Origin of the sequence: Roseburia sp., from assembly GCF_041325975.1 — a bacterium.
GTDB lineage: Bacteria > Bacillota > Clostridia > Lachnospirales > Lachnospiraceae > Roseburia > Roseburia rectibacter.
The window spans coordinates 1,175,687-1,232,432 of record NZ_JBGLEJ010000004.1; the positions used below are offsets into that span (position 1 = coordinate 1,175,687).

Here is a 56,746-nt window from a genome sequence, read left to right on the forward strand (position 1 = left end):
TTTGTTTTACAATCTGCAAAATGACGATATCCAGAATCAAGAAGATAATATTCTTCTGTTTCACTTTCTTCTTTCGTCCATTCTATATAGTACGGATAATTCTTTACCACGATTGCATAGCCATCCGGCAGATCATAGCGATAAAAGGTTTCTTCTGTGTGTTCATTCTTACACCAGATATTCCAAGACTTATAACTGTTTATAAAATCTTCTCTCTGTGTCATGTTCTTCATGACTGGAAGTTCCGGCTGCGTTATAACGGGTTCTTTATCCTCTATCCATCCGCATCTTCCATTACAGTCTTCCTTGCAGTCAGCGCAACATTCTACTGTTTCGTTACAGCCGCAGCATACACATGTTCCGTTTGGATTCTTGCCTGTAATGCAGCCTCTTTCATACGGCAGCACCTTTTTTTCCGGCGTTGTTTGCGACGTCGCAACAGATTTTTTCTTTTTCGATGCCTGTCCCAAAGTAACTAAGGTATTTAAAGTGTCAATCAAACTTTTCTGCTCTTTCGCTTTTTCCTTTAGTGATCTCTTATAACTTCTGATCTGCGATACTGTCATATCAGAAGTAACTCTGCGGCGTTCCTGTTCCTTTAACGGAAGCATTTCTACTAACTGGGAGTAGGAATATTTTTCATATCTGTCATCGATCCACATCTTTCTGGAATCCGCATCATCTTTTGAACAAAATTCATTCCATACCGAGATCACACGCGATACTGCAGATTTATCCATATGAAAGTTCTTTTCAATACACTCATAGAAATTGTCATATCCTAATTCTTCATGGTATCCGCACAGCTCCATCTCATGAAGATGAAACCCTAAACTTATGTATCTTTTTTTGACATCCGCTATGTCCTGTTTCACATAGTTAAATGAAGCAACTGCAAGTTCATTTACTTCATCCCCGCAATAATCAGTGCCAAATACAATGTCTGTTGTTAAATCCATATCACCACCGCCTATAATTCGTATTCATCCCATGTCTACAAAAACACATACAATGCAAACAATATTATATCAGCAATAATTGCTGCTCCTATCGCCACGCGCCCATCTTTACTAATCCACCCAGCAATAATTCCAAGAACAAAATTAACAATTATTACTATGATCATAATAGTTAAAATACTCATTTCACTGTCTCCTCTCCGACAACCATGTGATCACAGCTACAGTTACCACACCGCAATAACCAGCTTTCTTCCTACCACCAGCCTATGTTCCAAGATTTTGCAAATTCGACTGCCTCAACTTCTTCTTTTGGAATCGTGTATGTTTTGTCCTGGTACCTAAATCTGTAATATTCTCTATGATTTTCTATGTGTCTTATAAAGAAAACTGACGACATGCTTTTATACAACTGGTTCGAATACAGAATCAGTTCGACATCCTTACAACTGCGTAATTTAAACAATACCTGATATCTGTATTTCTGTCCTGCATTTTTCTCTGACAAACCACATAAATATAAAATGACTGACCGATCAGGGTATACTATTGGATGCACGATAATTACAAACACGATGCTTACTGTAATAATAATAATTTCTCTCATATAAAGGAGGTCCTCCCATGCCTATAATTGATTCAGTACTCAATAACTTTTCCATTTTTATCTATAATATCTATCTTGCAATTTGAAATGTCCTCTTTTGGAATGTTGCTTGGATATATTCCACCACATTCTCTTCTGCATCTATCACATCTGTTGTATAATGCTCCGCGCAAACATGACGAATACATTTCTCCATAAGTAGGATGATTACACTTTGGTTTTCCTTTATTACATGAATAATATCCACAACTACTCATTTCATCCTCTCCTCTCCGACAGCCACGTGATCACAGCCGCTGTCACCACATCCTCCGGTTCCCATGAATCGGATATCTCTCGTTCTGTTCCCTGAAGCTGTTCATGTTCCCATCCGGATAATTGTTTTGCAGCATTTTGAAGTTCTTCATAAATAGGTTCCGGAATGGAGATTGTTATCTCTCGTTTGTTGTCCCGATCCATGTTGTCACCTGCTTTCTAATATCATTGACACTTACTCAACCTTTTTCTTCTCTTTGGTTGCGTCTTTCTTTTTAAATAAATACGCATATTCACCATTTTTCCCATCCCGGAACATCCTTGCCACATCCTCTGTACTCTTTCCAAATAAAGCCCAAATGAGTTGATCAGAAGTTACAGGATTCTCTTCATCAAAGACAATGTTGTTCATAAATTTTGCCTCCTTTAGTCTGGAATATCCTTGTATTTAATATTAATACTGATCCCAACCATATCTGCTAACTTATAAAGTTCTCCCAATTTGATACTGGTAGGATTCTGCAGCTTATTTCGTAAAGTCCGTTCCGACATCCCGGCTTTCCTGCTTGCAATATCTGTTGACATATTATTGCGACGCAAACCACCTACAATCATTCCAGCAACAAAATCACAACGTGCACTTTCCTTGTCTTCACACAGTTTTGTTTTTGGCAATATAAACACCCCTTTCCGCTATTGCGACGTCGCAATTATTTTTTTCTCAAAATCTCGTTGAATCATACGCTAATTTAGCTTATAATCAGTATTAAATATTAAGTTTAACTATCACATTTTCATATTAGAACTGTAGAGCCTATTTGTCAATATATTTTTAGGTCTTTTTGTTCTATTTTTGGAGGAATTATGTTTTTAAGAGACACAAAAACCACTCACATCGCTCAAAATCTCAAAGAATATCGTATATCTCACAACCTAAAACAAACTGAAATGGCTGACCTATTAAAAATGAATTATCAAAATTATTCCAAAATGGAACGCGGCGTATATCAGCCTTCTCTTGACAAGCTTCTAGAAATTTGCGATATTCTTATGCTTACTCCCAACGATCTTTTACAAGAAGGACGCAGTTTTGATGAATATAAACAGGAATATATCGAAAAATTTGATAATGAACTGCTCCAATTTCTCGATATAGTACACATTATCGAAGAAGAACGTGCAAAGGCAGATTATGCTCACGCTACAGGCAATTACAAAGCTGAAAGTTTATCCTTAGACATTATCTTTCATGCTCTGGTTAAAACCGATGATGAAAACATCAATTATAGAAAAATGATAGACACCCTCTACTACGATTACATCAATTCTTATATCCGCAAATTTTCCGATAAAACTCACAAAGAATTGTATCAAAAAATTTTAGAAAAAAATTTTTAGCTGTTTTCAGTTTTTCAACAAATCATTCGGTGCAACATGAAGTTTTTCACAAACTTCCACAAACTTTTGCAGAGATGGCTTATAACATCCTCTTTCCATTTTAGAGTAATTTTGATAATTCATTTCCAAAGAAACAGCCATCTCTATCTGTTTCTTATGATTCTCCAATCTATATTTCTTTAAATTTATAGGAATATTTTTTACTGAATATTTCATAATGTCCTTTTCCCTCTCACCCCTACTCCGCATTTTCTTCTAAAAAATAATCAACAGACACACCAAAATAATCTGCAAGAATTTTAAGCTTATCCGTTTTAGGTTTACTTCTCCCACTTTTCCAATCTGAAAAAGTAGATCTTCTAATTCCTGTATCTATTGCCACACGATAATCTGTAATACCTTTATCGTTTCTCAACTTAACATACTTACTGTACACTTCTTCTCCTTTCCGAATTTTATATTGATTCAAGTTCGGAAATCAGTTATAATATGTTTGCGGACAAATTATAATATAAACAAGTATTCTGTTCTGATTTCCGAACCCTTTTATATATTAAAACGGATTTCAGAATTTGTCAATACCTTTTTGTACTGATTTCAGAACTGCATAAGAAAGGTAAAACGGCATGTATGAAAGATATTGCGAATTAAGAGATTCTCTCGGTTATAGGGATTCAGATGTTGCAAAAGGAACCGGCATAACAAAATCCACTTTTTCAGACTGGAAAAACGGACGCAGTATTCCAAAGGATGAAAAATTAAAAAAAATTGCTTTATTTCTTGACACATCTGTCGACTACTTAAGATATGGAGACCAAGCCCCACAATATTACTTAAATGACGAAACTGCTAAAATGGCACAAGAGATTTTTGATAACAAAGAACTACGAATGCTTTTTGATGCTGCACGAGATGCAGCCCCTGAAGATCTGGAGGCTGCTCACACTATGATTCTTGCCCTAAAGAGAAAGGAACGAAAAAATATTGACGATTGATTACCAGGTTCAATTAATACATTTCCCCAATAGTACTACAAAAGAAGCTGTTGTTTTAAATGAAGATGATAGTTACACGATATTTATAGAGTCTTCGTTATCACGTGAAGAACAACAGTCTGCTTTTTCCCATGCAATGAAACATATTCTAAACTGCGATTTTCAGTTCAACGATGCCAATCAAATCGAAACAAATGCACATAGCACGAAAGGAGTTTTTTATGCAGCAACTCATTAGTATGATTTTTTTCTTTTTTGCAGTCTATTGTATATACAAACGCTTTTCTTTAAAAGCTATCATCTGCACATCTGCTTTACTTGTATTACTGTATTGGATCGGTTCTCACTATCTGCACTTGCCTATGAATCCTATTGTAAGTCTGATAATTTTTGCCATATCAATATATGCCATTTATTCATTCTTTAAAAACAGACATCATTCATCTAATATGCAGAATTCTCAAAGCAACACTTTACAGAATGATTCAACATCCGATATGCAACAGATCGAGACCAATACTCAAACTCTTCAACCACTTGATGATGAGATTGTTAATAGCATTATGAATGATCCAAGTGCGTTTTATACACAAACATCTTCCATCATGAATTCCAATGAGACGCGAATGTTTTATTACATTAACAAAGCACTGGACAAATTAATTGCTAATCCAAATGAGCGCTCTTCATTTTACGTTTTTCCGCAGGTAAGTTTACATTCTTTTATTAAAATACGCACAGAAGAACTGCAGGATCATCCAGAAGAACTTGATACCGCACGCAGACTCTTACTTAATAAAAATGTGGATTTCATTATTTGCAAATGTCAAAAAAGATATTTTTCTACATCAGGAAGCACACAACACAAACAAACTTATTATGAATATCAGCCCTTTATAATGATAGAATTAGATGGTACATCACATTTTTCACCGAAATATTATGGAGAAAAAGCACTGTTTCAACAGCAAAAAAGCGATGCATTCAAAAACGCCTTATCAGATAATTTTACGATTCCTCTCATCCGGCACGAATTGCCAACTAATACAATTCATCGCGAAGATTATCAAAAAATACTGGAAGCATTGCGCCCTTATTTCTCGCAAAATTCTATCCTAACAAAATGATTTTAATCTTCATTCAACTCAAGCGAGGTATTCATTATGCCAAAAAAGAGAAAAGGCGAACTGCCCAGCGGAAATATACGCAAAAAAGTTTACGACCATTCCGAACTTTGCTTCGATGAACACGGGAATCCTATTATTGATCCAAAAACAGGGCGACAAAAGAAAATTAAAAAATATATATCCGTTACTGGAGAAACTGTCGCAGAAGCAAACCAGTTAAAAGCTCAGATCATGGCAAATAAGCAGCTTATGAAGCGTCCTCTTAATCTGACTTTATACGAAGCTATCGACAAATATATCCAATCCTCTGATGCTATACTCTCACCCGCAACAATACGCGGTTACCGTACCATACAGCGCAATGCTTTTAAGAGCATCATGTATTGTAAACTCTCCCAGCTTTCCACAGAACTTTTACGTGATGCCGTTAATGCTGAATCCAAACGAACCACCGGAAAGAAAAATCCACGACAGATAAAGGCAAAAACTGTTATTAACGAATACGGTCTTATCACTGCCGTTATTAATACTTATGCTCCAGCTCTTGACTGTACTGTAAAGCTCCCACAGATCGAGCATAATCAACATGAAATTTCTACTCCAGACGTGATTTACCAGATTGTAAAAGATACACCGATCGAACTTCCTGTTCTGCTTGCTATGTGGTTATCTTTAACTGAATCAGAAATTCTTGGACTTACAAAATCAAAATCCATCTCCTCTGATGGCTGCTATATTACAATAAAAGAAGTGATTGTAAAAGACGAGTACAATAATGCTGTCGTAAAAAATAAAGGAAAACAGCCAACCAGAGATCGCACACTGCGACTGCCAGAATATCTGAAACAGTTGATTGACAAAGTAGAAACAGATCAGCTTGTAACCTTATCTGGAACAGCTTTATCAAAACGTTTTAACCGCCTTATTAACAAAGCAGGCATTCCACACATGACTTTCCATGATCTTCGGCATGTAAACGCATCCGTCATGGCGATCCTCCGTATTCCGGATAAATACGCCCAGGAACGCGGAGGATGGAAAACTGATCATATCATGAAAAGTACCTATATGCAGACATTCTCCAGTGAACGTACTGCAATAGACAACCAGATTGATCAATATATGCAGGATACCCTTTTTAAAAATGCTTCTGAACAGAAAAAAGAACAGAAATATCATCATTGGCTGGAGTTATTTGATCTTAAAGATACCAAAACAAACCAAAAACAGTTCTTAAAATTCTGCGATGATAATCATATCAATCTATAAAAGTATTCCACAAAACATTCCACATTTCTGCAAACATGTTGGTTTTTCAATACTTGTAAGATTATTTCAGCGGGTTCGATTCCCGTTGTCTGCTTTATAAACGCTATGAGGTGCCTGTTTTGGGTGTTTCATAGCTTTTTTGATACTCAAATGATACTATTATAATTCCAGTGCAACCCGCTCCGTGGAACTGGTCCAGGTACGGTTAAAGTGCTCTACGCCTGATCCATGCAGTGCAGCATTGTATAAACCATCATTAAGAAACGGTCTTAAGGTTCGCCCATTCCTGCCACTTCCAAGTGCCCTTAGAGCGCTGTTTTCAATCCGGCATACTTTTCCCCAGTCAATGCCCGTTTCCACTTCTATCTGCCTGCATGACTTCCCATGCTCATATCTGTCATGAATCACACCCCGCTGATCCTCCGGCAGAGAATCTACGATATCCCAGATCCCAGCTTTTAATTCTTCCTGCTGCATATCATCAATCACGGCTGACATAGCATTGTTTTCATCCGGTATCATATCAATCAGTGTATCGGTACCGCCCTCGTCTTTCAATGGCATGTCAAGGCTTGCGATCTGCCCCATTCTGACGGACTTTTCAAGCTCCCTTACTACTTTATCAGATAACCCCATATTGCGGGCTATTTCCTGCCGTGTGGGCTTTCTATTAAGGTATGTTTGAAACGCATTGACCATCTTCTTATACTCGTATATCTTGACACGTTCATGCTCTGGAATCCTTACAGGGCTACCGCTATCACTGATATAGCGTCTGAGTCTCTGATCTATCACAGGCGTGGCATAAGATAAGAATTTATTCCCGTTATCCTGATTGAATCCGTCTATTGCCGGATATAATGCAAGATAGCCTTCCTGCTGTAAATCCTCTATATCAGCATATGCACTGTATTTACGTGCTATCTTGCAAATCATCCCCTTATTCTGTTCCCATAGTAAAAGCATGTTATCAGCCGTATCTATTCCCGCCTTTATCCGGGCAACCAGTTCTTCATTGCTCATTGTCGTACCTCATAAGAAAATACCCCACACCGACCAGACAGCCAATGCGGGGCAATGGTAATGTATACCATAAATATGCAGCTTAAATTTAAGGTTACGCCGGATCACTCCGGCAGGTTACTATATCAACCAGGCGCGTGCTCCTGATTAATAACTCATTTAGGCTTTCACAAGCTCCTGATAATATATTGCTGTCTTTTTATTATCCAGTACAAACGCATCATAACAAATACGCCCCTCAACAAGTGATCCACTGATTCCCGGCGGATCTTGATGGATCTTATAATCTTCCAGCTTGGTAGGTGCTACCGTTGCGCACGGATGGCACATGATGAAACCGCAATTCTCCGGTAGTCTCGTCGCCGGTACCTTGATAACTGATGCACCGTCCAGATTGGAAACAACGCCCTGTTTTCGCAACTGTGTATCCACGTCGGTTTCCATCACGATATCTTTTGACTTTTTCATAATGCGGTATACATCCGGCGATACGATAATAAAACGCCCCTCGTCTGGCACTTCTGCATTATCAAGGGCATTTGTTGCCTTTGTGATCTCGTCATAGATGTTTTCCGGGGTAAGTGCCACTGCTGCCGGTTTTGTTCCTGCGCCTGCTGCAATAACTCCATACACATAAGAATCAACCTCAGGTATAACAACTTCTCTCTGCTGTCTTGCAAGGGCAGATGCTCCAGCAAGCTGCTGTGCTGTCTCGTCTGTATCAAGTTTATCGATCGCGAACGTGAATGATCTATCATTCTTCAAAGTGAATTCTTCTGTTGTTGCGTCAAGGCTCTGCACTGCTCCGTAACGGCTGCCTTTTGCTCCACTTCCTGTTCCTGCTCTGTCGTAATCATTCATTGTTCCGGTACTGATTTTATATACCTTGATCGTGTGTGCACCTGTCCAATTAAAATCCTGATTGGTTACAAGCTCTTTCTTACTCTCTTTTGCAAAAATTTCATCCACATAAGGCTGAAACTGCGTTACTAAATTAATAGCCATACTATTATCCTCTTAGCCCCATAGCTGACCGGATGCCGGTATCATTGGGTAATGAATGAATCGGTGCAGTAAATACAATCCTTGACCGCTTATCTTCCAATTCCTTACTCCAGCCACGCGGGGTTCTTTCTTCAATAATTTTGTTAATGGTTTCAAGCGATTTTTTCAGATCATTTTCATTATCGCCCCGGATCACGTCCGCCAGTTCGTCCGGATAACCAGCTTCACGCACTGCGCTTAATACTGTAAATCTCTGTTCTTTCGCTTTCAGTTCGGCTTCTCTCTTGTCAAGTTCTGCCATTCTCGCATCATTTTCATCTGCGGTCTGTGTCTTGCTTTTTTCTTTTGCAAGTCTTTCTTGCACAATTCGGTTCACATCGTCCTGAGTAAATGTCTTACCATTCTGCTGCATTCCCTCTGTGCCTGTCTGTGTTCCCTCTGCCGAGGTGTTCTGTAAATCTCCCATGATTTACCCATCCTTTCGTTTTACGCCCGAAATAGGCTTATTCCGCTTTTCCCTGCGTGTGGGTGGATTTTACGCTATTCCTGCGGCGGTCTGTCTCCGCTCTATCATGTCAATGTATTGTTTTCGCTTTCGATAGAAACTGCGGCGGCTTACTGGTACACTGTCACCACGTAATGCAGCATGCTTTTCTACTGTCTCGAATGATGCTTTATTGATAAATGAAAAGTACAGTAATGATCCAATATCTGAATCAACATCGTTCGCCATTTCCCGTAATTCACTATTCGTCATATCTCTGCATTTTTTCTGCAACGCATTCATGTAACATCTGCTATTTGTCATCCGCTTCTCCTCCGATGATTCCAGTCTACCATACACGCACGCATGTTTTGTGCCAATATGTCAGCGTGCAACATTCTTTTCTATATCCTCAAGATATGCCACCAAATGCAACTATTACCGGCTAAAATGTCAAGTTTTGTCAAGTTCTATATATCACAACACCTTAGTAAATCTTAGTGTGGTTCTGGTTGCTTTTTCTCTTTGCATTTTCTTTGCATTTTCTTTGTATTTACCTTACATTTTCTTCCTATAAATTTCCTATATTTACCACATTTTACAAGGCTTAAACCTTGGGTTTTCTTAGGCTCTAAGGCACATAGAATCAACAAAGCGTTCGCTTTCAATCCGAACGAAACGTTCGCTTTGTGTGCACCCTTTTTTGTGCATCACTCTCCATCATTTTCCACAATGAAACGTTCGCCTTATGAAACGCTTTTTGAAACGTTCGCTTTCATCCACCATTTTCCACCAGCTTTTGAAACGTTCGCCTTGCTGATATGTGAAACGCTTTTGAAACGCTCCGCAACCAAAAAGACCCACACTCTGACACTGTATTTCTACAATGTCGTGGTGTAGGTCTTAATGGGTTTAGGGCTTGTTTCATTCGGAGCGTGCCGCTCTACTTCATTTCTAATAACAGTGGTCTTTTGCTATCTGCTTCAGCAAATATCTTATCCCATAACCGAATCACTGTTTCATGTCCGTTTTCTGCTGCACTCGCTTTAACCATTAATTTGAATTGCAAATATGTATCAAATCCATTTTCTGCTAAGGCATCCATAACCTCTTCTATTAATTTTTTTAAATCCATATCTTTTCCTTTCCGCCGGAATCTGCTACAATGCAGATGTAATCGGCTTTCGTGCTGATTTGTTGGTTACTTGCCCTGTGATGGTGTTCCCGCACCGTCCGGGGCGTTTTTCATTGCTAAGATCTCATCAAGTTCCCTGTTGAGTTCTGCCAGTTCTTCCATATCTTTCTTATCTGAGATTATGTTATTGCAAAATACTGCAAGCGTGGGTTTTCCTGGGTGTTCATCACGAAACCGCGCTATTTCTTCCACATCAAGCAACATCAGCTTTTTTCTTAATTCCTCGTAGTTCATCCCTTACACCTCTTTTCTATCAGCTCCAGCGTGTCCAGTACCAATGATCGGACATCTTCGCCGTACTGCTGCACTATCTCCGCTGCTCTCTTTGTCAATTTCTCCCATTCTTCATCCGTCCGGGCGGTGTGGTGCTGCAGAAACATCTTCCAGAGGTCGGCATATAAGTTCCATATGTTTTTAAGTTCTGGTTCTGTCATGATTCGCCTTTCTCCAGAGAACATGCTATTCTCTCTAATGCATCCGCTATTCTGCGCAAATCCAAATCAATCATATAGTTTTTCATTACTTCTCTTTCTAGCGGGTTCATTTCCAACAGACAGTGAACCCTTTCAATTTCCTTGTTGAGTTCTGATTTCATACTTTTTTCTCCTTTCCTTGTGCGGTTGCTTTGGTAGCCTTTATTTTCTTCAACTAACCTTTTTAAGCGTATTTACTGTATATTTACTTATTTTTCTTTTTTTAATTAAGAAATAAAGCAACCAAAGAAATAAATCATGAGGGGTCTTATATTTTTTAGCTTTTTAAGGTTTCTTTATGGGTTACTTTGGGGTATCTTTAGTAGGTTTCTTTGCACTGTTTTTTCATGAAAACGGCAGTTCTTCTTGTATGCCAATATTTAAAAATCCATCTTTAGCAACCACATCAGGCAACCTGTCCCATGCAATTTGAATACCATATTTTTTGAATTTTCTTTTCTGACTATTTGATTTATGACGTTCCCACCCCACAATATTTATATCCATAATCTGCGCGATTTCTGTTAGTTCATATCTCTTTGGCTCGCAATCTTTTCCAAGTGCTTCACTATAAATCACTGAAGTACAAACCGTATCGCCTTCATAATTGTCAAGCCATTCTTGGATAATTCCTATTTTAGGATCCTCTGGCTCAAACTGTTTCCGAACTTCATCTAGCTGCATTTGCAAATGCTCAGGAAATACAAGCGAATAATCATTATTATCATAATAGTGCATTGCTTCCGCCCATGCCTTTTCTATATATTCCCGGGCTTCTTTTTCATATTTTACCGGATGGAGTTCTGCTCTATCTGAATGAACCATTAGAGGAATAAAACGCCTATTTCCAGTCTTATCACTTGGCAAAAATGCTATATTATTTGTCGTTCCGATAAAAACACATTGCCTAGGGTAATCTTCCGGATATTTCGCATACGGCACTTTATACACATCTTTTTGTCTTGAAATAAACTGCTTTATCCCCTCGACGCTTTTAGAATTTGCAGTTGCGAGCATTTCAGAAAATTCTATGATCCATCGCCCCTGCATATATCTGTATGCGTTTTCACCATCAAGATTTTTTAACTCATCAGTAAACCAATCATCATCATGCGCCATATACCGAACCATTGTTGATTTTCCGCCGCCCTGCTTCGGTTCTACCAAGCACACAACGATTTCAAATTTACAACCAGGATGAAAAACCCTGTGAATTGCACCAATCATCAGTAACTTTGTTGCTTCTGTTGTGTAATCGCATTTGTCACAACCTAAGAACCTCGGGAATAGCGTTTCGATATACTTTTTGCCATCATAACGCAATGATTTCAAGTAGTCTTTTACTGGGTGATAACTGCACTGTCTTGCAATGCATTCTATCGCCCTCGGGATTCCCTTTTCGCTTGTCAATCCGTATTGCGATTCCAAAAATAAACGAATAAAATTGACATCACTATCTGTGATATTGGGTGATTGTTCACGCTTCCACCATGCACCATACACTTCTATCATTCTTGACATTTCATTATAACGAAACATTTTTCGCGTTTTTTCATCATATAGCAAAGCCTTCATACAATTATTCATTGTTTGCGCTACACTTCCGCTTTTTCCTACTTGAAGCCCAGCATTTGCGATATTATCGCATAATTCTGTGACCTGCTCGCTTTTTTCTTCTTCTGACACTGTAATTCTTTTACCTTCCTTTCATAATCTTTATGTGTCTGCTCTACCAGCCACGCCCCAGCGTCGCGCTCCTGTTCTATCTCATAGGTTCGCTGTGTCTTGTAATAAAAGCCGTAGATAGTTTTTACCCTGCCGCGTTTTAACTCATCCAATCGGACAAATACACGTTCTAAGAACGCTTGATCTGTGACGGAATAGCCGTATAACTTCCGGCACCAGTCCCAGCCGCACCAGGTATCAGCGTTTAGGCTCTGATAGAATTCCTCTTTACTTGGTGCACTCATACGCTCGCCTTTCCGTCATAAATGCGCTCATAGAAGTACTTCGCATTAATCTTGCCAGCCATGACAATGAACCCCTTTTCGGTCATTTCCGCGTTTAACTGGCGTATCAGGCTATATGCTCGACTTGTGCTGCACTCCATGATCTGCGATACATCAGCAGCAGATAAGAACCGCTTTTCTTCTGCCATGCTTTCACGCTCCTTTCTCTTCCTTGGCTGCGATCTCATTCAGTCCAGATATAATTCCCTTAATTGCATACTTTTCCATGTACGTTGGCACGGAATAGAACTTATTAAGCTCTCTTAAAATGATCTTTGCCTGTTCTTCTTTACTCATAGACATTCCCCCTACCCGTTCTTTTAACGTATTCCTCAGAGATCATCAGCTCTGTTTCGTCTACTTCTGGATCTGCATCCGGGTTATAAGTCATAGTGATTCCCAAAACCACATTATCAACGGTTCTTTCAAGATAAATCATCACACCGGTTTCTTCTGCATTGATTGCAGTTACAACCCCTGTCACTGTGTACCCCTCTAAAATTTTCGCGTTTACCTCTGCATAATCTCTAAATTTTACCTGTGCCATTCTCTTTCCTTCCTTTCTCTCTTACTACATCGCCGCCAGGCTCTTTAATCAATAAGTTCCGCTGGATCCACTTCCAGTGCTTTGCAAATTTCTCCAAGCTTTTTCATTGGTGCATTCCTGCGCCCGCTTAGAATCTGCACAATAGATTCATATGAGCAGCCGACCGCTTCCGCTAGTTCTCTGGAACTCATACACTTGCGCACCATTGCAATTTTTAATTTCTTTGTGTTGATTTTCATTTACTCACCTCTTTTCTTTTCAGTAACTTTTGTTGCTGTGCTTTTAATATATCAGTAACTTTGCTTACTGTCAAGTGCAAAAAAGTAATTTTTGTTACTGCAATTATTTTCAAAGTGTGTTATAGTTCTTTATATGAAAGGGGTGAAACAATGCCGACAGGAATTAGAATAAAAGAAATACGCAGAAATAAAGGGCTTACGCAAAAACAATTGGGCGAAAAATGCCATATTGCCGAATCAACAATCAGACGTTATGAATCTGGTAACCTAAATCCTAAAATAGAAACTTTGCATAAGATAGCAGATGCACTTGGTTGCACTATGCACGAATTACTAAATGGAGATGATACTTTTAAAGCAATAACAAATACTACAATTTTTGAAAATGCAGACGGTAGCCGATACGAGAAAACAGAAACGACTATAGAGTTAACCGATAGGGCAAAATTTATTGATTGTTATGATAATATGAATAAAATAGGTCAACGTGAAGCATTGAAACGCGTTTCAGAAATGACAGAACTAGAAAAATACACTCGAAAACGTGATAAACCGAAGTTAGAAACCGTATCAGATGAAAAATTGAAACAAGATTATAAATACTATCCTCCAGACACACCGGAACTCAATGCAGCACACACACGAACAGATATTGATATTCCAGATAATGTTGATACTTCCGAGAATGATATAATGGATGACGAGAATTTCTAAAGTTGCTAATCCCAACTTTAGAAGTGCAAACCATGCACCACCGGATTTTCTAAAAATTTAGAAAACGCACCGTCGAACTTTCGACAGTGGAAGCCACTCAAATTTCTGCACCTTTCCGACGGTATTCGTCGAAAGTTGGTAAATACAACTTTAAAGATGCAGATCATGCAGAATAGCCGGGCTCAATCTTGCGCTGGGGATACTCAGACATAAACTGGATTGGTTCAAATCAGCCGCAACCAAAACTGGCTCCGGCAAAACTGAAATAATCGGTCTTGCCAACGCGGGGAATCTTCCCTAGGTCTGACTGTCCAGTTTGGGTCAGTCACAAGGGGCGTAACGAACTGGAACGCCCTGATAGAACGATTCGTTCGGTCAGCTCCACAACCGGACAAATTGACCTTTCGACGAGTTCATAACGACAAATCAATATGATTTAGTATCTTCGTCCGAAATTCGGACAAAGCACACCAAGTCAATATTATTGAACTGCTGCCCGGGTGTCCTTTTATCGGACAGCTCAAAAGTGAGTTTTCATCGCTTCCCAACTTATTGGGAACTGCTGCCCGGATTGAGGGGAAGGGCATGTGTACTATCCCCCCTTTTTTTTTGCCGGATGTGACAATTACTCACACCCAAACGGGCTTAAGTGGTGGAACCGCTCAAATTTGAGCGAAACCCCGAATAAAAAAGTACGGGTTCAACGGGCTGACTTTTCAGCTCACCACAATTTTGTGGTCGCTCAGCGCCAAATGGTCCTCAGTAAATATTTCTCTTTTACTACATCGCCGCCAGAGATATAGAAAAGAGGTAAAATATATGCCAGTATTCAAAGACGAAGCACGAGGAACATTCTATGTAAAGACCTATTACACAGACTATACAGGGGCGAAAAAACAGAAACTGAAACGCGGGTTTAAGCTACAGCGTGATGCTAAAGAGTGGGAACGGGAATTTATTACCAAACAGGCGGCACAGCCATCTATGCCGTTTAAAACGCTCTCTGATCTGTATCTGGAGGACAAGCAGGCTCACACAAAGAAAATAACCTATGAAACAAAGAAGAACCGGATTGACACATGGATTCTTCCATACTTCAACACACAGCCGATCAATGAGATCAGTGCGCCAGACATAAGGAAGTGGCAGGCAACTCTAAAAGAGTCTAAGAATGCCAACAATGAACCTTTGTCCGCCGGATATATGCAGAATCTTGTCATGGAGCTGTCAAGCATCTTTAATTTTGCAGTGCGTTTCTATGGGCTTGCTGTCAATCCCTGCCACATTGCCGGTAATACCGTAGGCAAGAAAACGCGCAGCCTTAACTTCTGGACAAAGGAAGAATTTGATAAATTCATAGGTACCTTTGAGAAGTCAAGCCCTTATTACGTTGCTTTCCTGATGCTCTATTATTGCGGTATGCGTATCGGGGAACTGGAGGCTCTCACTGCTGCCGATGTGGATTTGGACACAAACGCCATAACTATTAATAAAACCTATCATCTGATCAATGGTCAAGGTATTGTGACAACTCCAAAGACGCAGAAAGCCAACCGAACAATTATCATTCCCCCGTTCCTGTCTGCTGTTATCCGGGAATATGAAAAACGCATATACGGTTTAGAAGCTGATATGCGCCTGTTCACGGCATCACATTCGACCTATGCCCGTCAGATGGAAGATCACACCAAACAAGCCGGTATCAAGCGCATACGGCTTCATGATATAAGACATTCACACGCAAGCCTTTTAATTGAAATGGGATTTTCTGCCCTTCTGGTATCGGAGCGGCTTGGACATGAAAATGTATCAACCACATTAAACATCTATTCGCACCTGTTTCCATCCAAGCAGATTGAGGTTGCGGAAAGATTAGAAAAATTATGCGCTGACAACACATATTTGTGATACTAAAATGATACTAAAAAATTGCACAGACAAAAAAATAACGGGAAAAACAAGCCTTATTTATATGATTTTCATCCAGAAATAGACCAAAAATCATGTAAAATCACAACTTGCGATTCCCGTTGTCTGCTTAATAAAAGCTGTGAAGTGCTTATTTCATGCATTTCACAGCTTTTTTGATACTAAAAGATCTCACATCCCTGTACTATTTTTTCCAGATCCTCCACAAGTCCCTCTTTTGACAACACCCGCTTTGCCTGCATACCGTAGTTTACTGCTGCCTGCACATTTTCCAGACGGTCATCAAAAAACAGACATTCTGATGGTTCTAATCTGTATTTTTCACAGAGTGCCTCATAAATTGCACGGTCCGGTTTTGCCTTGTGAATCATATAGGAAACGATCAGTCCATCAATATCATTCATGAAATCTGCATATTCTGTGTGTTTTTTAAATAATTCCTCTGAATAATTCGATAACAGATACACTTTATATCCCTGTTCTTTAAGTTTGTGCACAAGTTCCCAGACTTTCGGCCTTGCCACAGGCATATACTCTCCATGTCCGATAAACCAGCGGATCACTTTTTCATCCTTTGGATATTTTTTACAATAACGTTCAATGATCTCCTGCTGTGAAACTGTCCCAAGATCAAGCAGTCCCCACAATCCTTCCGGATCATCAAACATTTCCGTTCCAATACGCACTGCCTCTTCCTCTGTGAATCCGTAATCCATCAGCATATATTTCCACCGGTAAGAAAGCAGGACATCTCCCACATCAAATATGATATTTTTTACCTGTTTCATGATCATCCTCATTTTCTGTAATTTTCTCTTACTTATAAGTTATACCTGATTTCCCACAATTTTGTAATAACTTTTTGATGTAATTATAAAAACTGCCAGATAGATCAGACCAAATACCAGCACCGTACCGGCTAAGCACCATGCAAATAAAGTTCCATTATACAATGACACCAGAGCAAGCAGTTTTTTCAGCATCGGATATGCGGCTGCAAGATGGCATGCCGCCGTAGCAAGTGGCAGGAAAAATACCATACGCACCTGGGAACGGATCGTCGCTTTTACCTCTTCGTTGCTCATTCCGACTTTTTCCATAATGGCAAACCGTTCTTTATCCTCATAGCCCTCTGATATCTGTTTATAGTAAATAATAAGTACTGTGATCATTAAAAACATGCTTCCTAAAAACAGCCCCAGGAAAAGTAATCCGCCATTGCTCGTCTCATAATCAATATGTCCCTCTGCTCTCGATATTACATTGCAGTCCAATCGCATGGTCTTAGGATTCGTCTCATCATTCTGCCATTCACTGACACGCTCCCGCACAGCATTGGCGCAGGCGATTTTTTCTTCTCCTGTTCCGCTCATGTCAAAGTTCATCACATAAGTAAGATCCACAGTCCGCTCTTCCCCATATGCTTCTGTCTCCATAGCCGCAAGCTGCTTTCGCATATTCTCCAACGCGTTTTCGTCTTTTACGATAAGGATAACCGAACCACCCACAAATTCTGACACTGCATCTCTTATTGGAAATTTCATGGACTGTTCCACAGGATACTCTGTATTTCCCATTACGATCGTATCCTGCTCATATACAGAATCCATCATCACTGCCACACTTCCATCCGGTATATCCGGGATCGTTTCCTGCATATATTCCTCAAAGCCGTCTTTTGTCATAATCTCCAGTACATACATATTAGAAAAATCCATAGCAGATCGATCCAGTGCCGTAATTTTATTTCCGGTCATCGCCACCGCAGTTCCTACATAGCTTCCTTTCTGTTTTCCTGTGATAACTCTTCCATTCTCTTTTATCACACGCTCAATTTCATCTGCCATCCGGTTAAATGTCTGTGCATCCTGCTGTCCATCCGGATCATAAAATATCAGTTCAAGCTCTGCCGGATACTGTGTTTTCAACTCATCTTCGATTCCTGCATACATGCACACTGTCATCGAGATCACAACAAGTACCATTGTAGATAAAATACAGATATTGGCAAGTCCCACTGCATTCTGCTTCATCCGGTAGATCATGCCGGAAACCGTTGTAAAATGTCTGGTCTGATAATAATAACGTTTATTTTCCCGCAGCAATTTTAAAAATGCAATACTGCCGGCATTAAAAAGGAAATAGGTTCCGACAATAACTAACATAACCGCCACAAAAAACAGACTGACCGCTTTTACCGGATTATCCGTTGTAATCGCGATATAATAACCGGTTACAATACATAAAATTCCAAGAACCGCCTGAATGATTTTTGTTTTTGGTTCACGTTCTCCAGTGTTTCCGCTGTGAAGCAGTTCTACCGGATTCGAAAGCCGGATCTGCATCAGGTTATAAAGAAGGATACACACATAAATAGCACCAAACATCTCAGCGGTATGAAGGCATCCCCATCCTGAAATATAAAATGGAATCGCCGCCTCAAGACCGGTCAGCCGGTATAAAAACATGGTAAGTAATTTTTGGAATACGATTCCAGTTATCAGACCTCCGCCAACTGCGATCAAAAAGGAAAATACTGTTTCCCACGCCATAATTTTGGCAACGTGGATTTTTTCCATACCAAGAATATTATAAACTCCAAGTTCTTTTTTTCTGCGTTTCATAATGAAACTGTTCGTATAAAATAAAAAGATGCTGACAAACACACCGACAACGACCACACCAAAATATAGAACTATCTGGACACTGCTGCCCCCGCGCATTTTCGAAAGTCCATCATTTCCCTGGATCGCACACATCGTATAGAACATCATGGCTGACAGCATCCCAGCGATCACATACGGCAGATAAAACTGTCTGCTGTTTTTCAGATTGCTCCATGCAAGCCTCAGATAAAGTCTATTCATGACGCTCACCACCTGTCGTTAAAATGGTAAGTGTATCAGATATTTTCGCATAAAGTTCTTCGATACTCATATCTCCCCTGTACAACTGATGAAATACTTCCCCATCTTTAATAAACAGCACACGTTTCGCATGACTTGCCGCTTTGATGCTGTGTGTCACCATAAGGATCGTTTGTCCGTCCTCATTGATCTGATTAAACAATGACAGAATACTGTCTGTCGCTTTTGAATCAAGTGCCCCGGTCGGTTCATCCGCTAAGATCAGCTGCGGATCTGTGATAAGTGCACGTGCAACTGCCACGCGCTGTTTTTGCCCGCCGGAAATCTCATATGGATATTTTTCCAAAAGTTCTTCAATCCCAAGTTTTTTTGCAAGAGGGTATGCTTTCGGCTCCATCTGCTCCGGTTTTACTCCTGCAAGTACCAGTGGAAGCAGAATGTTATCTTTCAGGCAGAATTGATCTAATAAATTAAAATCCTGAAATACAAATCCAAGATGATCCCTTCTGAATGCAGAGATTTCTTTTTCGCGAAGCGTTACGATATTTTTTCCATTCAAAAGGACCTCTCCTGCAGTCGGTTTATCCAGTGCGGCAAGAATGTTAAGAAGTGTTGTTTTCCCTGATCCGGACTCTCCCATGATCGCCACATACTCTCCTTCTTCCACAGAAAAATTCATGGATTTCAATGCCTCTACCTGGTTTCCTCCAAACCGCGTAGTATATATTTTCTTTAAATTGTTTACCTCTAAAAGTGCCATTTCAGACTCCTCCCTGTCTTTTCTATGCTCAGATTGTTCCTGCAGTCATCATTATTTTTATCACAGCAGTCTTGTTTCATTTCCTTAAGGACTGTATCAAGTATAACAAAAGAGGGAAATGCAAGCTATCGAATCAGCTTACATTTCCCTGCTGTATCTTACATTATCGTAAGATTGCATTTTCTGTTATATGATACTGCTTTATTTTTTGAAATAATAGTTTTAACCGATTTTTACGACTGTCCCAACACCCTCTTTTGATGTGATCGCAAATGTATGTCCCAGTTTTTTCAAAATACGACTGCACAGATACAGACCGATTCCGCTCGAATGCTGCCCTTCATGTCCATTACATCCGGTATATCCCATCTCACAGATACGGGGCAGATCTTCTGCACGGATTCCGATTCCGGCATCTTCGATGACAAGGCAAACCGAACTTGTACTGCCGTTTCCCATTTCTGTCTTTTTTGCATGGGCGATTTCAGGCAAAGGCACCGACATGGTTCCATCTCCATCTTCCAGATAAATCTTAATGCTTCCTGTCTTTGTGTATTTAACTGCATTTGATATTACCTGTTCTATAACAAATGAAAGCCATTTTTTATCCGTAACTACGCTTGTTTCAACCGGTTCATAACATAGACTGATTTTTTTTGCAATAAACTGTCTTGCATATTTTTTTACAGCCCCCCGTATGATCGTCTCTTCAAATACAAAATCCGTTGTTTCTGAATCGAGACGCTGATACTGCAATGCCATTTCCACATACTGTTCAATATCAAACAGTTCGGAAAGTTCCTCTGTCATCTTTCCATCTTCATTTTTATTCTGAAGCAGAAGACGCAGCGCAGCGATCGGCGTCTTGACCTGATGCACCCACATGGCATAATATTCCTGCATATCTTTCTGTCTGGCAGCCGCCTGACTCTGCAGTCCTGTATATTCATCTGCCAGTATCCGAAGCAGCTTCTGATACTCATTTTCCAACAGATCTGCAGTTTCCGGCATTCCATCTGTGGAAAGCATGATGCTATGTTCCAATTCTTTTATTTTCTGATAATGCCTGTAATACCTTGCTGCATCAAAGACCAGAAGGATCAGCAATAAAAATAACGAGATAAATATCCCATAGAGGATCTCTGCAAATGCTATTTCATTGAGCATCATCGTTGCGATCATGATCACTTCACACACAATGACAATGCACAGCCAGCCAATACTTCTTTTTATATAAGCAATAATACCTCTCATCCGATCTGATACCCGATTCCTTTTCTCGTTACAATAAAATCATAAAGTCCAACAGATTCTAACTTTTTCCGTAACCGGTTGACATTAACAGAAAGTGTATTTTCATCCACAAAACTGTCACTCTCCCACAATTTTACCATCAGAGTATCTCTTGAAACGACTTTCTGCTTATTTTCCATAAGCACCTGTAAAATCTTAAATTCATTTTTGGTCAATTCTATTTTTTTCTGTTCATAAAACAATGCTGCCTCTGTCAGATTCAGCATAGCTCCCTTATGCTCTAAAACAGCACTCTGCCCGGTAAAATCATAAGTTCTCCGAAGCATCGCCTGCACCTTTGCCGTCAACACTTCAAGGTCAAATGGTTTTGCAATAAAATCATCTCCACCCATACTGACCGCCATCACAATATTCATATTATCCGATGCGGACGATACAAAAATAACAGGTACTTTTGAAACTTTACGGATCTCACTGCACCAGTGATAGCCATTAAAAAAAGGAAGTTTGATATCCATCAGAACAAGCTGTGGATCAAATGCCGCAAATGTGCCGGTCACATTTGAAAAATCTTCGGCACAGCATACTTCATAATTCCAGCTTTCCAGATGGGTCTTTACACTTCGTGCTATACTTTCATCATCTTCTACGATCAAAATCCGATACATATTTTTTACCACAGTTCTGCCAGTTCATAAATGAGTTTTTCTGTTTTCTCCCAGCCAAGGCAAGGATCTGTAATTGACTTTCCATAGCAGTGCCCGCCGACTTTCTGATTTCCATCCTCTATATAACTCTCAATCATAAGTCCCTTGACAAGTTTATGAATATCAGCAGACATCTTACAACTGTGCAGTACATCCTTACTGATTCTGATCTGCTCCTCAAATTTCTTGCCGGAATTAGAATGGTTGGCATCAACAATCACTGCCGGATTGGCAAGCGGATTGCTGGATGAGTTTGCATCCTCATAATGCTCTAACAGGTTCTGCAGATCTTCATAATGATAATTCGGGATATTTCTTCCAAATTTATCTACATAACCTCTTAAAATAGCATGTGTATATGGATTGCCCTGCGTTTTTACCTCCCAGCCACGGTATAAGAATGTATGGCTGTTCTGTGCCGCAATGATGGAATTCATCATAACAGCAATATCACCGCCTGTCGGATTCTTCATACCTACCGGTATCCCCACACCACTTGCTGTCAGTCTGTGCTGCTGGTTTTCCACAGAACGTGCACCTACTGCTACATAAGAAAGCAGATCTGATAAATATCTGTGATTTTCCGGATATAACATCTCATCCGCACAGGTAAATCCTGTCTCCTCCACTGCACGTTTATGCATCTGGCGGATGGCTATGATTCCTTTTAACATATCAGTCTCTTTCTCCGGATCCGGCTGATGCAACATACCTTTATAACCGATTCCAATTGTTCTTGGTTTATTGGTATAAATACGCGGAATCATAAAAATCTTATCAGCAACTTTGTCCTGCACTTTACGAAGTCTTGATATATAATCAATTACCGCATCCTCATTGTCTGCGGAGCACGGTCCGATCACCAGAATCAATTTATCTTCTTTTCCCTCAAATATTGCGCGGATCTCATCATCACGCTCTGCTTTCGTAGCAACGACCTGTGCACTTACCGGATACTCTTCCTTCAGCTCTGCCGGTGTCGGAAGTTTCCGTAAGAACTCCATTTCCATTTCCATATTATCCTCCGTTTCTGCGCCTTCTCTATCTTCTTTTATGTCACTGTTATCCTCACAGGACTTCTTTGTTATCTGCGCACTACTTTTTTCACATTAGTTTTGCCCGTAAAACTTGCAATCTGTTTTTCATGCCGCTTTTTCTTTTTCGCTTTAAAGCATTGCAGTATGAAGTTCCTTTAAATAATACTGTGTTCTCTCTGATCTGTCAATCCCTTTTAGGGATTTTCATGAGCTGCCCGGAGGGCTTTTTAATTCATAGGACATAATTTCCTATGAATTAAAAAGGGCAGGTATCTCATTAAAATACCTGCCTGAAAATAAATATCTATATCTTAGTAAAATACATGATTTCCGATCACAACACCAGCGCGTCCAGAACTTGCTCTTGAAAAACAGGTTGCACCGCCTGTATTATCGGAACCACCTAATGCCTGCTGTGCTGCCTGTACGCAGCTGCTCTTTGGTCCGTTTGCTGCAATGCTTGCAACCATTCCCTGCCCTGCTGGTGGGAACTGTCCGCTCTGGTAAATAACACCGGAAATACTTGATGGATATGCACCTGAACGAAGTCTGTTCATAACAACTGCTCCAACTGCAAGCTGTCCCTCGTAAAGTTCGTTACCTGCTTCACACTGGATCAGTGCTGCAAGAAGTGTTACATCATCATAAGATGCTGAAACTGAAGCATTCTGCACAGTAGTTGTCTCTTTCGTCTGTGCTGCTTTTGCTGCTGCCTCTTCCTCAGCTTTCTTTGCTAATGCCGCCTTTTCTTCTTCTATCGTAACTGCCTCACCGAGTGCAAGTTCTGTGGTAACATAATCCGCACTGACATATGCAGTCTGTCCTTTATATTTAACAGCAACCCATCCATCCTCTGTCTCAGCGTCTGTATCAACTGTCAATGTTGTTCCCTCTGAAACAGCAGTGATAACAGATGCATCCTCCGATGCAGCATTTCTGACACGAAGTCCATTCGTATTAACCTGTGCCTCTGTCTCAATGTTTTCCTGTGCATAGGCAAGTGCATCCTCGCCGGATACACAATAATCGTTGTTTACATATCCATCAACATCGCCGGATACGACATGGATCCATGTATCTCCATTCTCAACGACATCTGCCACATCACCTTTATATAATTTACCGATAATCTCTGCATCCGCATCCCCAGATGCTCTGACATATAAAAATTCATCAACATCTGCCATCAGACGATTCTGCCACTCGGCATTTTCGGTATTCTGAATATTTTCTGTATCTTCTATATTTTCCGTCTCTTTTGTATTTTCTATATCTTTTGTATTTTCTACATCCACTGTATTCTCAGTGTCTGTTTCACTATCCACATCTGCATTCTGCACATCTTCTACGGCATCAGCTTCCTGCGTCGTTTCATCTTCCTTAGAATCAGCCTGCGCAGATTTCTCTACGGATACTGTTTCTTCCTGTACTGCTGATGCTTCTTCTGTATCTTCTGCTACCTGCGCTTCCTCATCTGCCGAAGCAACAAGTATCGTCTGGGAGTTCTCAACTCCTGCTGCTGCCATCTCTACTGCATCTGTACTTACCTGATTTAACTGTGCAACAACACCTGCTGTCCCATCTGTAGCTAAGTCCGTCCTTGTGTCTGCTACAACCGATACTGCTTCTGCTGAAACTGTACTGGCTGCATCTGCAATCGCGCACATCACTACCATAGAACCGGCAAGCATGATTCCGCTGATTGCTCTTTTTCTTAAATTCATAGAAAACCTCCATCAGTGTTTACCATCTTATGTAAATAGTATTACACCTTTGTTTCGTTTTATTCATCTTTGTTACAATTATTACGGATTTATTACAATGTGGATTATAGCAAAGCAATACTAAAATGTCAAGTGTTTGACATTTTCTTCCTTTTTTAAGAAAAAACCTCCTCTATAACATCACGGATTACTGTCACGGACTCAGCATCCTGATCACTTTCCTGTTTTTCCTTTTCTAATGTATTTTGTGCCCTGCTTTCTATCTGCTTTTCTGCCTGTTTCTCTGTTTGTTTCACACATCTATCATTTTCTATCTTCTGCAGTTTTTTTTCAATTTCTTCGTTCATCAAAAAGCTTTTCCGCTCCACTTTTTTTATCCTGTGTAATACATAAATCAGCAGGATCAGCATCAGTATACCGCTTCCTATATAAAGCCATTCTGCATATTCTGCTATAAAGATTCCTATCTGTTCCATGTATACCACCTCTCTTTTCCGGACTTATCGATAGATCATACTGTCCTTTTTCTTATTAATTATAGAAAGAACAAGTCCGTTTGAAAAGGTCTTCTGACTGTTTTTTGACCGCAACTTTTGACATTTTCAGTCATTTACCCGCCTGCTTTTTATGCCCCTTTTGTCTGCTGTTTTCTATTTTATAAGTCTTTTCTTGACTTTTATGCATAAGGGTATTATAAATAGGGAAGTGCAAAATGTTACAGGAAAGGGATTATTCTATGAAAAAAATCGTAATGACCGGGGGCGGTACCGCAGGGCATGTCACACCAAACATCGCATTAATGCCAGCCTTGCGTAATGAAGGTTTTGAAATTTCTTATATAGGTTCATATGAAGGGATTGAAAAACGACTGATTGAGGAACAGGGTGTTCCTTACTATGGCATTTCTTCTGGAAAATTAAGACGCTATTTTGATCCTAAGAATTTTTCAGATCCATTTAAAGTATTAAAAGGGTATACACAGTCGATCCGGCTTTTAAAGAAGATAAAACCAGATGTAGTTTTTTCCAAAGGCGGATTTGTCTCTGTTCCGGTAGTTTTAGCAGCAAAACATTGTAAAGTTCCTGCAATTATACATGAGTCAGATCTGACTCCGGGACTTGCAAATAAACTTGCTATTCCAAGCGCAACAAAAGTTTGCTGTAATTTTCCTGAAACACTTTCTTATCTTCCGAAAGAAAAAGCTGTACTGACCGGTTCCCCAATCCGTCAGGAGCTTTTAACAGGCGATGCTGAGCATGCTTTTTCACTCTGTCATTTTAAAGATCACAGTAAACAGACAATACTCATCGTTGGCGGAAGCTCAGGCTCCCGTGTAATAAATACAGCGATCCGTGGTCTGCTTCCTGAACTTCTGAAAAATTACAATGTTATTCATCTCTGTGGAAAAGACAATCTGGATGAAACATTAACCGAAACGACCGGATATGCACAGTTTGAATACGCAAACAAAGAGCTTTCCGATATGTTTGCTCTTGCAGATCTTGTTATTTCCCGTGCAGGTGCAAATGCAATCTGCGAACTTCTGGCACTGCGCAAACCAAATATTTTAATTCCTCTTTCTGCCGCTGCCAGCCGTGGAGATCAGATTCTGAATGCAAATTCATTTCGTTCCCAGGGATTTAGTTATGTGTTAGAGGAAGAAGAGCTGTCAAATACGACACTTCTTGAAGCAATTGAACATGTTTTCCAGAAAAAGGAAGAATATATTAAGGCAATGGAAAACAGCAACAGCCGTAATTCCATTGATACGATCATCGGATTGATCTTAGACGCATCTAAAAAATAATTTCTGATATAAGAGGAACGGATATGTACTTTATAATATCTGTTCCTCTTTCATTTTGTGATTATAAGCTAAAAAGCTGCTTTTCCGGCAACATTCCCTACATCTTCAGAGAATCTCTGATTTCTGCCATTTCTTCTGGTGTAAACTCCTCATGATCCCAGATCAGAATATCATTATTTTTTGCATTTTTATAACGTGGGATTAGATGCATATGAAAATGAAATACCGTCTGTCCCGCAATTTCATGATTATTTTGTACAATATTAAATCCATCACACTTTAAAACGTCCGTCATATGTTTTGCAAGTTTCTTCGCAAGCTGCATTGCATGTCCTGCTGTCTTTTCATCGATCTCATAAATATCTGCATAATGTTCCTTTGGCAGGATCAATGCATGTCCTTTTGATGCCGGACTCGCATCCAGAATCACTTTGAATTCATCATCCTCATAAATCGTATTGGATGGAATTTCTCCTCCAATAATTTTACAGAAAATACAATTTTCGTCTCTCATATTATCCTCCATTTTCTGTGCATTTGCACTCCTTTTTATTTGCGCAATCGACATATTTACTACAACATCCTGCAGATTTTCTATATCAATGTGTAAACTTAAACATGGTATCTAACATACGCAGAATCTTAAAATTTCCTTTTGCCGTCATTTCTCCTGTCATGAATGCCCTCTGAAATGTCATCCTTCCATCTACGATACCATCCATAACTTCCGGTTTTAATTTCGCATAGACATCAATATTTTCTTCCTGTCCATAGTGAATTGTAAGTTCACCTTCATTTACTTCTAAAAACAATGGCTTTTTTCTGCCTTCTATGATAAACAGGTATCGTGCCTTAAATTCAGGCTGCGGAGCAAACTGTTCACGGAATATCTCAATATAAGCCTCTTCATCTTCTTTTTCTGACTTTCCAAGCATCCCCTTAAACATTGTTGCAAGTTCTTCGATATCTTCCTTCTGCTTTTTCACATACGTATCATCTGACACATACTTTGACAACTGCTCGCTCTCCTGTGGTGTAAGTTCTAACTGCGGAGTTCTTAATATTGTCTGCTTTACCGCCTGATTGCTGGTCGGAAGACATTTTACTTTCTGTGAAATCGTCCGGTAAAGATTCTCCGCCTTCTTCTCTATTAAAACGGTATAATCTTTATTCATCTCAAAACTGACCAGATCCTCAACGTAACCACAAAGTCCCGGACATGGCTGACCACCTAAGATCTCCCAGGCACTCTCTAATGTCAGTTCACCTTCCCGTTCTCCATATGTCGTAGACATAACAATTGGCTGCATATAGGTTGTTTTTATCTTTTCCTTATCGCCATACAGCCAGCAGGCATCCAAAAACTGCTGCATATAGCCACCTATTCCAAGCCACTCAACAGTTGTTGCAAGAATGATACCATCGGCATCTTTCATCGTCTGCGGAAGCGTGGCAATCTCGTTTTTATGCTCATAGATATTAATACGCTCCACCGTCACGCGAAGTTCCTGCAATACTTCTTCCATTTTATTCAACACATATAATGTAGGATCATCTAACAATCCCCGTCCACCATAATAAATGTTTACTTTCATATTCTACCTCTTCCTGCATGTTCACCAAATACTGTTTTCAGTATATAAACTTTTATTCTTATAATCAACAATTTTCCACTTTTTTGTGGTATAAAATCATTGCCGCAAGAAATCCGGTAAGGATTCCACCTACATGACACCAGTTATCAATTCCAATTGTGGAAAAACCATAATACAAACTTAACGCTGCCATAAGCATCATCCCTTTTACTGTTAAACCTTCAAATCTGCCCCGGTGTCTTATCACTACCCAGATCAGACCGCCAATCATTCCAAACACTGCACCTGATGCGCCTGCAGATACAGCATAATCTCCACTATACAGCATCATAAAATAGGACAATATTCCTCCACCTATTCCTGACAGCATATATATTACAAACATCTTTAAATGGCCGACTGCCCTCTCAAGTCTCGATCCAACACAGCAGAATATTACCATATTATTTACCAGGTGCGGCAATCCGAAATGGATAAACATCGCCGTAATGATCCGCCACCACTGATGATTGACCTGTAGGAATTCCGGATACATCCCACCATGTGATGCAATATAAAACGGATCCTGCGTATCTCCCAAAATTTCCAATATCAAATATACGATCACATTTATGGCAGCAATCGCTATTGTCGTATAGGAAAGTTTCTTCCATTCAAAACCGGTATTTATATTTCGGGTAACTTTAGAATCAACCCTGCAATTCTCCAATACACTTTTGAGTCCCCAGAAATCTCCCGGCTGATTTTCATAAATTATCAGTCTCCCCTGCTTCGTCTCATACCCCCATACATTCTTTTGTACACTGCATAACTGATGCATCATATCCGTATTTCTTCCAGCCAGCAGTGTAAGCAGTTCCACATGATAAACCGGATAACCTTCCGGGAAATCTGCAAGCCTTCCCTGCGGATGATAAAAAAGATCCATAACTCGTTCCTGCATTACCTGATGCTGTTCTATGGTCAAAGTTTTTGTATCGTCTAATGATATCATCATCACAACATGAAATCCCTGCTGATAATATTTATAAAATACTCCGACATTCTCCGGCTGCACCGTACAAAATCGATAACCTTGTGCAAGTATCACCTGTTCTATCTCTCTGTTCATATATTTGCCCTCTGATTTGATTATAACGTGTTTGTTGTGCAGGATTTCTGCACATAATATGAACTCGTCAAAGTTCATTATAACGTAGCAAAATAAGATTGCAAATATGTATGCCTCTTTATTTTCTTAAATAAATCTAAACTTCTCATCCGCAAACATAACTGTTTCCTGCGTCTGAAGACTCATTTTTACCCTGCAATTCAACAACTCCCCACCTACCATGGTTCCATTGGAAGAATTCAGATCTTCTATAAAGTAAACCTCCCCTTTCCTGGTAATCCTCGCATGATGTCTGCTTACGGTTCCACTTGGTATCACACCGTCACAATCCGGTTCACTTCCTATAATATATGGAGTATGATCTATTGAAAGCTCACTGCACGCACCATTTCCCTCATATTTTAATATTCCATATTCCTTTTTGGGAAGATTAGAAAGTAAAACGGTTGGATTCTGCTGATGTACGGCAATCTCTGGTTCCGGTTCAAACACAAAAGGTTCCAATTTTTTTTCCTGTTTTTTCACCCCGCGTAATAAATCTCGCATTTTTTCAACCATATTCCGTTTTTTTCCGCTCCATAAATACCTAAACCCTGTTTTTTTATTTTCTAAAGGTAATGTTCCCTCTTCCTGTTCCTGTTCCTCTTCCTGCCACATTGTATCCGGAATCTTTTCCGGTACATCCTCTAAATATTCGGACTTCCTTAATATCCTTTTTATTTCTGCAATACAGTACCCTTCCATTCTGGTATATTCAAATAGCTCATACGCCATTTGAACCCCATCTGCACTTTTATGATCTAATTTTGCCAGAAGATACTCTAACAGCTCATGAAACGATTTTCCTATATCTTTTTCATTCCCAAAGTAACAGCAAAAGCTGATATTTCCGGTCTGATTATCGAAAAAAATACATTCCGGTCGCAGTAACAATATATCAGGGGATATTAACAACCCATCGAGTATCTCCGACATTGTAACAACAGATTCACATATTTTCATAAAAATATCATGACCAATATCTGATAATTCTGCCAACATGTCTACCGCCTGTTTTCCAGTTATGTCATACCATAGCTGTAACTGCCCATTTTTACTATTACATTCTGGTAATATCAGACCTTTGGGTGTATTTCTCCAGAGCATTTCTTTTTCCCATTGTTCTCCTTCCAATGCCGGCATTAAAACCATATGGCTGGAATGAATATTTCTATAGTAGCTAATCTGAATACTCAAAATAATCCTTTCACCCTTTCTATCTCATAAAATAACTTTAGTGCATTTAAAGTTTCCTCCTTTATCACATCTTCCGCAAGTGTTCTTGTCTCACCATACAGTTGCAATCCCAGTTTCATGACGATCAAAAATAACAGCATCGCCATTGACATAATGATTGCAGCCTCAATAGTAATAGATGCTTCTTCCCATTCTTTCATCCCATTACCATCACGAACAGATAACCCACCAGCAAAAAAGGTGCAAAAGGAATCCTGTACGTTCGTCCTTTCTTTTTGAATACCGATAAAAATAATGACGTTATTCCTATTAAAAATAAGCCGGCAAAAAATACCTCCATATTTTTTTCAAATCCAAGGAATATACCACTAACGACCAGGATCATTCCATCTGCAAATCCAACACCCCCACCTAACAGAAAACCCCAAAATAAGATCATAACTCCAATTCCCATGCCAAACAAAATCTCTACTATATCTAACTTCATGCTATACAAATGAAGTAAAAGCCCTATAATGCCTCCTGTCAGTAAAAAATATGTATTTATTTTTCTTTTTTTATAATCCTGGTATGCAGATATTGAAAAAATACCCAGCATTAATGTATTTTGCAGCATTTTCCCCTACCTCTCCTGTTTTCTAATTTATGCATCTACTGCATTGTTTCCTGTTTCCCACTTCCGATAAACGTATCATATAAATCGTGCGCTTAATTCCACTGCAATTTAGATCATAATGAAATCTGTTTCCCTGATCGGTAATAAACACGGTGTCCTGTTTTTGTTTTTCCGCACATATTTCACATTCGCGGTATTTTTCTCCATATTTATTCCGTTTTTTCTCTATTTCTGTACAATTAACAGAAGATACTGACAATGCTAAATATGTACACTCTCTTGATGTATGATAAACACTCCCTCTTTCTGCCACATACACCCATACTTCCTGATCAGCACTATTTCCCGTCCACCCGGTCCATTTACGGCATACTGCATGCTGGCTGATTTTAAGTTGTGATTTTCCAGACATCCACACTGGTATTTTTATACGATAAGATGCTACCAGATTTATCTGATCTCCTGTAAATTTTGACTTCGCCAGACTAATACCTGCCGCTTTATTAACTACATAGTGATTAATATTATCATTTTCTTTTATATTTTTCTTAAAAAGAACATTCGCGGCAGCAATGCCAATCTTTGCCACATCTTCTTCATTTTCCAGAACAGCCAGTACTGCCATCCTGCGCCCGGTATCATCTAATGCCTTCTGGACTTCCATCTGTACCTGCATAACCCGGAAAAACATTAAAATCATCATAAAAAACAATGTCATAACCGGCAGTATCACAGCCGCCTCTAACGTAAATGAGCCTTCCAGCCAGGAACATGGCGGTGTCTCCTGACAGCGGCAGGCCTCCGCCTGATGAGAAAGAATATTATCATTTTCCGGGAGAGATCTTTTTTTGTATATTGTATTTTTTATATTCTCTTTCTCAGTAAGAAACACCGCCACATCCCCTCCTTATTCATTGCTATATGACATTTTCTGGTGCTTAACAAAAGTATATCTGCCTAATTTCTGCCCTCCATGCAAATTGCTTTTTGCAAACAAAGGCTCCGCTTCAAATCGCATCTCACAGGTCATGTTCCCTATCATATGATCCATTCTGGCGTTTTTACTATTCTCTTCCTTTTGTATGGCAAATTCCATGATATCCATCATACGGTATGCTATTTTCTTTTCTTTCACTGCAAATAACAATTGCTTTACATAGCCCTGATAATTCAGTCCATCTTTACATTCTTTGGCTTTTCCCCCATCAGTCACGAGTTCTCCAATCTTTTTTATATCAACATTCCATTCTGATGAACTTTTCATCAGTGCAATTTTCCCGCCAGAGAGAAGTGTGCGCAGATCAAGTATACTTTCTACATATGCCCATGCAGCCACGACACCGATCTGTACAATCTTAACGATCACCGGATTACCGGAAAAACCGGCAAGTGATGTTGCAATAATTAACGTCTGATTTAATTTTTCTCTGTCTGCTATAATGTGAGCAACGTTTGCGGCTTCCCTCATAAGCATCAGACGTTCCACTGACGACTCTAAGTTTTGTCTGTCTGTTTCTTTCCCACACAGAATATACTCCATTTCATATGCCAGATCTCCCTTCCCCGGCTCTGTATAACTTGAAAAATACTTTTCAATATACTCCAACACCATAACACGGTCAAAAACATTAAGTTTTTCTGTCTTTTTTGCGTGATACGTTCCGGTTTCACACTGCCTTTTCGAAACTGTATCTTTTAGTTCAACCGCATTTGATGACACTGATGACATATCCGGTATCGTCATACCAAGAACAGCATTCTGCTTTAATTGCAAAACGACCTGAATAGGACTTTCTGCTTTCTCTTTTTCTGCATCCTGTACCTGATCTTCATTCGCTTTATCCTGTACAATGTTATCTTCTTCCTTCTCCTTTTTTGCATTTACGATTGCCTGATCCGCATCTTCCACACTGTAATCTGTTTTTCCATTCTCCTGTGCCTGTTGTCCATCCTGATACTGCTGATACATTTTCTTTGCAATGTCTTCAGGCAGATGTTGCTTCATGTATGCTGCCGCCTGACGCAGCATCCCTGTTCCTTCATTATCTGTTGCCAACATATATTCCATCAGCGCAGCCTCACATAACTTTGTCCGAAACATGCTGTTTTCTCCGGATTTTGACAAATTTCCAGCAACATATTCCATTACACGTGAACTCACTTTATGTTCCTCAAACTGCTCTGATCCATATGCACCATCCAGATACAGCAGATGATATTTATTCCACAACACAGGCTGATATTCTGCTGCAACACAATCCATCCCTGTTTCTGCCGCGAGGGTGTCCATCATCTTTAATCCTGATACCCTCGCCCCCTCTAATAGTGCAAGCAGAAACGATAAGATCAGCAGCAGACTTAAAGCAGAAAATATTGTCAGACTTCCTTCTGCCTCTGTTTTCATAATATCTTATTACTTTCCGTTGTGATCCTAGTAAGAATTTTGTTATTTAAAATCGTAATCTTATTCTTGAACACAACTACAAGTCCGATCAGTATAACCAGTATCAACACGATCTCGATAATAGCTACTCCCTCTTCTTCCCTGAAAAAATCTTTAAGTCCCTTCATAAAAACCTCCATTTCTGCGCTGTACTTTGCGCGATCCAAGTTTATGTGCAAACACGAATCTATTTGCAGGAATCATAATTCCATAGAATGATAATTCTATAGAGTCATAATTCTATAGAATGCATAGCTGGAAATGCCAGTATCAACATAACTGCACCAAGCATCAGAATCATTGGAAACAACATTTTTGTCCCCGCTTCCTCTCCCAGCTTGCGTGCCATACTTTTTCGTTCTTCAAATGCCTCTTCTGCTTCCTGCTCTAAAAGGTTTGTCAATCCTCTGCTCCCTTTTCTTAAATTCTGTGCCAGAAGATTACCAAATTTGCGATAGCGGTATCCTCCACACCTCTCTCCAAAACGCTCATATGCACGTTCCTCCCCCATTCCATTTTTTATTTCATATACCGTTTTTTGCATTTCCTCATAGATTTCTTTTTTATAAATTGCTTTTTTATGCCGCTCATTAAAATAATTCGTTGTTAGTCTGTTCCATGCAGAAGAAACAGTCATTCCTGCCCCCAACAGAAGCGCCAGATTGCTTACCATATCCGCATACTGTAATTCCAGTACTGCTTTCCGTTTCTTTTCTTTTTCTCTTTCACGCGACTGATCTACAAATGGAAGAAGAATTACAATCACGATTCCAAGAAAAAGGATTTTTTCCGGCAAATACTCTTTTTTCGTGCTCCAGACCAGTTTTTTCCCATCAATCTGTTTTGGGAGTTTCAGTATATTTTCTGTGCTCTCTGTCTGTCTTTGCAGATAGTGTCCAATTTCCTGAAGCATTTTCTGTTCTTCATTAAGAGTCTTTGGCATTACCCGGAAATACCGTTCACTAAAGCACTCCGAAGATTCACACTTTAACGTCACTTCAGCTTTTACCAAAATTCCCTCATCTGGTATATTTTCTGCAACCACCACGCCCTCATCATCAACTACATCATACGGTTCAAATATCCATTCTGCACTTACCTTTCCTTCCTGATAACTTCTTTGAATTTGTACTTTTTCCTGCACTTTGGCACTGTTTTTTGCAAATTCTTCATCAATCTCCTGCTGCGCAGCCTCTAACAGTCTCTGCTCATCCTGCTTTGAAAGTATCTGTTCCGGAACCACTACATGATAGGAATACTCTTCTAACACATCTTCTACATCCAGGGTCATTTCTTCCTCATAATCACCTTCTCCATATGCCGGACGCACAAATTCTGGTTTTACATCACTATTTTCATCCATCACCTCTGAAAGATGCACAAAAATCGCCAGGACAGATACCAAAATCATCACCCCTGCTGCACGGCTTGTCTTAGGCGATGCTCTTTTTCCCCCTATAATTGCCACAAAAACTGCTGCACACAAGACTCCAATATAAAAAACCATTCTTTTCTCCTTATACTTTAATATCTGAAATTCGTCTGTTGATTGCCATTGCCCCTGCAAAAATCAATAATGCTGCACTCATGACAAATACCCCTGACAGATTTCCATATAAAGGATCGATAAATTCTTTCGATGCAAGGTTCAGATATGTAAGAATGAGAAATGGCATTACGCTCATAATCTTTCCTTCCAGTTTTTTCCCGGCAATAACTGTGTCCACTTCCCTCTCCACTTCTATTTTAGCTGAGATCCGCATTGCAGTCGTCCTTATAATTCCTGCAAAATCTCCTCCACTTCTTTTCGCAAAACCAAAAATCTCTGCAAAACTTTCAATTTCTTCCACCCCGCTCCGCGTTGCCAGATCATGTAAAATTTCTTCCACATTCCGGTTCAATTTAATTTCTGTATTCATCCGGATCAATTCCTGTGTGATCATTGCCTCTTTTCCATACAGCCCCATAACTTCCCGCTCTGCTTCTTTCCATGCATTCTCAATGGAATATCCTGCAAGCAGTGCTGCTGCAACAGACTGAATTGCATCCCGAAATTCTATCATTAATTTTTTTGCGCGTTCATCTTTTTTCTTTTTTTTGTAATATGAAACGATCAGATAATTTACAGGTATGACTAACACCATGCCATACCATGAACGGTAAAACAGCCATGAAATTGCTGCTGTTAATATTATTCCCGCTACAACACACCCCAGTCGTTCCCACAGATTACACTGGTATTTACGATAATCCATTTATTCCCCCGTATCTGTAAGCGTAATTCCTGCCCTTTTACATTTTTCCTGGTTAAATAGTGTTCCCATCTGCTGTAATTTTCCACAAGCCATTTCCACATCCGGTGATTTTTCCACATAACGATACAGGTCTTTCAACACAATCTCCCCATCCTGCATGCCGATCACTTCTGTAATTGCCAGCACTTTACGGCTTTTATCTCTCATTCTTCCAAGATGGACCAGAATATCTAACCCTGATGCAATCTGGCTTCGTATCGCAGCAAGTGGCAACTCCATTCCCATCAGCACCATTGTTTCGAGCCGGCTCAACATATCCCTGCATGAATTTGCGTGCCCTGTTGATAAACTTCCATCATGCCCGGTATTCATTGCCTGCAGCATATCAAGTGCCTCTTCTCCCCGGCATTCACCAACCACAATTCTCTCGGGACGCATTCGAAGAGCCGTCCTTATCAGATCCCGTATCGTAATGGGCTTAACCCCGTCAAACATCTGATTTCTTGTCTCAAGTCTTACCAGATTGGGTTTATCAACAAGCCGGAGTTCTGCAGAATCTTCAATTGTGATGATTCTTTCTTCCCGCGGAATATACTGTGACAGTGCATTTAAAAATGTCGTTTTCCCAGAACCTGTCCCTCCTGATATAAATATGTTATATCCTGCTGCCACAAGCACCTTTAAAAATGCTGCAGCTTCCTCTGTAATCGACCCTATCCGTATCAGATCCTCCATCAGAATAGGCGTTTTGGGAAATTTCCGGATAGATACAGCGGCGCCATCTATGGAAATTGGTGAAAGAACAATATTTACACGTGATCCGTCCGCTAATCTTGTATCCACGATCGGAGATGCCTCATTTACCATACGATTACTGTTTCCCGCCATCTGTTGTATCACATCACTCAATTTCTGTTCGGATGAAAAATGTGTCTGTGCCTGAAACAATTTTCCTTTTTTTTCATAAAAAATATTTGATGCTCCATTGATCATAATCTCCGTTACATCTGCGTCCTCTAATAATTCCTGGATTGCATCATACTTTCTCAAAGAATTAAATAGTAAATGTTCTAATTGCTCCCTTTCTTTCAATGTCAGCAGGTTATTTTTGGAATATTCCTCCACTTCTGTTTCAATAAACCGGTAAATCTCTTCATCATTTTGCTCTCTGGACAAGTCCAGCGCAGCCATGATATCTGACCTCAGTTTTTCAAATATCTCTTCACTCCACCTATATTTCTCCATAAACATCCCCTGCCAGATATTCTCTTATATAGTCACCAAATTCACTCCATATAAGCTGTTCCAACATATTTCCACCACCACGGATTCCCTTCGCAGTAAAAGGAAGATTTACAAATTGCAATCTTTTGAACAGTTCTCCTTTCTTTGCCAGTTCCAGGTAATGAACAAATTCTTCTTTCTGACACTCATAGAAATACCCTTCTTTTACCGGACAATAAATGCTGCTGCAATGTTCCAGAAAAGCTGCAATGGAATAAACCCCGGTTCCAAGATCAAACACAACCGTATCAAACTCCGTGTTCTCTTCCAAATATTCCAACAACTGCAGGTAATCGTTCATCTGAAACTCCCCAAGCTGTTCCGGATTACGAAATGGTGCAACATATGAAAAATCTCCCATTTCATATACATTCCGCAAAAACTGTCCAGATTCTATTATCCCTTTTCTCAGTCGAAGAACCAAATCCCCCATATCGTATTCTGCCTGACTGTCAAACAGCTTTAAAAATCCGGTACTCTGCATCAGATTGATATACAATACTCTCCTTTGTTTTGCCAGTATAGAAGACAGTACCATAGAAAACGGCATCTGCATTTCATGACGGATAGGAGAATATACTCCTATGATCTCCAATTTGCCAAACCTGTCTGTAAATATCTCCTTTCCTGTTTTTTTTCCTCCTGTCACTGCCATTATTTCATGAAGAATCATCTCCATCGGCTGATATTTAAAAATAACAGTCCGCTTTTTTCCCGGCTGCAGATAAGTATTATCCTCTGCCAACTGTTTCGGCATATTTTCTGACAGAATCAGTACTGCCATTTCCAAAAGCTCTGCCTGTTCTCCCAGTTCCAAAAAGCCACTTCCAAGTATGACCAGATCATATTTTTCACTCTTTACCTTCTGTAAAAACAGTTCCGGCTCCCGAAATAAATGAACCGTAAATTCTTTTGCCTTATGTTCCATCAGATATGCAGCAAATCTTTCCCCATACGTTTCATTCGTATCACAGAATGCCACATCAAGTTTATACAATAGCCCACCCCCAGACCACGATAAAATATCCAATTAAAATTGCTGTTGAAAAATGCATGAATGTCTTTGTTCCAATTGCATAACCAACCGTTAATTTTTTATAAACGATCTTTCCTGCTCCTATGACAGCCCCTACCACAAACGCTGCAGGTATCAGATAACAAAGCTGTGTCAGTGTCAGAAAACCTCCTGCAATGGAAAATAACTTGATATCGCCTGCCCCCATTATGTGCAGACTAAATAAAAGAAATAATAAGATAACCGGAATAGAAATATTCATCAGAAAATGAACTGCACCTGCACTTCCTTCCCCCAGCAGTCGAAATGCAAGTCCCCAAATTAATCCGGAAACAATCAGCCGGTTACTGATCCTGCCGTTTCCGAAATCCATCACCACCGCCATCGTAAGATGCGTCAGCAATGTAAGATTCATTAGTCCCCCAATTCATCACCTCTTTCGTAGTTTGTAAGTCGAATTATAGCAACGCTCTTTTTATTTGTCTACACTTTTCTCAAAAATAGCCTATCTTTGTAGACTATTCACAAAAATTTACATGCCAAAATTCCGTAAAGCAGCGCAAACCCGCCTATACCAAGGATTCCAATTGTCAAAAGGCTGACCGGATTTAATCCAACACTAATTGCAATTTCCTGCGACGCCAGAAAATCATTTGCATAAATAATTCCAATTCCACCTAAAACAACACGAATCATAAAGTTTAGTAACATCTGCATTTTTTTCCCAATCACAACGATAAAAAGTACAATTCCAAGTGCCCCTATAATTGCCCATTCTCCCTGTATCTGTGACATATATATATTTCTCCTTTTTAGCACGATCAGCTCTCAAAGGCTGTCTCTTCTTTTTATCAAATTTATTCATCCAGACACATTTTATGCAAATAGTTTTTTACAATTTTTCCGTTTTTTGTATAGAATGGAAATTTTGTGATTATACTAAGAATAAAGAATATTTCAGACGGAGGAATACTATGTTTCGTTTTTTTCAACCAGAAAAAACAAATGATGCGCATTATACGGTGCTAATGAATGACCTCCATCAGACTGCGCAGGATCTGCAGGATGCATACCGAAATTTAGAAAATGTAATTGATCCGGATATGATCGACTGCTGCATCTATGAACTATATTCTGTGCAAATGCGCTATAAATTTTTACTTGCAAGCATAAAAAAAATAGAGGATTCCTATACTAAGAATCCTCTGGAAGTATCTAAATCCTGATAAGTCTCAACCAAATCATTTTTTCCGTACGTATATCCGGCATAAACCTGCTGTGTATTACGCATAAGCGGCGCGGAGGTATCCTCTTTCATTACCTCCGCAAATGCCGTATAAAGTTTGTTCATCAGGCTCTCTGCAAGTTCGATCTCTTTCAAGTCCCTTTTATACATTGCTTTTGCAAGTGTTTCCCTGCAAAATACATAAATACGGTATAACTCTCCCGCAAGTTCATAAGAAAAATCAAGCGACGACATCAATTCGCTGACAGCCTTTGTGGCATTCCGTAATGCCGTCTTATAATTTTCCCATTCCTTGTTATCATATGCCTCTTTTGCATCTTCAATATACGCGAAAAAAATATCATAAATTACAATGACCAGGCCGCCTCTGTTACTCTGGCTGATCCTTCTTGTAAAATCCATTATCTGTTCTTTTTTCAAAACAGATCCCTCCTGTTACTGCAGAATCTGCAATACCTGCTGTGGCAGATCATTTGCCTGTGTCAAAACAGAAATTGCTGCCTGATTCAATACATTCTGATGTGTATAATCTGTCATCTCTGACGCCATATCCGCATCCGTCAGACGTGACTGGGCTCCTGTCATATTTTCCTCAAAAGTATCCAGACTTGATACTGTACTCTCAAGGCGGTTCTGGTATGCACCAAGTCTTGAGCGCACTTCGCTGACCTTTGAAATAGCATCATCAAACTGTGTAATACCTCTGCCGGCTCCATTTACAGTTGTTACATCCGCATCATCAATATAAAGACTCTTGCAGGATACTTCCGGAATACGCACTTTTGTTTCCTGATCTTCATTTGCACCAATATGAAGTGCCATTGTTCCAATATCTGTAACATCAAAATCCAGATTTCCCGTATAACCTGCATCAGCAAGAAATGACATTTCAAATCCAGCTCTGTCCGTAACTGTAATCTTATTTCCATCCGTTCTCCAGGTAGCAGTATCGCCAAAACCTGTTCCATCGCCCGGTTTTTTAAGTGTTACCTCAGCATCTGTACCGGAAGGCACGATTACTTTGCCATTCTGAACCTGTCCATATACATAACTTCCTTTGTTCTCCGGATCCTCCACCACGCCTGTAAATCCAAGTGCTGTAACGATCTGCTGATTGTCAAATGCTATCTCTAACGTAGCTGATGCTCCATAACGTTCTGAAGTAAAGGAAAGTGCTCCATTTGTTTCAACCTTTACCGCTGTCTCTCCCGTCTCTGCAGCATTCCGGATCTTCTCAAAAGCCTCCGCATAAGTGTCAGTTGCCTCTATCTCTACTTTAGAACCATTAATACTCATCGTTCCGGATGCGCCGATCGCTGCTGTGGAATTATAATTCTGATTTGCTGTCACCGGTCCTGCCTGTGTTGCCGCTGTATCAATGGAAAGCTCATACTGTCCAGCCTTCACATGATCTGAAATATCCACTCTTGTTGCGTTTTTGGTATAAACCCTGGTGTCTAATGATCCGTCTAAAAGTGATTTGCTGTTGTATTCCGTGTCCGTTGAAATACGGTCAACTTCATCCTTTAAAGAATCGATCTCCTGCTGAATCGCCTCTTTATCTGCAGGTGTCAATGTTGCATCGTTTGCCGCCTGTACGGAAAGTTCTCGCATACGTTGTAAAATACTGGTCGTTTCATTTAAAGCACCATCTGCGATCTGAATTACAGAAATGCCATCCGACGCATTCTGTGAAGCACGGTTTAAACCGTCAATCTGTGCTTTCATCTTATTGGAAATAGCCATTCCTGCCGGATTGTCCTTGGAATGATTGATCTTAAGTCCTGAGGAAAGACGTTCCATCGATGCACTTAAATTATCCTCAATGCCAAGTAAATGTTTATTCGCAATCGCTGCCGACACATTGTAATTAATTCTCATTTCACATTCTCCTTCTACCATCTCTGTCAGCATCCATGCTGTATTTCCGACACTCCATGTCCCAATTCTCTGCTGTATATATCGGTTTCAACACTCTTTCTCTAAAGAGCGAATTGTTTTTTTCCATGTTTATTTTTTCATACTTCCCCCCGAACTGATTGCAATCCCCGCCAATTCGTATTATAATGACCACATCCAGGCATAATAAGCTGTGATAAAACTAAAAAAACCTATTTTTATAAGGAGGACTATATGACACAGGTAACAAAATCTACTATGATCGGCGAACTGCTTCAGATTGACGAAAACATCGCGCCAATTCTTTTAAATATCGGTATGCATTGTCTCGGATGCCCATCTTCCCAGATGGAGACCATCGAAGAAGCTGCCATGGTTCACGGAATTGAGCCGGATGCTCTCGTAAAAGAGATCAATGATTTCCTTGCAAAAGATCTTGCATAGTCATTCCCACTTCCGGGAAAAACACTCAAAAAGGATCGCGAAAATGTCATCATTTTCACGATCCTTTTTGATATCAACCCGAATCTGCAACCCGGGAAAGTACAATCTGCCATTTATAATGCTGCAAGCATCTGCAATGCTTTTCCTTTTATGACCAGTCTGTAATGTTCACCAAAAAATGCCTCTGTCGCAGGTGAATATGCCTGCTGTGCTCCATACTCAGATAAAATATTGCAGACTTTATTGAATTCCTCTGGTGACTGGCTGCTTTTACTTACCAGAAGATAGTATCTGTGTGTCGCAGCATCCTCGTACAGATCATTTTTTCCCTTATAAAAATCACCTAATACAGCAGCAAGTTTTGAGAGTTCCTTAAGATTCTGGAACATAAATAATTTCGTAATGTCTACAAGGACTTTGACCGGATCTTCTTTTTCTTTCTGACCGCCATCTGACGGTACGAAATTGTCATTCTGCTTTGCTTTTGCTGCATTTCTTAATTCCTGCTGTTTTTTAAATATTCCAAGTATATCATCTGCTCCTTCGGAAATCGGAGCATTCGCACCAACAATGGCATCGTCATATAAATCCTCTGGATCCGGATCAGAAAACTTGGAAAATCTCGTATCAAGCTCCTCCGGATACTCTACCTTCGTAATGACTAATATAATGGTATCTGCCGACAACGGAATCGCTTCTATCATCAGCGGAATATCATCTGCCTCAAACCCAAACTCGTATGCAGCCTGCTGCATCATATCACGGAACAGCATCTTTGCCTTCTCCGTACCGTATGCCAGCTCACTTAACTTAATCTGGCGCTCTGCTAAATCTTCTCTCGTCAGTGTGCAACGAATCTGATTATCATTTACTTTTTCAATTTTCATACAATCACTTCCTTTTATCCGGGAAACCCTGTAAACTGTACATCTATTATAAACAAATGCAATATCGATGTAAAGTATACCATTATTAAAACTTTCTAAAACCATAACGACCTTTTACGCATGAATAACAACTCTTTTTTCTGTAACATATGCTGTATTATAAGCATTAATCTTTGTCTATATTACACAAACATTACAAAAGAAGTTGCAATGTAAAACAATTCATGATATAAACTATGCATGAGATGCGAATATGACACGCCCGGAAAGGAGCGGATATCGCATAGATACCAATTTATTGTTTGGCAAATACCGCATTATTTCGACTCTTGGTGCCGGCAGCAGCGGCACTGTCTATCTTGCCGAACATCTCAAACTGAAAGTTTATCGTGCCATTAAGTGTATCCCCAAAGACACTGCACGAAACACTTCCAACTTTTCAGAAGAACAGCTTTTAAAAGAGGCCTGCCTTCTGAAGAATCTTAATCATCCTGGCATCCCCCTCATATATGATATCGACGAAGATGATCATTTTTTTTATATGATAGAAGAATTTATTCAGGGTGATTCATTGGAGGATTTTATTCTCCATCAGGAAATAATTCCAGAGGAACAATTAATAAATTACGGACTGCAGATTTGTGCCGTTCTTGATTACCTGCATCATCTATCTCCATACCCTATCCTGTATCAGGATTTAAAACCGGAGCATATTATATTATGTGGAAATCAGATAAAATTAATCGACTTTGGAATCGCTTCATTTATTACCGTTTTTGGTAAAAATTTCCAGTTATACGGAACAGATGGATATGCTGCCCCGGAAGCTCTTAATGGAAATACTGTAACTACTGCTTCCGATATCTATTCTCTTGGGAAAGTGTTAGAAATACTTTCCAGAACATGCACACCAGACTGTTCCGAAGCACTCACGCATATTATAGAAAAAGCTGCTGATCCAGATCCAAACACCAGATATCAGACAGCCACTGATCTTATGTCTGCACTGTCAGAACCAACTGGTCAGGAAACTCCAGCCAGGAAAAATTTTATTTTCAGACAGGCATTCAAAAAAAGAGATTCTGCGTGTCATTCTTTTACACATCTCATAAAAAACATAGCCGTGATCGGCAGCCGTTCCGGTGCCGGTGCAACATTTTTTTCAGTATCACTGGTAAACACTCTGAATCACAAACATATTCCCTGCTGTTATATACCAATGGATCATTCTGACAACCTTATATCCATGACACAGGCAGGTTTTCTGCCCACAGAAAATCAGGGCATATTTCAGTCAAAAAATTTTTCTGCCACTCCCTGTTACGGTCCCGGAATAGAAGATCCTGTTTTACCATCTGTAATCCGGGTAAGGGATTTCGGTATCCATACCAGTGAATACCTTGACTTCGGTCACTTTGACCTGACATTTATCCTGTTAAGCGGCAGTCCATGGGATATTGCAGATACACTTGCTTTTACCAGCCAGCTGAAAAGTGCCGGCACTCACGTATATATCTGTAATCATGGCAATAAAAATGCTGCCAGAAAGTATGCCAGGTATCTGAAAAATCCGGTCTATTGTTTTCCTGAAGACACTGATCCTTTTCATGTGACTTTAGAGAAGGAACGTCTCATTATGCAAATCCTACAACGAAAGGAGCTGATACATCATCCGGAACATCGGAAAAACTGATTTAAATAAGAGACTTACCATAGGCATTTCAGGCAGTACAGCCGGTGCCGGTGTTACGCACCTTGCAATTGCGCTTTCAAACCTGAGTCATTCAAAGCTGCATAAAAAAACTGCACTGTTAGAGCTTCATAAAAGGAAAAATCTTTCAACGATTCCTTCTGAAACCACGCTCCCGTGCAGATGTGGATTTATGAACAGCCGTACCATTTTTAACATTCACGGAGTGGATTACTATCCGGATGTGACACCGGACGAATTGCCGGGTCTGTATAATCAGGGATATCAGATCCTGCTCTTTGATTTTGGCAATTTTGGTGAGTGCTGTATCCATGAATTTCTACGCTGTGACAGAAAGCTTGTCATCGGAAGTCTCGCACCATGGAATATCAGGCAATATCGGGATCTATTAGAATCGCTCAGTCACTATACAAACCTTGGGGAAGGTTTTTACTGTCTAACACGAACGGAAAGTCCAAAACAGATTCGTGATTTTTCCCGTTTTTACCAGATTTCTGTAAGCAGTATTCCGTTTATTCCGGATCCATTTTATATAAAAAAAGAACATTTTTCCATCCTGCAGAAATTTATCTGCTGAAAAGTTTCTGCAGAAATTATTTTATAATATATCACACAATTGCAACCAGCGAATTTCCTTTTGGGAATAAAGGATTTTAATCCGCTTTGTCATACAGAAATTGAAAACGGGGGATAACAATATTGGATTCTGAACATATGAAAAAGCTTTACTTAGAGCTCTCTTCCTTAGAACATATGGGAACAACCATCTGGTTTGAAGGTGTGCCAAGCAATTCAAAAGAGGTCACAAAGGAGCTCTCTGTCACAGAAGAAAATTCTTATATGAGAGATTATGTATTCAACGAGGGGGTGCTTACAGAATTACATTTTGATAAAATCAAAAAAACAAATATATGATGATCTGAATAATTGACAGGGATGGAGTACCTCAATGCCCACCCAGTCAGAATATAAAACGACTATCTAAGGCAACATACAAATCCGAAAAAAAGAAACGGCAGGGTTTTACCGAACATAAACCCTGCCGTAAGGAAAGCCTTCCGTATGCGGGAGTTTTTCCTTACGGCAGTTTTTTAAAAATTCTAATTCTTTAAAATAAAATGAATGATTCCTTAAAATAAAGCAAATAACTTTGAATTTACATATCATTATGCTACAATAGGGGCACATACGATAATTCTTAAGAAGAAGAGGGTTCTTTATATGAAAAAAAAATTTGTCCCTGTTTTAGCTGCCGGTGCTCTGATCGTCGTCATTATCTGTTTTATGCTTCTCGGAAGCATCATTGAAAAATATACACCTTCCAAGGAACATATGAACTTATCTGATTACTATAATCTGTCCAGTGAACAGGACGTAGCCCTGATCCTGAATAACCAGGTTCTTGATGCAAAAGGAAAACTCCTTAACGGAACTGTCTATCTTGATTATGAAACAGTACGTTCTAATCTTAATGACCGTTTTTACTGGGATCACAACGAAAATAAACTTCTTTATACAACTGCGACAGATCTCATTTCTGCAGATGCAGACAGCACCAGTTACTATGTAACAAAGGATTCCCATTCCTTAGATCATGCAGTTGTCAAGGCAGATGCACAGACTGCATATATTGCAATTGACTTTTTAAAACTGTACTCTGATTTCTCATATGAAGTACTTGAGTCTCCAAACCGTGTAATTCTTACGACCGCCTGGGGCGATTACACAACTGCACCGGCTAAACAAAAAACGCAGGTCCGGCAAAAAGGCGGCATTAAGAGTCCAATCCTTGCAGATATCGACAAAAATACAGAAGTTACTGTCTTAGAGACAGGTGATACCTGGACAAAAATATCCACCGCAGATGGCATCATTGGATACGTCAAATCAAAAGCACTTGGCACCACATCTGCCAAAACACTGACCAGCGATTACGTTTCAGAAGAATTTACACATATTAAAAAGGATTTTAAGATCAACATGGCTTGGCATCAGATCACAAATGCGGATGCCAATACAACCATTGCATCTGTGCTCCAGAATACCAAAGGGATCAATGTTATCTCCCCTACCTGGTTCTATCTGAATGACAATAACGGAAATATTGCTTCTCTTGCAAGCTCCGACTATGTAAATTACTGCCACCAGAATGGTATTGAAGTGTGGGCACTTGTAAGCAATCTGGAAAACAAAGATGTCGATACCACATCCGTTTTAACTTATACTTCCAAACGCGAAAATCTGATTAATAACCTGATCTCCGCAGCCATTCAGTATAACTTTGACGGTATCAACGTCGATTTCGAGGCATTAAGTTCCGAAGTCGGCGACTCTTACATTCAGTTTATCCGTGAACTCTCATTGAAATGTGCAAACAACGGAATTGTCCTTTCCGTGGATGATTATGTTCCTACCAGCTATACTGCGTTCTATAACCGTGCAGAGCAGGCGGTTTTTGCAGATTATGTTGTTGTCATGGCATACGATGAGCACTATTCCGGTTCTGAAGAAGCAGGATCTGTAGCTTCCATCAATTTTGTAAAAGAAGGGGTTGCCAATACCTTAAAAGAAGTTCCTGCAGATCAGTTGATCTTAGGTATGCCGTTTTATGCCCGTGTATGGTCTGAGACACCTGCTGACGACACTACAGATGCTGACGACACTACAGATGCTGACGACACTACAGATGCTGACAGTTATCAGCTCTTTACATTAGACTCCTATGCAACCGGTATGTCAGAGATCCAAAAACTGATCAGTGCCAATGCAGCCGAGCCGGTATGGTCAGATGCAGATGGTCAATATTATGTTCAGTATGAAAACAATGGGGTCACTTACAAAATATGGGTGGAGGATGCTGCTTCCCTGGAAGAGAAGTTAAAAGTTCTTCAGGAAAACCAGCTTGCCGGTGGTTCTTTCTGGAAACTTGGTTTAGAGCTGCCTTCTACATGGGACACTGTTATAAAATATATTAACTAAATACATGCATGAACTATATGATCTAAATGCATAAACTAAATACATACATGAGATCATGACATAAACCCTGGAGATCGTGAATATTTTATAAAAACGATACTCCGGGATTTTTTATGAAAAAAAAGATAGAACTTATAATGGCTGTCTGTCTGGTGATTGCTGCTTTTTTTCTTGGAAGCCAAAGTGCCATACTGGTACAAAACAGTCACGCGGACACAGGAGAACTACCCGATACGCCAGGCACAGATTCCGTTTCTGATACAGAACTTGCCGGAAACGGGCAAAATGAATCATCTTCCGATGGTTTATCGATCGTGATCGATGCCGGACACGGAGGTATCGATCCCGGCAAAGTCGGCATTAATGATGCATTGGAAAAAGATATCAACCTTGCACTGGCACTGAAACTGCGCGATAAATTCAGTCAGGATTCCATCCGGATCATTTTAACACGTGACTCTGACACCGGTCTTTATTCTGAGGGAAGTACAAACAAAAAAGCGGAAGATATGCAAACCCGCTGTAAGATCATTTCAGATGCCTCACCCATTTTTACCGTCAGCCTGCATCAGAACAGCTACCCCTCTCCGGAAGTCTGCGGTGCACAGGTATTTTATTTTGGTCAGTCACAGGACGGAAAAAAACTTGCCGATATGATTCAGGACAGTCTGATTTCAAATGTTGATCCCGATAATCACCGCGTTGCAAAGGCAAATGAAAGTTATTATCTGCTCAAAAAAACACCCACACCTACTGTTATCGTAGAGTGTGGGTTCCTAAGCAATCCGACAGAAGCGGATCTTCTTTTGACAGATGATTATCAAAATCAGCTTGTCGATGCCATATATAACGGTATACAGAATTATCTGTCGGAATCAACATAGTTCAAAATAATAGCATCGATCCTGCATCTATCTCTAAACTTCTTTTGTGAGTGTTCCTTTTACCGCTTTGATAAAATGTTCCGCAATTCCATACAAACGTGAAGTCTGCACACGATAAGTATCACGGTTCTCAGCTTTCTGAGAATCGGAAAGCTGCGTTTCCTCCTTTGCATCGACTCCAAATGCCCCCATGGAAAAATGATTCAGATCAAGATCCGGAATATGCGCACAATGTAACTCTGTGACATCATCATTTTCTCCCCCAAGCAAATCCGAAAGATCCTGTGTCTGTCCCTTAAAAAGTTCTGCCGTCTCCTCTGAATCTGTGGCGATCAGTCCATGTATGCCATCTTCTTTTGCCTGGAATGTCGCCGCAATTTTTCCGCGCAGTTCACTTTCCATCATGATATCGACAATACCTTTTTTGTCCACGCCGCGCACGATCTTAACAGAAACATTCATGAGTTCATCATTGACCATCACCGGAACAGCATACTGTTCTTCTTTTGCAAGGATACTGTTTACAGAAAGCTGTGCAGAAAGCATTTTCATATCCCGTACATCAAGGCTTGTCACATGATCGCTGTTTATCATTGTTTTCATCACATTTTCCGCAAGCTCTCCTAGCTTTTCCTGCGCAACCGCCATATCTGCCGGTTCCGAAACAGCCTCTCCAAATTCTTCCAACAACTCCTGTTTAATTGCCTCTAAGTCCTCTGCATCTACCTGATCATCCCCATTGTGGTCTGACGTACTGCTTCCAAAAATCTTCCGGAACATCTGGTTTCGCTGGTTCAGCATAGATTCCATTGCCAGTACATTCGACACGGTATTTGGGATATCATATTTATCCAGAATACGATAAATGCTCTCATCTGCATTTGCTGCCTGTTCTAACTGTGCAAGCTGCTCTTTTGCGTAATCCGCATCGATACTGCTCTCATCCGCCTGTTCACCTGCCTGTGTCAGTACTGCCTTCAATTCCTCCGGTGTCATATTCTCCCATTCCATATCCTGCTCAAATAGAACTTTTGCACGCTCCGGCGTCAGTAATTCGGATGCATCTTTTAAACAATTATTCTGATATGCTGCCTCAATCTGATCCGTAATAGAGCTGCCTTTCGATGTACCGGATACACCCTCGAAATTGTAATCTACGGAATAATCCATCTTACTGCTGCGTTTTTCGGAACGCACAGCTGTCAGGAGATTTTTCATGGTAAGCGGTGCTCCCTGCTGTATCAATGCACCGATCGCTGCACCGTCCGTATTTTCCACCTGTCTGATCAGACGATAGATTCCTATATAAGAACTGCGTTCTTCCTCGCTGATCTCATGATTCTGTTCCATTTTCCAGAGATATTCACTAAATTTACGGTTATCTTCCCCGCCAAGCTCCTCGCTTTTGATACTCTCTGCCTCCTGATTCAGCGATGTAAAATCCATTTCCAGTGGATTTATTCCACGTTTTATCATCTGTGTAACAACTGCCGGTGTCATGTTTTTAAAGACACGCTGCACTTCTTCATCTGCCGCTTTCATCGTAAGCACAGAATCCTGCGTAATATCGATACTATTATATCCAAGGATACGCACTGCGCGGCGGTTCTCATCCGTCAGTTCCATGCCAAGATCATTTAAAATATCATCCACATTGCGAAATGCCTTCTGGATGGAATCCCCCAGATCAGCTCTCGGTGCTGTCATCAGTGTCTCATACTGCCGGCTTGCTTTTTCAAAGGAGGTCTTCAGTTCCGTTCCTGCCTCATGGACACCATTGATCGTCGACACGTCAGCATCTTTCATTCCGAGCACATATGCCGGGACATAACGCATGTCGGTAACTTTTTTATCAACCTCTCCAAAGAGTTCTACCTGCTCCTTAGTCGCATCCACACCCTCAGACATTAACAGATTTCTGTAATATTCATTTTCCTGATCCTTTAACTGCTCCACCAGTTTTACCAGCGGCTCTGTGTCAATGGAAATACCCTGTTTTAACAAACGGTAATTTGCTTCAGCAGTCATGGCAAGACGGATCTCCTCTAACTGCCTGCGTGCAGTCAGAAGCTGCTGCCCTTTTTGTGTATAATTTCCGTCTGCATCCTGTACTGTGCTTCCTGATACCCTGTTTGTCGCAGCTTCCCTTAAGCTGTCTAATGTGAGAGGAAGTCCTTTTTCCACAATATAAACAAGGTCTTCATCCGTTGCATTTTCTACAGTATCCACAGCATTTTGTGCCTGCTCCATCCATGTGTAACCGGAAAGTATCACCGCATCCTGTGCGCTTTTTCCTTCACTGACCGCCTCCGCTGCAAGTGCAGCAACATTTTCTGCACTTGTAGTAAGTTCTGTCTGACGCAGTGCCTGCGCATAGGTAAGATTTTCTTTCGTCAACGGTATATCGTTTTCTAACATCCACTTACTGGTTGCGATTGTATCATCATTTACTTCCAGCCCTGCTGATGCGATCACATTCTTCACCTGTGGAAGGAAAGAAGAAATATCCTGCTGTTCTGCCGGCATATAGCCTGCGCTGGCAGAATGTCTGGCAAAATAAATATTCTGCACAGTAGGTTCTAACTGGTTATCAATCAGATATTTTACGGCTCCATCATCCAAGGACGATAAAGAGTCTGCCATATCTACTGTCTCTGCGATCTGTTTAAAATTATCATCTGTAAGCGGCAGATCTGCCTCCCGCAGACTGTCTGCAATCTGCGCTGCAAGTTCCGGGCTTCCCGTGATCTGCGCAAGCTGTTCAAAATCAAGATCATCTCCGAATGCAGAAATATCCACCCCTGCTTTTGCAAGCTGTGCTTTGATCTTATCCGTCACGGTCACGATCTTATTACTTGTGGTATCATCCAGTGAAAAACCTTCCTCCTGCATTTTTTTATAGTCTTCCGGTGAAGTAGTCTCCGCAAGCACTGCCATCTGAGCTTTTCTCTCCCCTGCATCCATAGAGCCTGACTGCTCGATCTCATCTATGATCGTCTTTTTCTCTTCTTTTGCCGGATTCAGATAAGTAACCTCTTTTGCCTGAAAAGACGTGGTTCCTGTCGCTTTTTTACTGCTCTCCGTCTTTACCGCATCCGCAAACAACTGTATCCCGTTTTTTTCTTCCACCGCTCCTGTCTGCGGCATCAGATCCATTACTCCCTTATTCTGTTGCTGTTGGTTATCTATTCTCATGATCCGACTCTCCTTGTTATCTCTGTCATTTTGCACCGGCTGATGTAAATTCCTTCATTCATCTGTATCCGTTTTTTCAAAACATTTGTCCCATAGTCTCTGATATCAGGACAAAAGAATGGCGCATACTTTCATTTCCCTGAAATATCTGCGCCATCCATAGCTGATGTATATATCGGATACATCAGCGTATTTATTAAGTTTTTCGATATAATTCCAGCTTCTGTCCTGCTTTTTTACAGAATCTCAATAACGGAATACCGCTACACCAAAACCCGGAAGCGGATATGCGAACGAATAAGGTCTTCCGTCACATTCCTGCCGAACAGCTTTATAACTTACCGGACATTCTTTACCATTTCCACCAAATTCCGCATCTTCACTGTTTAAGATCAGTTTATAAGTCTTTCGTTTTGGTACGCCGACACGGTAGTCCTTGCGTTCCACCGGTGTAAAATTACATACAAAGAGCAGATTATTCTTTCCATCTTTACTCTTTCTGATAAAACTGAAAATACTGCGGTCAGCGTCGTTGGCATTGATCCATTCAAATCCGCCCCAACTGCTGTCAAGCTCGTAAAGTGCCGGGTTTTTCTGATAAATATGTAATAATTTCTTTACCCAGTTCTGCATATGTTGATGATCCGGATTTTCCAGCAGATACCAGTCTAATTCTCTTGCCTCACTCCATTCCTGAAGCTGCGCAAATTCCTGTCCCATAAAAAGAAGTTTTTTGCCTGGATGTCCCATCATAAATGCATAACCGACCATCAGATTTTTAAATTTATCTTCCATCTCGCCAGGCATCTTATTGATCATGGAACATTTCAGATGTACCACCTCGTCATGGGAAAGCACAAGGATATACTTCTCGCTCTCATTATAGCTCATGGCAAAGGTCAGCTTGTGATGATTATCCTTACGGAAATATGGATCAAGTTTCATATAATCCAGAAAATCATGCATCCATCCCATATTCCATTTATAGCTGAAATTAAGTCCATCGTCTTCCACGCGGCCAGTCACCTTCGGCCATGCTGTAGATTCCTCTGCGATCATGACTGCCCCCGGATTTCTTCCAAGGATCAGCGTATTGACATGCTTAAAAAACTCCACTGCCTCAAGATTCTTATTATCGCCATACTTATTCGGAACCCACTGTCCCGGCTGCTTTCCATAATCCAGATATAACATGGATGCCACCGCATCCACACGCAGTCCGTCAATATGATAATGCTCGATCCACATTAATGCACTGCCGATCAGGAAATTCTTGACCTCATTCTTGCCATAATCAAATATCTTTGTACCCCAGTCCGGATGTTCTCCTTTTCTCGGATCTGCGTATTCATATAGACATGTCCCATCAAACTCAGTCAGTCCATGTGCATCTTTCGGAAAATGTGCCGGCACCCAGTCTAAGATCACGCTGATCTTATGTTTGTGACATTCATTGATAAAATACGCAAAATCCTGCGGTGTTCCATAACGGGAAGTCGGCGCATAATAACCCGTCACCTGATATCCCCAGGAACCATCAAATGGATATTCCGAAATACCCATCAGCTCAATATGTGTGTATCCCATTTCTTTTACATATGGGATCAGATACTTCACAAGATCCCTGTAACTGTAAAATCCGTCATCCTCTCTGCCCGGATGGCGTTTCCAGGAACCCGGATGCACCTCATAGATTGCCATAGGTTTTGCATAGACATCTTTGGTCTTAGCACGCTCTTCCATCCATTTTTCATCAGTCCATTTAAAATGATCTATATCTGCGACTGCAGATGCTGTTCCCGGACGAAGTTCCGCATAATTTGCATATGGATCTGCTTTATAAAGCCGCTTGCCATCTTTCGTCTCGATCAGATACTTATACAGAGCCCCTTCCTCTATACCAGGAATAAACAATTCAAATATTCCCATCGTATCCGGCTCAAGCCTTGTCATTTCATCTGCCGTTTCATCCCATCCGTTAAAAGAACCGATTACCCAGATTCTTGCGGCATTCGGAGCCCATACATCAAAACATACACCACGGATTCCATACTGATCCGTAAAATGTGCCCCCAGTTTGCGGTAAATCTCATAATGCGTCGCCTGTCCAAATAAATAGCGATCCAACTCTGAAAAATTAGCCATACCCTTACACCCCTTTATTTTTATGTCATGATTATAGCCTGTATATTTTAGATTCCAAAATCTTTTTCGCGAAGAATCACATAATCTTCATCATCATATCTTCTGGATGTGATGATACTAAATGCTTTTCGTAAACCGCCCTTTTCAGATTTACTGATCGCATCATCCACGATTTCCTTTACCTCTGTGAGTGTTGTTGCCCTGTCATATTTCTGAATATTGCTGATACTGTTATAAAGTGCCAGAATACCCATCTCGTCTATTGTATATCCAAGTTCATTTGCATATGCTTTTGCAAATGAGACAAGCTCATCACTGGTAAATATCGGAATATTGATTTTCTCAGAGAAACGGGAAGCAAATCCCTCGTCCCTGCCAAGTGCTTTCTCAATTCCACGATGTGTATCTTCCATAATGACAAATAATCCGCTTGTATCACTTTTAAGAAGAAGTGACAGCCGGACTGCTGTTTCTTTGGAAATATCGCCTGCTTTCTCAATGATCAGACACCCACCGGAAATCTTCTTTAGTAACGATGCAACATCCTTTTTATTTAATGCAGATGCTTCGATCTTTCCAACCTTGCCCTTCGGCCTTCCGGTTTCCTTCTGTAAGGCTTTTACCATAGCCGTTGCAAGAACTGTTTTTCCACTTCCGCTTCCACCCTGGATCACCATGTTTCCGGTGGAGGCATCCTTCCCTGTTTTCAGATGTCTTGCCGCACCTGTAAGTGCCTGACATATCTGCTCTTCCATTCCTTTTATCGAAACAAAATAAGTAAATATCCCTCGCAGTTCTTCACTCAAAGATGTAACCGCCTCAAAATCTTCCTCATCTTCAGGCTCACTGATCTGTGGAAGAACACTTTCCGCGTCAACAGTATGTTCTACTGTCTCTGCTAATGTCTGATCCGTTACCACTTTTCCAAGGTCGATCGTATCGGCAGTAATTACATCATAATCATCTGCCGACTGCTCTTGTGCCCTTACATCCGGCATTTCATCTTCCTGATCTGCTTGAGAAAAATCTTCCTTTTCCTCTTCTGTCCAGGATTCCTGTAGCTGATCCTCCTCAGGAATTTCCATATTCTCCGGGGTCTGCATCATCTCTGATACTTCTTCTGCGATCTCATCCTCATTCACTTCCAGTTCTGATGGTTCTTCCTGCCCGGACGTTTCTTCCTCTAATGCAGCTGCCTGCAGTGCGGTTTCCGCCGCCACCGATCCGGCTATCTGCGGTGCAGTTTCCGTCGCCACCGATCCGGCTATCTGCGGTGCAGTTTCCGTCGCCACCGATCCGGCTATCTGCGATGCGGTTTCAGTCGCTGCCGATCCGGCTGCCTTTGCAAGCTGTTTATCAATGTTTGCCGTCTCAGTCGAGATCCGTTCGATCTCTTCCTGCAAGATCTGATTCATGTTTGCAACCATAGCTGCTGCCCTGTCATTTTCCAGCGGCTTGCCTTCTATATACTGATCCTGCAGTATATCTTTCGGAGCAACGCCTGCATCAAGTTTTGGAATAATATCAGCAAGGCGTCCCATAATTTCTTCAGCTTCCTGCAGGGCGCGTGCCTTTGCCGATTCAAGTCTGCGCTGCTTTGCATCTTCTAATGCAACTTCGGCAGCATATTTTGTTTTTTCCCACTCGGCAAGAACTTCTTCAATACTCATCTGACCGGTAATCTGATGCTCTAATGCCGTTTTTTCCGGCATATACATTCCAAGCTGTCCGTCATGTTCTTCCGCAAGCAGCTCTTTAAAATTTATCTTTAATGAATCATCGATCTCGTGATCCGACTCTATATGTGCCAGATTATTTTCATCTTCCCCGGACTGATCATATTCTTCTTTCGGAAGCTGCAGATAAGGGATCTCCTCCACGAGTTTTTTGATATTATCCATACTGTCCGTAACGGTTTCTTTTTCCGTTGCCTGCATGATCTGCTGCATGCTTTTTTGTAATTCTTCCTGCAGATTCTGTGTATTAAACCGCTCCGGTGAAAGTTTCACATCCGGTATCTGCACGGTTTCATTAACGATCTCCCCCGAATCAAGTTCCTCCTCCGGTCTGACCTCAACAACACCTTCACGTTTCTGACAGAATCTCCGGTACTTTTCTTCCTGCTGTTTATTTAATGGCTGATAGATCATCTTCAGTTCTAAGGCACGCTCCACATATGGACCTTCTCCAAACCACAGAACCAGCTCATCACATGCCTCCACACACTTATCTGCCATACCCGCTTTATGGTACAGACATGCAAGTTCAAATGCCCATTCTTCGGTATATTCCTGTTCTTTTAACTCCTCTAAAATTCCGATCAGAGTCTCTATATTTGCACCCTGCGCTTTGCAGATCTCATATTTCAGCACATATTTTAAATTATCATGCGGCGCGATCTCCACAAACTCCTGATAATAATCCTTCGCCTCATCAAAATTTTTCATTTTGATTGCAACCTTTGCCAGACGGAAAATGATCATCCTTCCAATCGGTGATCTGTCATATGCCATGAGCAAAACTTCACGGCTGTCCTCCAAACGACCGGTATTCTCATAAATTTCTCCAACTTTTACAAGTGCATTTACATTTTTTATTTTATTCCAGTTGATCGTATCAGCTATCTCTGCTGCCTTTTCATAATTATGTTCGGCAGTCAGTGATTTCATCTGATCCAGTTTTAATTTATATTCATATTTATCCAAAATTATGCCACCTTTGAACGCGCTATTCTTTTGCTGCTTCTTTTGTTCTTAGTTTATCATACGCACATATAGATGTCAAAAATTAATCTAAGAAAAAATGCTATGATACACGCAAAAAAAGGGGGTTTGCAGTCTGCTCCCCCTCTTTTCTGTCATTGATCTTTTTCTTCTTTTTTACTCTCTTCTATATGCTTTTCGCGATGCTTTTTCAGCTCTTTTTTGGTCGGATTCTTATCATAAACCGGCTGGTTGCTCTCCCTGTCAACTTTTGTCAGATATACATATGCCGATGTATCTGCTGTAAGTCCGCGTTTTTTCAATAAATAAGACACTGTTTTCTGTGCAATATAATAAATTACTGCCATAAGCGGCACTCCGAGCAACATTCCCGGGAATCCCCATAATCCGCCAAATACCAGAATTGCAAACACAACCCAGAATGCCGATAATCCGGTAGAACTTCCAAGTATCTTCGGTCCAATGATATTTCCGTCGATCTGCTGTAAAACAACGATAAAGATCAGGAAATATAATCCCTGTATCGGATTCTGCAGCACAATAATGATAAAGGACGGCACCGCACCGATAAACGGACCGAAAAACGGTATAACATTGGTGACACCGATGATCACGGCGACTAACACCGTATCCGGCATCTTCATGATTGCAAGCACGATATAGGCGAGCACACCAATGATCGCCGAATCTAAAA

General features: G+C 40.4%; 66 protein-coding genes (2 of these 66 cut by a window edge). 14 read left to right on the forward strand and 52 right to left on the reverse strand.

Annotated elements, in window-relative coordinates; all coding sequences use genetic code 11:
• The 6 genes from ACDD58_RS08980 to ACDD58_RS09005 form a co-directional block, all read right to left on the reverse strand.
• On the reverse strand, nt 1-959 hold the 5' portion of the coding sequence (locus ACDD58_RS08980) for a hypothetical protein (protein WP_370777038.1). The gene continues 46 nt to the left of window position 1, outside the view; 959 of the gene's 1,005 nt are visible here — the first part of the coding sequence; it begins with the start codon at nt 957-959; the stop codon falls past the left edge of the window.
• Between the two features lie 35 nt (nt 960-994).
• On the reverse strand, nt 995-1,144 hold the full coding sequence (locus tag ACDD58_RS08985) for a hypothetical protein (RefSeq protein ID WP_370777039.1): 150 nt from the start codon (nt 1,142-1,144) through the stop codon (nt 995-997).
• A gap of 454 nt (nt 1,145-1,598) precedes the next feature.
• Complete coding sequence (locus ACDD58_RS08990) at nt 1,599-1,823, reverse strand: hypothetical protein (RefSeq protein WP_370777042.1); 225 nt, start codon at nt 1,821-1,823, stop codon at nt 1,599-1,601.
• 1 nt (nt 1,824) lies between these two features.
• Complete coding sequence (locus ACDD58_RS08995; protein ID WP_370777044.1) at nt 1,825-2,025, reverse strand: hypothetical protein; 201 nt, start codon at nt 2,023-2,025, stop codon at nt 1,825-1,827.
• Between the two features lie 31 nt (nt 2,026-2,056).
• On the reverse strand, nt 2,057-2,233 hold the full coding sequence (locus ACDD58_RS09000; protein WP_370777047.1) for a hypothetical protein: 177 nt from the start codon (nt 2,231-2,233) through the stop codon (nt 2,057-2,059).
• 14 nt (nt 2,234-2,247) lie between these two features.
• Nucleotides 2,248-2,496 (reverse strand): hypothetical protein, encoded by a 249-nt coding sequence (locus ACDD58_RS09005; protein ID WP_147345389.1) that lies wholly within the window; start codon nt 2,494-2,496, stop codon nt 2,248-2,250.
• Nucleotides 2,497-2,685: 189 nt separating this feature from the next.
• Between ACDD58_RS09005 and ACDD58_RS09010 the strand changes: the two genes are divergently transcribed.
• A complete protein-coding gene (locus tag ACDD58_RS09010; RefSeq protein ID WP_370777050.1) occupies nt 2,686-3,219 on the forward strand; it encodes a helix-turn-helix domain-containing protein in 534 nt (177 codons plus the stop codon).
• Between the two features lie 6 nt (nt 3,220-3,225).
• Here the strand turns inward: ACDD58_RS09010 and ACDD58_RS09015 are convergent, their stop codons facing one another.
• On the reverse strand, nt 3,226-3,435 hold the full coding sequence (locus ACDD58_RS09015) for a helix-turn-helix domain-containing protein (RefSeq protein ID WP_370777052.1): 210 nt from the start codon (nt 3,433-3,435) through the stop codon (nt 3,226-3,228).
• A 22-nt stretch (nt 3,436-3,457) separates the two neighbouring features.
• Entirely contained in the window at nt 3,458-3,655 is a 198-nt protein-coding gene (locus ACDD58_RS09020) for a helix-turn-helix domain-containing protein (RefSeq protein WP_370777055.1), read from the reverse strand.
• 190 nt (nt 3,656-3,845) lie between these two features.
• Between ACDD58_RS09020 and ACDD58_RS09025 the strand changes: the two genes are divergently transcribed.
• The 3 genes from ACDD58_RS09025 to ACDD58_RS09035 all read left to right on the forward strand — a co-directional run bounded on the left by ACDD58_RS09025 (nt 3,846) and on the right by ACDD58_RS09035 (nt 6,610).
• Nucleotides 3,846-4,214 carry a helix-turn-helix transcriptional regulator gene (locus ACDD58_RS09025; protein ID WP_015521856.1) on the forward strand — a complete coding sequence of 123 codons (369 nt, stop codon included), beginning with the start codon at nt 3,846-3,848 and terminating at the stop codon, nt 4,212-4,214.
• A 221-nt stretch (nt 4,215-4,435) separates the two neighbouring features.
• On the forward strand, nt 4,436-5,341 hold the full coding sequence (locus ACDD58_RS09030; RefSeq protein WP_370777056.1) for a DUF2726 domain-containing protein: 906 nt from the start codon (nt 4,436-4,438) through the stop codon (nt 5,339-5,341).
• Nucleotides 5,342-5,377: 36 nt separating this feature from the next.
• Nucleotides 5,378-6,610, forward strand: coding sequence for a tyrosine-type recombinase/integrase (locus ACDD58_RS09035; protein ID WP_370777058.1), 1,233 nt, complete (start codon nt 5,378-5,380; stop codon nt 6,608-6,610).
• 159 nt (nt 6,611-6,769) lie between these two features.
• Here the strand turns inward: ACDD58_RS09035 and ACDD58_RS09040 are convergent, their stop codons facing one another.
• The 14 genes from ACDD58_RS09040 to ACDD58_RS09105 form a co-directional block, all read right to left on the reverse strand.
• Nucleotides 6,770-7,633, reverse strand: coding sequence for a sigma-70 family RNA polymerase sigma factor (locus tag ACDD58_RS09040; RefSeq protein ID WP_370777060.1), 864 nt, complete (start codon nt 7,631-7,633; stop codon nt 6,770-6,772).
• A gap of 159 nt (nt 7,634-7,792) precedes the next feature.
• Nucleotides 7,793-8,638 (reverse strand): hypothetical protein, encoded by an 846-nt coding sequence (locus tag ACDD58_RS09045; RefSeq protein WP_370777061.1) that lies wholly within the window; start codon nt 8,636-8,638, stop codon nt 7,793-7,795.
• 4 nt (nt 8,639-8,642) lie between these two features.
• Nucleotides 8,643-9,104 (reverse strand): hypothetical protein, encoded by a 462-nt coding sequence (locus ACDD58_RS09050; RefSeq protein WP_370777063.1) that lies wholly within the window; start codon nt 9,102-9,104, stop codon nt 8,643-8,645.
• A gap of 69 nt (nt 9,105-9,173) precedes the next feature.
• Nucleotides 9,174-9,446 carry a hypothetical protein gene (locus ACDD58_RS09055; protein ID WP_370777065.1) on the reverse strand — a complete coding sequence of 91 codons (273 nt, stop codon included), beginning with the start codon at nt 9,444-9,446 and terminating at the stop codon, nt 9,174-9,176.
• Between the two features lie 619 nt (nt 9,447-10,065).
• The gene (locus tag ACDD58_RS09060) at nt 10,066-10,257 is read right to left on the reverse strand and encodes a hypothetical protein (RefSeq protein WP_370777066.1); all 192 of its coding nucleotides are present in this window, start codon (nt 10,255-10,257) and stop codon (nt 10,066-10,068) included.
• Nucleotides 10,258-10,323: 66 nt separating this feature from the next.
• Nucleotides 10,324-10,551, reverse strand: coding sequence for a hypothetical protein (locus ACDD58_RS09065; RefSeq protein ID WP_370777068.1), 228 nt, complete (start codon nt 10,549-10,551; stop codon nt 10,324-10,326).
• Nucleotides 10,548-10,751 (reverse strand): hypothetical protein, encoded by a 204-nt coding sequence (locus tag ACDD58_RS09070; RefSeq protein ID WP_370777070.1) that lies wholly within the window; start codon nt 10,749-10,751, stop codon nt 10,548-10,550. Before ACDD58_RS09070 ends, ACDD58_RS09065 begins: the two co-directional genes overlap by 4 nt.
• On the reverse strand, nt 10,748-10,912 hold the full coding sequence (locus ACDD58_RS09075) for a hypothetical protein (protein ID WP_370777072.1): 165 nt from the start codon (nt 10,910-10,912) through the stop codon (nt 10,748-10,750). Before ACDD58_RS09075 ends, ACDD58_RS09070 begins: the two co-directional genes overlap by 4 nt.
• 223 nt (nt 10,913-11,135) lie before the next feature.
• Nucleotides 11,136-12,476, reverse strand: a complete 1,341-nt coding sequence (locus tag ACDD58_RS09080) for a VapE domain-containing protein (protein ID WP_370777074.1) — start codon at nt 12,474-12,476, stop codon at nt 11,136-11,138.
• A complete protein-coding gene (locus ACDD58_RS09085; RefSeq protein ID WP_370777077.1) occupies nt 12,404-12,760 on the reverse strand; it encodes a hypothetical protein in 357 nt (118 codons plus the stop codon). The genes ACDD58_RS09080 and ACDD58_RS09085 overlap by 73 nt, the downstream gene beginning before the upstream one ends.
• Complete coding sequence (locus ACDD58_RS09090) at nt 12,757-12,948, reverse strand: hypothetical protein (RefSeq protein WP_370777079.1); 192 nt, start codon at nt 12,946-12,948, stop codon at nt 12,757-12,759. Before ACDD58_RS09090 ends, ACDD58_RS09085 begins: the two co-directional genes overlap by 4 nt.
• Before the next feature lie 4 nt (nt 12,949-12,952).
• A complete protein-coding gene (locus ACDD58_RS09095; protein ID WP_157350987.1) occupies nt 12,953-13,096 on the reverse strand; it encodes a hypothetical protein in 144 nt (47 codons plus the stop codon).
• Nucleotides 13,089-13,346: a hypothetical protein gene (locus tag ACDD58_RS09100; protein WP_370777082.1), complete on the reverse strand. Its 258-nt coding sequence runs from the start codon at nt 13,344-13,346 to the stop codon at nt 13,089-13,091. Before ACDD58_RS09100 ends, ACDD58_RS09095 begins: the two co-directional genes overlap by 8 nt.
• A gap of 44 nt (nt 13,347-13,390) precedes the next feature.
• Nucleotides 13,391-13,585, reverse strand: coding sequence for a helix-turn-helix domain-containing protein (locus tag ACDD58_RS09105; protein WP_370777084.1), 195 nt, complete (start codon nt 13,583-13,585; stop codon nt 13,391-13,393).
• Between the two features lie 150 nt (nt 13,586-13,735).
• Here ACDD58_RS09105 and ACDD58_RS09110 point away from each other — a divergent pair, with 150 nt between their 5' ends.
• Nucleotides 13,736-14,299: a helix-turn-helix domain-containing protein gene (locus ACDD58_RS09110; protein ID WP_370777086.1), complete on the forward strand. Its 564-nt coding sequence runs from the start codon at nt 13,736-13,738 to the stop codon at nt 14,297-14,299.
• 819 nt (nt 14,300-15,118) lie between these two features.
• Entirely contained in the window at nt 15,119-16,207 is a 1,089-nt protein-coding gene (locus ACDD58_RS09115; protein ID WP_370777088.1) for a tyrosine-type recombinase/integrase, read from the forward strand.
• A gap of 182 nt (nt 16,208-16,389) precedes the next feature.
• Here the strand turns inward: ACDD58_RS09115 and ACDD58_RS09120 are convergent, their stop codons facing one another.
• The 8 genes from ACDD58_RS09120 to ACDD58_RS09155 form a co-directional block, all read right to left on the reverse strand.
• Nucleotides 16,390-17,016, reverse strand: a complete 627-nt coding sequence (locus tag ACDD58_RS09120) for an HAD family hydrolase (protein ID WP_186900075.1) — start codon at nt 17,014-17,016, stop codon at nt 16,390-16,392.
• A gap of 39 nt (nt 17,017-17,055) precedes the next feature.
• Complete coding sequence (locus ACDD58_RS09125; RefSeq protein WP_186900076.1) at nt 17,056-19,095, reverse strand: ABC transporter permease; 2,040 nt, start codon at nt 19,093-19,095, stop codon at nt 17,056-17,058.
• Nucleotides 19,088-19,855, reverse strand: coding sequence for an ABC transporter ATP-binding protein (locus ACDD58_RS09130; RefSeq protein ID WP_117921694.1), 768 nt, complete (start codon nt 19,853-19,855; stop codon nt 19,088-19,090). Before ACDD58_RS09130 ends, ACDD58_RS09125 begins: the two co-directional genes overlap by 8 nt.
• Before the next feature lie 222 nt (nt 19,856-20,077).
• Nucleotides 20,078-21,109 (reverse strand): sensor histidine kinase, encoded by a 1,032-nt coding sequence (locus ACDD58_RS09135; RefSeq protein WP_370777091.1) that lies wholly within the window; start codon nt 21,107-21,109, stop codon nt 20,078-20,080.
• Nucleotides 21,106-21,777, reverse strand: a complete 672-nt coding sequence (locus ACDD58_RS09140) for a response regulator transcription factor (RefSeq protein WP_118209976.1) — start codon at nt 21,775-21,777, stop codon at nt 21,106-21,108. Before ACDD58_RS09140 ends, ACDD58_RS09135 begins: the two co-directional genes overlap by 4 nt.
• Nucleotides 21,778-21,782: 5 nt before the next feature.
• A complete protein-coding gene (locus tag ACDD58_RS09145) occupies nt 21,783-22,832 on the reverse strand; it encodes a 3-deoxy-7-phosphoheptulonate synthase (protein ID WP_117921690.1) in 1,050 nt (349 codons plus the stop codon).
• A 332-nt stretch (nt 22,833-23,164) separates the two neighbouring features.
• Complete coding sequence (locus tag ACDD58_RS09150) at nt 23,165-24,577, reverse strand: cell wall hydrolase (RefSeq protein WP_370777094.1); 1,413 nt, start codon at nt 24,575-24,577, stop codon at nt 23,165-23,167.
• Nucleotides 24,578-24,732: 155 nt separating this feature from the next.
• On the reverse strand, nt 24,733-25,053 hold the full coding sequence (locus ACDD58_RS09155; protein WP_370777095.1) for a hypothetical protein: 321 nt from the start codon (nt 25,051-25,053) through the stop codon (nt 24,733-24,735).
• Nucleotides 25,054-25,313: 260 nt separating this feature from the next.
• Here ACDD58_RS09155 and ACDD58_RS09160 point away from each other — a divergent pair, with 260 nt between their 5' ends.
• A complete protein-coding gene (locus ACDD58_RS09160) occupies nt 25,314-26,384 on the forward strand; it encodes an undecaprenyldiphospho-muramoylpentapeptide beta-N-acetylglucosaminyltransferase (RefSeq protein WP_370777479.1) in 1,071 nt (356 codons plus the stop codon).
• A gap of 97 nt (nt 26,385-26,481) precedes the next feature.
• Here the strand turns inward: ACDD58_RS09160 and ACDD58_RS09165 are convergent, their stop codons facing one another.
• The 15 genes from ACDD58_RS09165 to ACDD58_RS09235 all read right to left on the reverse strand — a co-directional run bounded on the left by ACDD58_RS09165 (nt 26,482) and on the right by ACDD58_RS09235 (nt 38,734).
• The gene (locus ACDD58_RS09165; protein WP_117921721.1) at nt 26,482-26,898 is read right to left on the reverse strand and encodes an HIT family protein; all 417 of its coding nucleotides are present in this window, start codon (nt 26,896-26,898) and stop codon (nt 26,482-26,484) included.
• An 85-nt stretch (nt 26,899-26,983) separates the two neighbouring features.
• Nucleotides 26,984-27,979 carry an SCP2 sterol-binding domain-containing protein gene (locus ACDD58_RS09170; RefSeq protein WP_370777098.1) on the reverse strand — a complete coding sequence of 332 codons (996 nt, stop codon included), beginning with the start codon at nt 27,977-27,979 and terminating at the stop codon, nt 26,984-26,986.
• A gap of 64 nt (nt 27,980-28,043) precedes the next feature.
• Nucleotides 28,044-29,090 (reverse strand): rhomboid family intramembrane serine protease, encoded by a 1,047-nt coding sequence (locus tag ACDD58_RS09175; protein ID WP_370777100.1) that lies wholly within the window; start codon nt 29,088-29,090, stop codon nt 28,044-28,046.
• Nucleotides 29,091-29,216: 126 nt separating this feature from the next.
• Entirely contained in the window at nt 29,217-30,326 is a 1,110-nt protein-coding gene (locus ACDD58_RS09180; protein ID WP_370777103.1) for a DUF6382 domain-containing protein, read from the reverse strand.
• On the reverse strand, nt 30,323-30,526 hold the full coding sequence (locus ACDD58_RS09185; protein WP_117921677.1) for a hypothetical protein: 204 nt from the start codon (nt 30,524-30,526) through the stop codon (nt 30,323-30,325). Before ACDD58_RS09185 ends, ACDD58_RS09180 begins: the two co-directional genes overlap by 4 nt.
• Entirely contained in the window at nt 30,523-30,942 is a 420-nt protein-coding gene (locus ACDD58_RS09190; protein WP_117921675.1) for a prepilin peptidase, read from the reverse strand. Before ACDD58_RS09190 ends, ACDD58_RS09185 begins: the two co-directional genes overlap by 4 nt.
• 22 nt (nt 30,943-30,964) lie before the next feature.
• On the reverse strand, nt 30,965-31,834 hold the full coding sequence (locus tag ACDD58_RS09195) for a TadE/TadG family type IV pilus assembly protein (protein WP_370777106.1): 870 nt from the start codon (nt 31,832-31,834) through the stop codon (nt 30,965-30,967).
• Nucleotides 31,835-31,849: 15 nt separating this feature from the next.
• Entirely contained in the window at nt 31,850-33,346 is a 1,497-nt protein-coding gene (locus tag ACDD58_RS09200; RefSeq protein WP_370777109.1) for a DUF5702 domain-containing protein, read from the reverse strand.
• Nucleotides 33,343-33,513, reverse strand: coding sequence for a Flp1 family type IVb pilin (locus tag ACDD58_RS09205; protein ID WP_117921669.1), 171 nt, complete (start codon nt 33,511-33,513; stop codon nt 33,343-33,345). The genes ACDD58_RS09200 and ACDD58_RS09205 overlap by 4 nt, the downstream gene beginning before the upstream one ends.
• Nucleotides 33,514-33,617: 104 nt before the next feature.
• Nucleotides 33,618-34,892 carry a type II secretion system F family protein gene (locus ACDD58_RS09210; RefSeq protein ID WP_370777112.1) on the reverse strand — a complete coding sequence of 425 codons (1,275 nt, stop codon included), beginning with the start codon at nt 34,890-34,892 and terminating at the stop codon, nt 33,618-33,620.
• A 10-nt stretch (nt 34,893-34,902) separates the two neighbouring features.
• Nucleotides 34,903-35,640: a type II secretion system F family protein gene (locus ACDD58_RS09215; protein ID WP_117921665.1), complete on the reverse strand. Its 738-nt coding sequence runs from the start codon at nt 35,638-35,640 to the stop codon at nt 34,903-34,905.
• Complete coding sequence (locus ACDD58_RS09220) at nt 35,641-36,891, reverse strand: CpaF family protein (RefSeq protein ID WP_370777114.1); 1,251 nt, start codon at nt 36,889-36,891, stop codon at nt 35,641-35,643.
• Nucleotides 36,872-37,921 (reverse strand): hypothetical protein, encoded by a 1,050-nt coding sequence (locus ACDD58_RS09225; protein WP_370777117.1) that lies wholly within the window; start codon nt 37,919-37,921, stop codon nt 36,872-36,874. The genes ACDD58_RS09220 and ACDD58_RS09225 overlap by 20 nt, the downstream gene beginning before the upstream one ends.
• On the reverse strand, nt 37,914-38,354 hold the full coding sequence (locus ACDD58_RS09230; RefSeq protein ID WP_370777118.1) for a prepilin peptidase: 441 nt from the start codon (nt 38,352-38,354) through the stop codon (nt 37,914-37,916). Before ACDD58_RS09230 ends, ACDD58_RS09225 begins: the two co-directional genes overlap by 8 nt.
• Nucleotides 38,355-38,461: 107 nt before the next feature.
• Nucleotides 38,462-38,734 carry a pro-sigmaK processing inhibitor BofA family protein gene (locus ACDD58_RS09235; RefSeq protein ID WP_117921658.1) on the reverse strand — a complete coding sequence of 91 codons (273 nt, stop codon included), beginning with the start codon at nt 38,732-38,734 and terminating at the stop codon, nt 38,462-38,464.
• Between the two features lie 233 nt (nt 38,735-38,967).
• Here ACDD58_RS09235 and ACDD58_RS09240 point away from each other — a divergent pair, with 233 nt between their 5' ends.
• Entirely contained in the window at nt 38,968-39,165 is a 198-nt protein-coding gene (locus ACDD58_RS09240; RefSeq protein WP_241070994.1) for a DUF2508 family protein, read from the forward strand.
• Here ACDD58_RS09240 and ACDD58_RS09245 read toward each other — a convergent pair.
• Both ACDD58_RS09245 and ACDD58_RS09250 read right to left on the reverse strand, forming a co-directional pair.
• Nucleotides 39,129-39,605, reverse strand: coding sequence for a flagellar protein FliS (locus ACDD58_RS09245; protein ID WP_241070840.1), 477 nt, complete (start codon nt 39,603-39,605; stop codon nt 39,129-39,131). The genes ACDD58_RS09240 and ACDD58_RS09245 overlap by 37 nt on opposite strands.
• A 15-nt stretch (nt 39,606-39,620) precedes the next feature.
• Entirely contained in the window at nt 39,621-41,066 is a 1,446-nt protein-coding gene (locus ACDD58_RS09250) for a flagellin (RefSeq protein ID WP_370777122.1), read from the reverse strand.
• 252 nt (nt 41,067-41,318) lie between these two features.
• On the opposite strand from ACDD58_RS09250, the gene ACDD58_RS09255 reads away from it, so the two are divergent.
• On the forward strand, nt 41,319-41,528 hold the full coding sequence (locus ACDD58_RS09255; protein WP_006855380.1) for a DUF1858 domain-containing protein: 210 nt from the start codon (nt 41,319-41,321) through the stop codon (nt 41,526-41,528).
• Between the two features lie 113 nt (nt 41,529-41,641).
• Here the strand turns inward: ACDD58_RS09255 and ACDD58_RS09260 are convergent, their stop codons facing one another.
• A complete protein-coding gene (locus tag ACDD58_RS09260; RefSeq protein WP_117921656.1) occupies nt 41,642-42,520 on the reverse strand; it encodes an adaptor protein MecA in 879 nt (292 codons plus the stop codon).
• A gap of 148 nt (nt 42,521-42,668) precedes the next feature.
• Here ACDD58_RS09260 and ACDD58_RS09265 point away from each other — a divergent pair, with 148 nt between their 5' ends.
• The 5 genes from ACDD58_RS09265 (at nt 42,669) to ACDD58_RS09285 (ending at nt 47,989) form a co-directional block, all read left to right on the forward strand.
• Nucleotides 42,669-44,108 (forward strand): serine/threonine-protein kinase, encoded by a 1,440-nt coding sequence (locus tag ACDD58_RS09265; protein WP_118209926.1) that lies wholly within the window; start codon nt 42,669-42,671, stop codon nt 44,106-44,108.
• A gap of 190 nt (nt 44,109-44,298) precedes the next feature.
• Nucleotides 44,299-44,703: a hypothetical protein gene (locus tag ACDD58_RS09270; RefSeq protein ID WP_117921653.1), complete on the forward strand. Its 405-nt coding sequence runs from the start codon at nt 44,299-44,301 to the stop codon at nt 44,701-44,703.
• A 137-nt stretch (nt 44,704-44,840) separates the two neighbouring features.
• The gene (locus tag ACDD58_RS09275; RefSeq protein ID WP_117921716.1) at nt 44,841-45,041 is read left to right on the forward strand and encodes a hypothetical protein; all 201 of its coding nucleotides are present in this window, start codon (nt 44,841-44,843) and stop codon (nt 45,039-45,041) included.
• Between the two features lie 306 nt (nt 45,042-45,347).
• On the forward strand, nt 45,348-47,105 hold the full coding sequence (locus ACDD58_RS09280; protein WP_186900083.1) for a glycosyl hydrolase family 18 protein: 1,758 nt from the start codon (nt 45,348-45,350) through the stop codon (nt 47,103-47,105).
• A gap of 113 nt (nt 47,106-47,218) precedes the next feature.
• The gene (locus tag ACDD58_RS09285; protein ID WP_117921649.1) at nt 47,219-47,989 is read left to right on the forward strand and encodes an N-acetylmuramoyl-L-alanine amidase; all 771 of its coding nucleotides are present in this window, start codon (nt 47,219-47,221) and stop codon (nt 47,987-47,989) included.
• Between the two features lie 33 nt (nt 47,990-48,022).
• Here ACDD58_RS09285 and ACDD58_RS09290 read toward each other — a convergent pair whose 3' ends face one another.
• From ACDD58_RS09290 to ACDD58_RS09305, 4 genes are all read right to left on the reverse strand, one after another.
• Entirely contained in the window at nt 48,023-51,184 is a 3,162-nt protein-coding gene (locus tag ACDD58_RS09290; RefSeq protein WP_186900084.1) for a DUF6240 domain-containing protein, read from the reverse strand.
• 246 nt (nt 51,185-51,430) lie between these two features.
• On the reverse strand, nt 51,431-53,329 hold the full coding sequence (gene glgB / locus ACDD58_RS09295) for a 1,4-alpha-glucan branching protein GlgB (RefSeq protein WP_117921645.1): 1,899 nt from the start codon (nt 53,327-53,329) through the stop codon (nt 51,431-51,433).
• Nucleotides 53,330-53,376: 47 nt separating this feature from the next.
• Nucleotides 53,377-56,034 carry a tetratricopeptide repeat protein gene (locus ACDD58_RS09300; protein WP_370777127.1) on the reverse strand — a complete coding sequence of 886 codons (2,658 nt, stop codon included), beginning with the start codon at nt 56,032-56,034 and terminating at the stop codon, nt 53,377-53,379.
• A 152-nt stretch (nt 56,035-56,186) separates the two neighbouring features.
• Nucleotides 56,187-56,746: the 3' end of an AI-2E family transporter gene (locus ACDD58_RS09305; protein ID WP_118209920.1), read on the reverse strand. 826 nt of this gene lie beyond the right edge of the window; only the last 560 of its 1,386 coding nucleotides appear in the window; the start codon falls outside the window, past its right edge; it ends in the stop codon at nt 56,187-56,189.

What these genes read in the sequence shown, in the direction of transcription:
- ACDD58_RS09075 (WP_370777072.1), bottom strand. Translation starts at nt 10,912, where the DNA reads ATGAAATCAGAACTCAACAAGGAAATTGAAAGGGTTCACTGTCTGTTG.
- ACDD58_RS09220 (WP_370777114.1), bottom strand. Translation starts at nt 36,891, where the DNA reads ATGTTTATGGAGAAATATAGGTGGAGTGAAGAGATATTTGAAAAACTG.
- ACDD58_RS09200 (WP_370777109.1), bottom strand. Translation starts at nt 33,346, where the DNA reads ATGAAAACAGAGGCAGAAGGAAGTCTGACAATATTTTCTGCTTTAAGT.
- ACDD58_RS09130 (WP_117921694.1), bottom strand. Translation starts at nt 19,855, where the DNA reads ATGGCACTTTTAGAGGTAAACAATTTAAAGAAAATATATACTACGCGG.
- ACDD58_RS09115 (WP_370777088.1), top strand. Translation starts at nt 15,119, where the DNA reads ATGCCAGTATTCAAAGACGAAGCACGAGGAACATTCTATGTAAAGACC.
- ACDD58_RS09140 (WP_118209976.1), bottom strand. Translation starts at nt 21,777, where the DNA reads ATGTATCGGATTTTGATCGTAGAAGATGATGAAAGTATAGCACGAAGT.
- ACDD58_RS09050 (WP_370777063.1), bottom strand. Translation starts at nt 9,104, where the DNA reads ATGGGAGATTTACAGAACACCTCGGCAGAGGGAACACAGACAGGCACA.
- ACDD58_RS09150 (WP_370777094.1), bottom strand. Translation starts at nt 24,577, where the DNA reads ATGAATTTAAGAAAAAGAGCAATCAGCGGAATCATGCTTGCCGGTTCT.
- ACDD58_RS09030 (WP_370777056.1), top strand. Translation starts at nt 4,436, where the DNA reads ATGCAGCAACTCATTAGTATGATTTTTTTCTTTTTTGCAGTCTATTGT.
- ACDD58_RS09015 (WP_370777052.1), bottom strand. Translation starts at nt 3,435, where the DNA reads ATGAAATATTCAGTAAAAAATATTCCTATAAATTTAAAGAAATATAGA.
- ACDD58_RS09045 (WP_370777061.1), bottom strand. Translation starts at nt 8,638, where the DNA reads ATGGCTATTAATTTAGTAACGCAGTTTCAGCCTTATGTGGATGAAATT.
- ACDD58_RS09205 (WP_117921669.1), bottom strand. Translation starts at nt 33,513, where the DNA reads ATGAAGGGACTTAAAGATTTTTTCAGGGAAGAAGAGGGAGTAGCTATT.
- ACDD58_RS09055 (WP_370777065.1), bottom strand. Translation starts at nt 9,446, where the DNA reads ATGACAAATAGCAGATGTTACATGAATGCGTTGCAGAAAAAATGCAGA.
- ACDD58_RS09170 (WP_370777098.1), bottom strand. Translation starts at nt 27,979, where the DNA reads ATGAAAGTAAACATTTATTATGGTGGACGGGGATTGTTAGATGATCCT.
- glgB (WP_117921645.1), bottom strand. Translation starts at nt 53,329, where the DNA reads ATGGCTAATTTTTCAGAGTTGGATCGCTATTTATTTGGACAGGCGACG.
- ACDD58_RS09230 (WP_370777118.1), bottom strand. Translation starts at nt 38,354, where the DNA reads ATGAATCTTACATTGCTGACGCATCTTACGATGGCGGTGGTGATGGAT.
- ACDD58_RS09065 (WP_370777068.1), bottom strand. Translation starts at nt 10,551, where the DNA reads ATGAACTACGAGGAATTAAGAAAAAAGCTGATGTTGCTTGATGTGGAA.
- ACDD58_RS08990 (WP_370777042.1), bottom strand. Translation starts at nt 1,823, where the DNA reads ATGAGTAGTTGTGGATATTATTCATGTAATAAAGGAAAACCAAAGTGT.
- ACDD58_RS09100 (WP_370777082.1), bottom strand. Translation starts at nt 13,346, where the DNA reads ATGGCACAGGTAAAATTTAGAGATTATGCAGAGGTAAACGCGAAAATT.
- ACDD58_RS09145 (WP_117921690.1), bottom strand. Translation starts at nt 22,832, where the DNA reads ATGGAAATGGAAATGGAGTTCTTACGGAAACTTCCGACACCGGCAGAG.
- ACDD58_RS09090 (WP_370777079.1), bottom strand. Translation starts at nt 12,948, where the DNA reads ATGGCAGAAGAAAAGCGGTTCTTATCTGCTGCTGATGTATCGCAGATC.
- ACDD58_RS09025 (WP_015521856.1), top strand. Translation starts at nt 3,846, where the DNA reads ATGTATGAAAGATATTGCGAATTAAGAGATTCTCTCGGTTATAGGGAT.
- ACDD58_RS09070 (WP_370777070.1), bottom strand. Translation starts at nt 10,751, where the DNA reads ATGACAGAACCAGAACTTAAAAACATATGGAACTTATATGCCGACCTC.
- ACDD58_RS09190 (WP_117921675.1), bottom strand. Translation starts at nt 30,942, where the DNA reads ATGCTGCAAAATACATTAATGCTGGGTATTTTTTCAATATCTGCATAC.
- ACDD58_RS09040 (WP_370777060.1), bottom strand. Translation starts at nt 7,633, where the DNA reads ATGAGCAATGAAGAACTGGTTGCCCGGATAAAGGCGGGAATAGATACG.
- ACDD58_RS09010 (WP_370777050.1), top strand. Translation starts at nt 2,686, where the DNA reads ATGTTTTTAAGAGACACAAAAACCACTCACATCGCTCAAAATCTCAAA.
- ACDD58_RS09285 (WP_117921649.1), top strand. Translation starts at nt 47,219, where the DNA reads ATGAAAAAAAAGATAGAACTTATAATGGCTGTCTGTCTGGTGATTGCT.
- ACDD58_RS09215 (WP_117921665.1), bottom strand. Translation starts at nt 35,640, where the DNA reads ATGGATTATCGTAAATACCAGTGTAATCTGTGGGAACGACTGGGGTGT.
- ACDD58_RS09035 (WP_370777058.1), top strand. Translation starts at nt 5,378, where the DNA reads ATGCCAAAAAAGAGAAAAGGCGAACTGCCCAGCGGAAATATACGCAAA.
- ACDD58_RS09125 (WP_186900076.1), bottom strand. Translation starts at nt 19,095, where the DNA reads ATGAATAGACTTTATCTGAGGCTTGCATGGAGCAATCTGAAAAACAGC.
- ACDD58_RS09240 (WP_241070994.1), top strand. Translation starts at nt 38,968, where the DNA reads ATGAATGACCTCCATCAGACTGCGCAGGATCTGCAGGATGCATACCGA.
- ACDD58_RS09275 (WP_117921716.1), top strand. Translation starts at nt 44,841, where the DNA reads ATGAAAAAGCTTTACTTAGAGCTCTCTTCCTTAGAACATATGGGAACA.
- ACDD58_RS09085 (WP_370777077.1), bottom strand. Translation starts at nt 12,760, where the DNA reads ATGAGTGCACCAAGTAAAGAGGAATTCTATCAGAGCCTAAACGCTGAT.
- ACDD58_RS09105 (WP_370777084.1), bottom strand. Translation starts at nt 13,585, where the DNA reads ATGAAAATCAACACAAAGAAATTAAAAATTGCAATGGTGCGCAAGTGT.
- ACDD58_RS09095 (WP_157350987.1), bottom strand. Translation starts at nt 13,096, where the DNA reads ATGAGTAAAGAAGAACAGGCAAAGATCATTTTAAGAGAGCTTAATAAG.
- ACDD58_RS09000 (WP_370777047.1), bottom strand. Translation starts at nt 2,233, where the DNA reads ATGAACAACATTGTCTTTGATGAAGAGAATCCTGTAACTTCTGATCAA.
- ACDD58_RS08995 (WP_370777044.1), bottom strand. Translation starts at nt 2,025, where the DNA reads ATGGATCGGGACAACAAACGAGAGATAACAATCTCCATTCCGGAACCT.
- ACDD58_RS09250 (WP_370777122.1), bottom strand. Translation starts at nt 41,066, where the DNA reads ATGAGAATTAATTACAATGTGTCGGCAGCGATTGCGAATAAACATTTA.
- ACDD58_RS09260 (WP_117921656.1), bottom strand. Translation starts at nt 42,520, where the DNA reads ATGGTTTTAGAAAGTTTTAATAATGGTATACTTTACATCGATATTGCA.
- ACDD58_RS09155 (WP_370777095.1), bottom strand. Translation starts at nt 25,053, where the DNA reads ATGGAACAGATAGGAATCTTTATAGCAGAATATGCAGAATGGCTTTAT.
- ACDD58_RS09135 (WP_370777091.1), bottom strand. Translation starts at nt 21,109, where the DNA reads ATGAGAGGTATTATTGCTTATATAAAAAGAAGTATTGGCTGGCTGTGC.
- ACDD58_RS09280 (WP_186900083.1), top strand. Translation starts at nt 45,348, where the DNA reads ATGAAAAAAAAATTTGTCCCTGTTTTAGCTGCCGGTGCTCTGATCGTC.
- ACDD58_RS09265 (WP_118209926.1), top strand. Translation starts at nt 42,669, where the DNA reads ATGACACGCCCGGAAAGGAGCGGATATCGCATAGATACCAATTTATTG.
- ACDD58_RS09255 (WP_006855380.1), top strand. Translation starts at nt 41,319, where the DNA reads ATGACACAGGTAACAAAATCTACTATGATCGGCGAACTGCTTCAGATT.
- ACDD58_RS09235 (WP_117921658.1), bottom strand. Translation starts at nt 38,734, where the DNA reads ATGTCACAGATACAGGGAGAATGGGCAATTATAGGGGCACTTGGAATT.
- ACDD58_RS09165 (WP_117921721.1), bottom strand. Translation starts at nt 26,898, where the DNA reads ATGAGAGACGAAAATTGTATTTTCTGTAAAATTATTGGAGGAGAAATT.
- ACDD58_RS09175 (WP_370777100.1), bottom strand. Translation starts at nt 29,090, where the DNA reads ATGAACAGAGAGATAGAACAGGTGATACTTGCACAAGGTTATCGATTT.
- ACDD58_RS08985 (WP_370777039.1), bottom strand. Translation starts at nt 1,144, where the DNA reads ATGAGTATTTTAACTATTATGATCATAGTAATAATTGTTAATTTTGTT.
- ACDD58_RS09160 (WP_370777479.1), top strand. Translation starts at nt 25,314, where the DNA reads ATGAAAAAAATCGTAATGACCGGGGGCGGTACCGCAGGGCATGTCACA.
- ACDD58_RS09290 (WP_186900084.1), bottom strand. Translation starts at nt 51,184, where the DNA reads ATGAGAATAGATAACCAACAGCAACAGAATAAGGGAGTAATGGATCTG.
- ACDD58_RS09270 (WP_117921653.1), top strand. Translation starts at nt 44,299, where the DNA reads ATGAACAGCCGTACCATTTTTAACATTCACGGAGTGGATTACTATCCG.
- ACDD58_RS09210 (WP_370777112.1), bottom strand. Translation starts at nt 34,892, where the DNA reads ATGGTTTTTTATATTGGAGTCTTGTGTGCAGCAGTTTTTGTGGCAATT.
- ACDD58_RS09110 (WP_370777086.1), top strand. Translation starts at nt 13,736, where the DNA reads ATGCCGACAGGAATTAGAATAAAAGAAATACGCAGAAATAAAGGGCTT.
- ACDD58_RS09185 (WP_117921677.1), bottom strand. Translation starts at nt 30,526, where the DNA reads ATGAAAGAATGGGAAGAAGCATCTATTACTATTGAGGCTGCAATCATT.
- ACDD58_RS09120 (WP_186900075.1), bottom strand. Translation starts at nt 17,016, where the DNA reads ATGAAACAGGTAAAAAATATCATATTTGATGTGGGAGATGTCCTGCTT.
- ACDD58_RS09060 (WP_370777066.1), bottom strand. Translation starts at nt 10,257, where the DNA reads ATGGATTTAAAAAAATTAATAGAAGAGGTTATGGATGCCTTAGCAGAA.